Below are 56026 nucleotides of genomic sequence, written 5' to 3'. Positions count from 1 at the left end.
GGGTTCCATATCCGCACCGCGGCCGGGACGATCCTGTGTGATCCCTGGGTCAACCCGGCGTATTTCGGGTCCTGGTTCCCGTTCCCGGACAACACCGAACTGGACTGGGACGAACTGGGCAACTGCGACTTCCTGTACGTCTCGCACCTGCACCGCGACCATTTCGACGCGAAACATCTGACCGACCACGTCAGCAAGGACGCGACCGTCCTGCTGCCGGACTACCCGGTCCCGGATCTGCGCCGCGAACTGGAGAAGCTCGGCTTCACGAAGTTCATCGAAACCGAGACCTCGGTGAAGCGCACCATCACCGGGCCGGGCGGCGAGATGGACATCATGATCATGGCGCTGCGCGCCCCCGCGGACGGCCCGATCGGCGATTCCGGACTGGTCGTCTCGGACGGCGAGACGGTGTGCTTCAACATGAACGACGCCCGCCCGGTCGATATGGACGTCCTGCACGAGACGTTCGGCCACATCGACATCCATCTGCTGCAGTATTCGGGCGCGATCTGGTACCCGATGGTCTACGACATCCCGGCCCGCACCAAGTCGAATTTCGGCAAGCAGAAGCGGCAGCGCGGGATGGACCGGGCGCGCAGCTACATCGAGCAGGTCGGGGCGACCTGGGTGGTGCCCTCGGCCGGTCCCCCGGTGTTCCTGGACGACGAACTGCGCTACCTGAACGACGATCGCGGCGACGAGGGCAACATCTTCCCGGATCAGATCGTGTTCCTGGAGCAGATGCGGATCCACGGCAATGCCGGTGGCGTGCTGATGATTCCGGGTTCGGTGGCCGATGTGCGCGGCAAGGAACTCGAGCTCACCCATCCGGTCGATCCGGACGAGATCTACGGCGACAAGGCCGAATACATCGAGCGGATGGCCGAGCGGATGGCGCCGGCGCTGGCCGCGGAGAAGGCGGGCTGGGCCACCGGCGAGGAACCGCTGCTGCCGCAGCTGAAGGATCTGTTCGAGCCGATCATGGCGCAGAGCGATCTGATCTGCGACGGCATCGGCTATCCGGTCGGCCTGGTGCTCGGTGAGCAGACCTTCGTCCTGGACTTCCCGAAGCGGACGGTGCGTGAGCCGATCGAGGGTGAAGGCCGCTACCGCTACGGTTTCCGGATCGATCCGCAGCTGGTGCGCACGGTGCTGCGCGATCACGAACCCGACTGGGTGAACACGATCTTCCTGTCCACGCGGTTCCAGGCGTGGCGCATCGGCGGCTACAACGAATTCCTCTACACCTTCTTCAAATGCCTCACCGACGAGCGAATCGCCTACGCGGACGGCTGGTTCTCCGAGGCGCACGACGATTCGGCCTCGACCGAACTGGCCGGCTGGGAGGTGCAGCGCCGCTGCCCGCACCTCAAGGCCGACCTGTCCAAATTCGGTGTGGTGGAGGGCAATACCCTCACCTGCAACCTGCACGGCTGGCAGTGGGATCTGGAGTCGGGACGGTGCAAGACCTCCAAGGGCCACGAGCTGCGCTCGCGCAAGCTCTGAGGACCGAAGTTCCGCCGCGGAACACGTTCCGGTAGTGGGCTATTCGCCCGCGGCGGACATGCGGGCCTCCTCCAGCACCTGCAGCGTGGCCACCGCGTCGTTCGGGTCGACCGGGACGGGAGCGTCGTCGAGCAGGGCGGCGGCCATCTCTGCGTAGAAGGCCGGATAGTTGCCCGGTTCGCTGGGGACCGGTTCGGTGTCGTCCGGCGTGCCGACCGTGCCCCAGTGCTCGGGGTCCACTGTGCCCCAGGGCTTTCCGTCGCCGGGTCGGTGGCCCGCACGCAGCGCGTCCTCCTGCGGATCCAGTCCGAAGGTGAGATAGCCGCGCTCCGAACCGAGTACGCGCATCCGCGGGCCCAGCTGGGGTGCGACCGCGCTCATCCACAGATGGGAGCGGATGCCGGAATCGTGTGTCAGCGCGATGAACGCATCGTCCTCGGCCCGCACATCGGCTCGGCGAGAGTCCAATTCGCAGTAGACCTCCGTCGCGGGGCCGAACAGGGTCAGCGCCTGATCGACCAGGTGACTGCCCAGGTCGTAGAGGATGCCCGCCCCGTCCGCGACCTCGCCGACCTCGCGCCAGCTTCCTTTGGAGACCGGCCGCCAGCGCTCGAATCGGGACTCGAACCGGCGCACCTCGCCGAGCTCGCCCGCCTCGATCAAGCGGCGCAACGTCAGGAAGTCGCTGTCCCAGCGGCGATTCTGGAAAACCGTCAAGGCCAGATCGGCCCGCTCGGCCACCGCGATCACCTCCAGCGCCTCATCCACGGTGAGCGCGAACGGCTTGTCCACCACCACCGGAAGTCCCGCGCTCAGCGCCTCGGTCGCCAACCTCGCGTGCGTCCGATTGGGTGTGGCGATCACGACCAGATCGATACCGTCCGGATCGGCGAACAGCTCATCGGTCGTATTCACCACCCGCACACCCGGATACGCCGCGCGGGCCCGCTCCGCGCGCTCGGGGGCGGAGGTGACCACCGCGGCCACCCGCATCCGCGGCTCGGCGGCGATCAGCGGCGCGTGGAACACCTCTCCGGCCAGCCCGTACCCGACCACGGCCACACCCAATTCCGCCATCCAGCTGCCCTTTCACTTCGACCGTCGCCTCGTGCGGTATCGGTTCACCCGAGATTGTCCGGCACGACGCGGCCTCTCGCGAGGCGACCCCGCCGATCGGCTATTCGGTGCCGAAAGCTCCCGAATCGTGGCCGGTGTCCATCGGAATCCAGCCGTTGCTGGAGAATTCCCGTTCGGGCGCGCCCGCCCCGACCAGTCCGTGCTGATCGTTGAGATCGTTGATGAGGTCGGCCACCGGATGCGAATCGCTGTAGTGGTAGCCCTGCGCCAGGGCGAAACCGAGTTCGGTGAGCACCGCGGCCTGATATTCGGTCTCCACGCCCTCGGCGATGACCTGCAGATCCAGCGATCGGCTCAGCGCCGCAATGACTCCCAGCAGCGGCGGAGCCGGGGAATCGGCGCGGATGGCCGCCACGAAGGACTGATCGACCTTCAGGATGTCGCTGGGAATCGTGGCCAGGCGGCTCAGCGAGGAATAGCCGGTGCCGAAATCGTCGATGGCGATGCGCACACCGCGTTCGCGCAACGTGCTGAGATTGCCGATGGCCGTCTGGGATTCGGCCGCCAGCTCGCTCTCGGTGACCTCCAGCACGAGCTGGTCGGCGGGCCAGCCGGTATCGGTCAGAATGCCCGAAACCCGGTCGGCATAATCGGATTCGGCCAGTTCCAGACCGCTCACGTTGACGTTCAGGGTCAGATCGAGCTGGGCGAAGGTCTCCTGCAGACGCGCGGCGTCCGTGCAGGCCCGGCGCAGCACCAGCTCGTCCAGATCGGCGATGAGGTCGTATTCCTCGGCGATGCGGATCAGGCCCTCGGTGGTGACGTCCGGCTGCGCGCTCGAGGACCAGCGCAGCAGCGCCTCCACCCCGACCGCCCGGCCCGCGCCACCCTCGCTCAGGCTCACGATCGGCTGGTAGTGCACATCGAGCGCACCCTTGTCGATGGCCTCGCGCAGCTCCACCGCCAGCGGCAGCTGCCGCGAGGACTCCAGCACCGTCCGATTGCGGCCGGCCTGCTTGGCCCGGTAGAGCCCGACGTCCGCGCGGCTGACCAACAGCGATCCGGATTCGCCGGGCTGCCAGGAGGTCACGCCCGCGGAACAACCGGTGGTGACCGCGGCCCGCAACTGTTCGGTGAGCAGGATCGCGGCTTGCTCGGTGGTGTTGGGCAGCAGCAGGGCGAAGGCGTCACCGCCGTAGCGGGCCAGCTGCTGATCGGGGGCGAGCAGTTTCGACCAGGTGTCGCTCACGCGCTGCAGGACCGCGTCACCCGCGCGATGACCGAGATGATCGTTGATCTTCTGGAAGCGGTCCAGATCCACCAGAACCAGTGCGAGTCCCTGGCCGCTGCGGGCGGCGTGCGCGATCGCGTTGCTGAGCGTGCGATCGAAGCCGCGCCGATTGAGCAGTCCGGTCAGCACATCGATGTCGGCGTCCGAGGCCATCCGGGTCAGAATGCCCACCACGATGCCGGCCCCGACCGTCACCCCGGCCGGGATCACCCCCGCCCACCAGGGCAGATCCCGCGAGGGAACCACCCACAGGCACAGCAGCACCGCGAACGTCACATGGGCCGCAACCCATTGCCAGGCAAAGAAAATCGCGGCATCGCAAGCGATGAAGACGTAGAACGCGGACAGCCCGATCGCCCCGACGGTGTTGGGGAACCAGTGCACCGCGACCGTCACCAGCACCGTCGCGAGGGCGACGTAGCCGTGATGGATCGAATGCGGCAGCCGCGGCCCCCAGATCAGCAGGCTCACGCCCAGCAGCAGCGCCACCGCAGCGGCCGCACCCACCAGCGGCCGGTTACCTTCCGAGCCGGGGGCGATCGCGGTCAGCAGCAGACCGAGCACCCCGCCCATGACGTAGAACGCCCCGGTGGTCCGGGCCATGACCCTTGCCGTCGCCAGCGCCGAAACCGTCCGCACCCGCGTCCGGGTATCGCCGCGCGAGCCGATTCCGCGCACGGCCCCTAGCCTAGACATAGTTGACCCGAGCAGTAGTCACATCCGCAGGAATCGGCGGGCAAAGTCGGATCCGGAGCCCACCATCCCCGGTTTCCCTCGGCGAGTCGGGAAATGCGGGCGCTCTTTCGAATTCGATCGCAAACCATTAGCTACCCATTCCCGGAGGATCCGTGACGTCGTGCCCTAGACCGCTTCCAGAACCTCCTTGCCCACGAACGGCACCAGCGCCTCGGGCACCCGCACCGATCCGTCGGCCTGCTGATGGTTCTCCAACATGGCAACGATCCAGCGCGTGGTGGCCAGCGTGCCGTTCAGGGTCGCGGCGATCTGCGGTTTGCCGTTCTCGTCGCGGTAGCGCACCGACAGCCGGCGTGCCTGGAACGTCGTGCAATTCGAGGTCGAGGTGAGCTCGCGGTAGGTCTGCTGGGTGGGCACCCAGGCCTCGCAGTCGAATTTGCGCGCCGCGGAGCTGCCCAGATCACCGGCGGCCACATCGATCACCCGATACGGCACCTCGATCGCGGCCAGCATCTCCTTCTCCCAGCCGAGCAGACGCTGATGTTCGGCGTCGGCGTCCTCGGGCTTGCAGTAGACGAACATCTCGACCTTGTCGAACTGGTGCACCCGGATGATGCCGCGGGTGTCCTTGCCGTAACTGCCCGCCTCCCTGCGGAAACACGACGACCAGCCCGCGTAGCGCTTGGGACCGGCCGACAGATCCAGGATCTCGCCCGAGTGGTAGCCCGCCAGCGGGACCTCCGAGGTGCCGACCAGATACAGGTCGTCCTCCTCGAGGTGGTAGATCTCCGCCGCGTGCTGGCCCAGGAATCCGGTACCCGCCATGATCTCCGGACGCACCAGCACCGGCGGGATCATCATGCTGAACCCGTTCGCGGTGGCGCGCTGCGCGGCGAGTTGCAGCAGGCCCAGCTGCAGCAGCGCGCCGTATCCGGTCAGGAAGTAGAACCGCGCGCCGGACACCTTGGCCCCGCGCTCCATATCGATCAGCCCGAGCGATTCGCCCAGTTCCAGGTGGTCCTTCGGCGTGAAGTCGAATTCGGGTGCGCTGCCGATGGTTTCGAGCAGGACGAAATCGTCCTCGCCGCCCGCGGGCGCGCCCTCCTGCACGACGTTGGACAGCGCGCGCTGCGCGGTGTCCAGTTCGGCGTTCGCGGCATGCTCGGCGGCCTCGGCCTCCTTGACCTTCGCGGACAACTCCTGCCCGTGCGCGAGCAGACTCGCCCGCTCGTCGGGAGACGCCTTACCGACCTTCTTGCCCAGCGCCTTCTGCTCGGCACGCAGAGAGTCGGCCGTCGCCACCGCGGCGCGCCGCGCCGCATCGGCCTCGAGCAGTGCGTCCACCAGCGCCGGGTCCTCGCCCCGGGCCCGCTGTGACGCGCGGACGACATCGGGCTGTTCCCGCAGGAATCGGAGGTCGATCATGGGCCATAAGCCTAATAGGCCCGGTCCACTCGTATTCCGCAGGTCCGCAGCCTCCTCGCCGACACGGCAACGTCCGATCGAACGCAGACCCGCCCCGGACACCTCGTTCCGACCGGTGAGACCCAGGGGGCCGCGAACCCGCCGTAGCGAAGCGGAGGCAAAAGATACCGTGCCATGATGGGTGCCGATGTCCTTCGAACATGCGCCCACGCGCGAGCCCGAGAACGGACCCGACCCCGAGTGGGCCGAGTCGGCTTCCGAGTGGGACGACACCGCCGAGCCGGATCCGGCCGCACCACGTGCGGGCAGGCACGTACACCTGCCTGCGCACAAGATGCGCTGGGGTCTGCTCGCGGTGGCCGTGGGTGCGGTGGTCGCGGCGATCGTGACGTTGTCCATCTCCGGATTCCGTTCCTCGCACGGACTCGAGGCGCGCGATCCCGGCGGCGGGGGTCCGGCCGGACGGAACAATTCGGTCTTCGGCACCGCGAATTCGGGCGACTGCCTGAGCTGGACCAACGCCAAGACCCTGGATCTGGCGAAGGTCAACTGCGCGGACAAGCATCTGTTCGAGGTCACCGCCGACGTCGATCTGAGCGACTATCCGGGCCGCGAATTCGGTCCGGGCACCCGCTTCCCGGATTCGCTGCGTTTCGCCGAGCTGCGTGACGAGCACTGCGTCACCGCGGCGCAGGCCTACCTGGGCGGACGCCTGGACCCGCGCGGACGTTTCGTGGTCGGCATGATCAATCCCGGCGAGCCCGCGTGGAACAAGGGCGATCGCACCGTGCGCTGCGGACTGCAGCTGGTCAGCGCCACCGGCAACGCCACCCAGCAGAGCGTCGGGCGCGTGCGCGACAGCGATCAGTCGCGCATCTTCGATGCCGGCACCTGCATCGGCATCAACCAGAACCTGCCGACCAACGAACCGGTCGACTGCGCCGATCCCCATGCGTACGAGGTGATGTCGACCGTCGACCTGGGGCAGCAGTTCAGCAGCGGCACGCCCGGGAACGCCGATCAGGACAAGTACATGCAGGATCAGTGTTCACACGTCGCGGATTCCTATCTCGGCGGGCCGAAGGCGCTGATCAACAAGACGCTCACCATCTTCTGGGACAACATCGACGCCCGCAGCTGGCTGGTGGGCAGTCACAAGCTGAACTGCCTGGTGGGCAAGGGCACTCGGGACGGGTTCTCCTCGATCACCGGAACGGCCAAGGGCAATATCATGATCGACGGCCAGGCTCCGGTGCCGCCGCCGAGTACCGGCCGCTCCACCCCGGCCCCGCTGCCCGGTGCGGCCCCGCCGGTGCGATGACCCCGCGGGACCGATCGCGATGACCGTGTCGATGTCACCGGAGCGGTTCGAGGAATTGGTCGGTGACGCACTGGATCTGATCCCGCCCGAACTCACCCGGGCCATCGATAACGTGGTGGTGCTGATCGAGTCACGCAATCCGGAGGATCCGCACCTGCTCGGTCTGTATCAGGGCATCGCCCTGACCGATCGGGTCGACAGTCAATACGCGGGTGCCCTGCCGGACACGGTCACCATCTATCGCGACCCCATTCTCAGGATGTGCGACAGCGCTGAGCAGGTCGTGAACGAGGTGGCCATCACCGTAATTCATGAGATAGCTCACTATTTCGGGATTGACGAAGCCCGGCTGCATGAGTTGGGATGGGGATAGTCTTGTCTGCGGAGTGAGTCAAGCCCGTAAACTTCGGACTCGAGGGAACCGGATCGCGGGCTGCCGCGTCCAAGAACTCGTAGGGGGAATTCTCGTGGTTCCACCGAGGGGTCGGCCTGTGTCGGTCCTACAGTTGACTAGCTGCCACCAGAAGGAGTTCGAGTCATGGTAGATCTCGTTCACGTCGATGCCGAAATCGTGCTCGCGGCCGCCGGTGAGCTCGACCTGCTCGCCGATCGCCTCGCCGCCGCCCAGGGGCTGAGCGGTCCGGCCACCCACGTCATCCCTTCGGGCGCCGAAGAGGTATCCCTCTTGGCCTCCAACCACTTCAACGAGGGCGCCGCCACGCACGACGCGTCGATCGCTCAGGGCATCGTCGAACTGCGCAACGCCGCCACCACGTTGCGGATCCAGGTGGCCGAGTACGCGGCGCAGGACGCCGTCCGCGCCGCGGGTATCACCGCCGTCCAGACCGCGCTCGAGCTCTGACCCGAGACCTCCACTTCAACGTCAACCACAGGGGAAAAGAACAATGGTTGCAGGAATTACCGGCGTGGTCTGGGAAGCCCGTCCGGCAGAAATCAACTCGGCCACACTGCATCTCGGTGCGCACGCGATCCCGATCTCGGCCGCGGCTCCGGCCTGGGCGGGTCTGACCGCGGCATGGACCGATGCCACCGCGACACTCACGCGCGTGATGGCCGAACTGGGCGTCGGCCTGTTGGGCGTCAACGGTATCGCCGCGATGGCCCAGATCACCGCCTTCACCGGCTGGTGCGGCGAGCAGACCGCGATGGCCGCCGCGATGGGCGCCAAGGCCGCCGCGAATGCGACCGCCTATACCGTTGCCTCACTGGTCATGCCGAGCCCGCCGGAGATCGCGGCCGTCGACGCGGCCCGCGTCGCGGCGCACGCCTCCGGCGGTGACGTGTGCGGCGCCGGCGAGGCCGCGGAGGCCGCGTACATGGAGATCCAGATCCGCGCCGCGCTGGTGATGGAGACCTACGAGGCCGCCACCTCGCTGATGGTCGCCACCCCCGCCGCCTTCCTGATGCCGCCGCCGATCGCGATCGGCGCCGGAGCCGTCGGTGGCGCACTGGATGTCGCGCAGGCCGTGCAGGCCGATGTCAACCCGGTCGCCAATGCGATCTCCGCCGCGCAGACGGCGGTGTCCAGCCCGGGTGCCTCCGATGCCGCGACCCAGGTCGCGGGCGTCGCCGGATCCGTGGCCACCTCGGCCGTCCCGACGGTCGGCGATGCCGCCGGCAGCGCGATCTCCGCGGCTACCAACACCACCGCCGCCGCGCCGGGCATGTCCACGAGCATGGTGGGCGGACTCGGTGGCCTCGGCGGCGGCGCCATCGCCACGCGGGCGGTGTCCTTCGCGGGCGGCGGCTCGGTCGGCATCGGCAACGGCGCGGGCAACCTGCAGATCCCCGAGGGCTGGGGCGCGGGTCTGGGCACCAACTTCCCGACCGCCACGGCGCCCGAGATCGCACCGACCACCCCGGCGAGCGCCAACAGCACCCAGCCCGCCTCGACCCGGCCGGTCAGCAGCGGAAATCCGTTGCTGGGCAACCAGGCCGAGGAGGAAGAGGATCTCGAGCACAAGAACGAGCTGGTGCACGGCGAGTACTTCAACGACGGACGGATCATCGCGGCGGGTGTCATCGGGGGCGACCCGAACGCGGAGTCCGCTAGGTGACAGTTCTCGGCGGCGCTGGACGGGGTGGGGCCATGCTCGAATCGGTAGTGCTGACGCTGGACGAGATGCAATTCCTGCTGGACAAATTGCAGATCAGCCAGGTTCCGGTCGTACTGGACACATTTGCCCGGTACGACACGGACGTCAGGCGTAAAGAGGCGTTCGATGCGGCCGCCGAGTCGCTCGCGGCGCGCGATCTTCTGGACGGTGAATTCGTTCACCGGGATCTGGAGGATCGGCTGCGGGCACTCGACCGGCCGCACTGGGCGATCGCGATACGTTGGTACGTCGGCGAACTGGTGAACCGGATGTGCATCGCCAAGGGTGAGGAGATGGAGGTCGTCGCCCTGCGCGGGCCCGACTCCTACGTCATCAGCGAGGCGTCGCATGATCTGCCCGGCACCATCGTCGCCGCGCTGGGCCCGGCCGATCCGCTGGAGCTCGAGGGTATGAACGTGCTCACCGAGGACCTGGAGCCCATCCTCAACGACGCGGGTGACAGCAATGCCACCGCGCAACGCCTGAGCCGAGTGGGCCACCCGCCCCGGGACGCGCAGACCTTGGCCGCGGCCTTGGTCGAGATACCCTCGCACGCCTCGATCGTGGGCGTGATCTACGGAGACGGCAGCCGCGACATCGCGGACGGTGCGGTCGCGATGTTCAACACCCGCAACGGCCGGTTCATCACGACCACCACCCGCTCCGAGGACGACGTGCAGTGGACGTCGCTGGCCTCGGGCACCACAGGGCGGCTGCGCACGGCGATCAAGGACCTCATCGAAAAGCTACCGCTGCGTGAGGAATTCAACCCGCCCGCGGGTGGAATCTGAGTGCGTTCAGCCCATCGGATTATCGGCGTCGGGCGCGGCCTCCCCACCGAACGGCGGGGTGAACCGGCCCCAGCGCGTGCATTCCCAGCCGAGGAATTCGGTTCCGGCATAACGCGGTAGCAGCTCGATCGTCTCGGTGTTGTCGAGATGGTTGTTCGTGGTGAACGGCGGGGTGACCCCGCCCAGCGTCATCCCGACCAGCCGCATGGCCGCGCCATGGCTGACCACCAGGACGTCGCCGTCCTCGCCCGAGGACAACTGGGTCCGCCGAAGCTCCTCCAGCACGGGCAGATACCGGTCGAGCACGTCGCGACCGGTCTCGCCGCCGGGCAGCCGCCGGTCCAGTTCGCCCAGATGCCAGGATTTGTAGATCGTCTGGAAGAGTTCGTGTGCCGCATCGGCATTGCTGCCTTCCAGCTCGCCGACGAACACCTCGGACAGGCCGTCCAGTGCCTGTGCGGGCACCCCGGTCACCGATTCGATGTGCTGCGCGGTCTGCCGGGCCCGCAACGCCTGTGAGCTGAACAGTTTGCGCGGCGGTGCGGCCAATGCGGCGCCGAACGCTTTCGCCTGTGCCACACCGCGTTCGGTGAGCGGCCGGCCCGGCACCCGGGTATCGAGAATCTTGGCGACATTCCCCTCGGTCTCACCGTGCCGCACCAGGACGAGTCTGCCGCTCATAGATCGGCCGTTCCCTTCTTCAGATCCGCCAGCCATGCGGCGGCGGGTTCATCGGGCGGCGGCGGGGCCCCGGTGGGCGAGCCCGCGGGCCACGAACCGAGGAAGCGGATCCGCCCCGCGGTGCGATGCAATGCCTTGAGCGCCTCGGCAACCGCGGTGTCGTCGATATGACCGACGCAGTCCAGGTAGAAGCGGTAGGTGCCCATTCCGGTGCGGGTGGGCCGGGATTCGATGCGGGTCAGATCGACTCCGCGCGTGGCGAATTCGGCGAACACCCGCATCAGCGAACCCGGTTCGTTGGCCAGTTCCAGCACCACCAGCGAGGTCCGGTCCGCACCGGTGCGCGGCGGGGCCTGCCGAGGCCGGGTGACCAGGACGAATCGGGTGACCGCCTGATCGTGATCGGCCACCCCGGAGGCCAGTGCCGCCAGACCGAGTCGTTCCCCGGCCAGCGTGGTCGACACCGCCGCATCGGCATGTCCGGCCACGACGTCCTCGGCGGCCGCGGCATTGGAGGCCGAGGTGTACATCGCGGCCTGCGGCAGATGTTCGTCCAGCCAGCCCCGGACCTGAGCCGCGGCCACCGGATACGCGGCGACAGTGCGCACGTCGGCGAGGGCGATCCCCGGCCGGGCGACGATCGTGAAGGCGACGTCGAGTTCGGTTTCGGCCACGATCTGTAGCCGCGGCCCGAGGGCGAGCGCGTCGAGCGTCGGCGAGATCGACCCCTCCACCGAACTCTCGATCGGCACCACCGCACCCTCGACGGCACCGGCCCGGATCAACTCCAGCGCCGCACCCTGACTGGGCGCGGCGACCCGCTCGACCGGCTCGTCGAAGACGTCGGTGGACTCGAGCTGGACCAGGGCCATCTCGGTGAACGTTCCGGATGGTCCGAAATAGGCGATACGCGGCACGGATACGACATTACCGACCGGTTGCCGGTGGGCTCGGAGTTTGCAGCACTTCCAGGGCTTTCGCGACGCCGTCGGGCGTCTCGGATTCGATCGCGAGCAGCACCTCGCGCAGTGCCTCCACAGCGGCCGGGGCCAGCCCGCGCAGGAATTCCAGGTCCGGATGGGTCAGTGCGCGGCGGATGTCCTCACCGCACAGCGCAGCAACGGTCGCCGCGACCACGGCCACGGCCCGCTCCCCCGAATCGGTGCGGGCGACGAATCCGCCGACGGAATGCGCGGCCACGACGAGGAATTCGGCCACCTGCACATCGGACGCTCCGGCATCGAGCACCGGCGCGGCGGGAGCCTCGGACAGCGGCCGGACCAGCCCGTCCGTCAGTCCGGCCCGGGGCGCGGCGGGCATGGACAAAGTCAGCGGAACCGGTTCGGGAGCAGTGGAATCGTGCGGCACATTTCCACCGTAGCGATCGAAATGCTTGCACAACCGGGCAGATTCACTTAGCTTAGGTTTACCTAACTGACAGATCGTGGCCGGGACCAGCCCTGGAGGTAATGCATGCGACCGAATCCGACCCTCGCGCCGTCCACCGCCGAACGGATCCGCAACGCCTGCGTGCACGCCGATCACGCGACGCTGGCCCTGCCCGGAATCGATCCCGCGACCATCACGGTCCACCACCTCCGCCAGTGCGGCGACGCCGTGGTCGCGGTGCCGATGGACTCACCCGCGGTCGCCGCCGCGGCGCGCGGTGGTGAGGGTGGCGTCCAGGCCGTTCTCGAACTCACCGATCGCACACCGCTGGCGCTGCGGGAGCCGGTCCGGGCGCTGGTCTGGCTGCGCGGGCGCGTGCGCGCCGTCCCCGCCGGAACCCAGCGCCTGCTCGCCTCGGCCGTCGCCGAGGATCATCCGCATCCCGCCCTGCTCGACGTCGGGCACACCACCACCCTGCTGCGCCTGATGATCAATTCCGCGGTGCTGGCGGATTCGACCGGCGCGGAATCGGTCTGCCACGCGGATCTGCGCGAGGCGCGGCCCGATCCGTTCTGGGAACTCGAGGCGGCCTGGCTGCAGCATATGGACGCCGACCACGCCGACGTCGTCGCCCAACTCGCCCGCCACCTGCCGACCCGCCTGCGCGGCGGCGCCATCCACCCCCTCGCGATCGACCGCTACGGCATCAGCCTGCGCGTCGAGACCGACGAGGAGGATCACGACGTGCGCCTGTCCTTCCAGACTCCGGTCGAGGACATCCAATCCCTCAGCCGCGCAGTCCGAATCCTGGTCGGCTGCCCCTTCCTGCACGGCATGCGCCGGATGTAGTCCTCTCGGAGTTCCGCAGCAGGCAGCGCGGTCGGGATGGACGCACCCGGATTAGATTGGCGGGATGGATTCGGCTGCTGATGCTGTTCCGGTGTGGCCTGCGCCCGCCTCCGATCGGGAGCGATGGGCGATCCGGATCGAAATTCTCATCGTTCTGGTCGTCACCTTCGGACTGAGTGGGGCCAGTGCGGCGCTGTCGCTGCTGGAAAGCGCGCTGGCGCCGGGTGGGGTCGGCGGGCAGTCGGTGGCGCTGAATCCGTCGCGGGCCACGCAGTCGACCATCGATCTGCTGTTCCAGCTGTTGAGTGTGCTGCGATTGCTGGGCTGGGGCGCGCTCGGGCTGTATCTGTTGTGGCGCAGCGGATTCGGGCCGCGCCTGGTCGGCCTGGCTCGAATCCGGTTGCGCCGCGACGTCGTTCCCGCACTCGCGCTGGCGGCCCTGATCGGGCTGCCGGGTCTGGGGCTGTATCTGATCGCGCACGCACTCGGGTTGAGCGTCACCATCGTGCCCAGTTCCCTGGGCGATCACTGGTGGCGGCTGCCCGCGCTGATCCTCGCGGCGGTGGCCAATGCCGTGGCCGAGGAGGTGATCGTGGTGGCCTACCTGATCACCCGACTGCGGCAACTGGATTGGTCGCCGAACCGCTCGCTGCTCGCCTCGGCTCTGCTGCGCGGCAGCTATCACCTCTATCAGGGCCTGGGCGGTGGCCTGGGAAATCTGGTGATGGGCCTGATCTTCGGCACGTTCTGGCGACGCACCAACCGCCTGTGGCCATTGATAGTGGCGCACGCCACAATCGACTGCGTCGCGTACATCGGTTACACCGCACTGCACGGCCACGTCTCCTGGCTCCCCTGAAACGCTCAGCTTCTCCCGTTACTATCGCGGAGATGAACGGCGAGCGACCCCCGTACGATCCGCGGGATCCACGGATGCGCCGGGTGCCGCCGAACGGCCCCGGTGCGCGGCGGCCGATGCCGGGTGGTCGAGGTGAACCGCCGCGCATCGAACCCAACCAGGTCATGTACAGGGACGGCCGAGAACAGCCGCTGGCCTGGTCGCGAGGCGGCCCGCAATCCCCACCGCCTCCCCCGCCGCGCGATCGGGGTCCACGACAGGGGTCGGATCGAGGTTGGGCGCCGACACAGCGTCCGGTGCCGTATCGCGAGGGGCCACCGCCGTCGCCGCCCGTCTCGCCCACGCGACGCCAGGAACCTGCGCCGCGTCAACCCCGGGTGCGTCGTCGACGGCATTGGGGGCGTTGGCTTCTGGCGCTGCTGCTCGTGCTGATCATCACACCGACCGCCGCCGGGATCTACCTGGACAGTTCGCTGCATCGGATCGACGCGCTGGGCGCCTATTCCGGACGCGTCGGGCAGACCTCCGGGACGAACTGGCTGCTCACCGGCTCGGACAGTCGCGAGGGGATGACCCAGGCGCAGGAGCAGCAGCTCTCCACCGGCGACGAGGCCGACGCGGGCGGTGAACGCAGCGACACGATCATGTTGGTGCACATTCCGCAGTCGGGCCCGACCACCATCGTCAGCCTCCCGCGCGATTCCTATGTGCCCATTCCGGGTCACGGCCGCGACAAACTGAATGCGGCCTTCGCAGTGGGCGGCCCGAAACTACTGGTACAGACCGTGGAAACCGCGACCGGTCTGCATATCGACCATTTCGCGAAGATCGGCTTCGGCGGCTTCGCCAATATGGTCGACGCGGTCGGCGGCATCGATATGTGTCTGCCGAATGCGATCGATGATCCGAAGGCCGGTCTCAATCTGCCCGCGGGCTGCCAGCACCTCAGCGGCCCGCAGGCACTCGGATTCGTGCGCACCCGCGCCACCCCGCGCGCGGACCTGGACCGGATGAACAATCAGCGCATGTTCCTCGCGGCCCTGCTGAAGAAGGCGACCAGCGCGAGCACCCTGGCCAACCCGTTCAAACTGTGGCCGCTGGCCACCGGCGTCACCGGCACACTGCAGGTGGACAACGGCGATCACATCTGGGACCTGGGCCGCCTGGCCTGGGCACTGCACGCGAACACCGTCGCGACCACCGTGCCCATCGGCGGTTTCGAGACCGTCGACGGCAGCGGCAGCGTCCTGCTCTGGGACAAGACCCAGGCCAGTCAGTTCTTCGCCGACCTCGCCGCCGACAAGACGATTCCGGACGATCTGCTCACCAAATGAGTTCGCCGCGTACGCATTCCGGCCGGTGACGAGCCGAGTCCCTCGCGAGCGGGTCCTCGGCTCGGCCTCGCTCAGCGCAAAGTGACCTGACGCGAACGCAATCCGTCGCGCGAACGTCGCTCGTCCGGGGTCAGGGGGGCATCGGTGGCGAGGGCTTCGCTCAGGCGGGCGCCGAATTCCGTTGCGGGCTTCACCCATTCGGTGGCGTGCCGTTCGCGGTCCAGGTCGAAGACGGGGACCAGCAGGCCGTGGGTACGGAACGAACCCGCGAAGCGGGAACCCTCGCCCAGGTGCAGACCGCCGGAGGTGTGCAGGCGCGCCAGTGCCAGCATCAGCGCGTCCTCGTCCTCCGGGCGGACCCAGCGCAGGTGCGCCTTCTCCCCCGCGTCCACCCACCAGGCCGCACCGATGGCGTCGGCGTCCAAATGCAGCCGGTCGGACGGCATGATCGCCTGATTGGCCTGCTCGATGGTGGCGGCCACCTGCGGATCGGGTTGCACGCCCTCGGGCACCCACCAGTTGAAGTCCTGGTGCACGGTCAGATCCAGGGCCGCGTTCGGATCGATCACCTCGGTCAGCGCCTCGGCCACCGGATCGGCGTCGGCTGCGCTGTTCAGCGATTCGCCGGGCTCGGTGATCTGCGTCCAGGCGATCGCGGCGGCCAGGTCGGCGGCCGGATTCTCGGACTGGAACTGCACCTGCGCAGCGACGAATCCGATCGGTTCGGCGGCGGCGCGCACCAGTGCGGCCACCGCGCCGGGCAGGACCGTGGCCAGGGTCACCGGACGTTTCGCGGCGAACCCGGGTGCGGTCTGCAACGTCGCGGTCGCCGACGGCACGAACTCCCGTAGCGCCACCAGATCGCATTCGGCGGCCAGACCTTCGAACGGACGCGTCACGCCGCGGCTGGCTTGCTCGGCTCGCCGCTCGGCGAGACGCTGGGCCCGGTTGCTGTCGGGCTTGGGAGTATTCCGTTTGCTCTTACCCACGAACGCAGAACCTACAGCGCGAGGCCGCCGGATCGCGATTCACCGTGCCGTCGAACGCCGGGAAGTTGTCCGGCGCACCGGGCGGTCAGTGACTCGGCTGTGAATCGGGCAGCGGCGGAAGCCCGTCCAACAGCGCCTTCGTGCGGCCGGGATGGTTGGTGGCGACCCAGCTGACGCCGAGTTCGGCGCACAGCTTCACATCGTCCGGCTCGTCGACCGTCCAGCAGTACGTCGCACGTCCGGCCACGGCGGCCTTGTCGACCAGGTCGGGATGTTCGCGCAGGGTCTTCACCGAGGGGCCGACGGCGGTCGCGCCGACCGTGGTCGCCGCACTGCCGCCGAGATAGCGGGAGGACTCGCCGAGCAGCACCGTGGGCAGCAGCGGCGCGGCGCGGCGGATCCGCCAGACCGCCGTCGCGGCGAAGGACATCACCACCGCCCGCGAATGCGCCGCCGAGGCGGGTGTCGCGATGCCGAACCGCTGCAGTTCGGCCAGTACCTTGTTCTCCACCAGCGCGCCGTAGCGCACCGGATGTTTGGTCTCGATGAACAGTTTGGTCGGCCGACTGCGCCAATCCAGCACCAGTGAGATCAGCTCGCTCAGGGTCAGTACCGCGGAGGGTTCGCCGTCGGCGCCGAAGTCCAGGGCGCGCAACTCCTCCAGGCTCATCTCGCTGACCAGACCGGTCCCCGACGAGGTGCGATCCACGGTGCGGTCGTGCACACAGACCAGGTGGCCGTCGCGAGTCAGCCGCACATCGCATTCGACGCCGTCGGCGCCCTCCTGCAGGGCCAGCTCGTATGCGGCGAGAGTGTGTTCCGGACGGGCTGCCGAGGCGCCCCGATGCGCGACGACGAACGGCGCACGACTGTCCTGGTTCACTTCGCCATGACCTCCTCCTGCTCGGAGTCCGCACCCGACACGGCCTCCGCACGCACATCCTGCACGACCTCGGCATCCGCTGCGAGCGGGGCCGCCGGACCGGCCGGATCCGGCACGGCCGCAGCGGAATCCGCGTCGTCGGATCCGGCGCCCGCCGGATGCACCGGTTCGATCACCGGAACGGCCGGACCGCCGGTGGGCACCCAGCGCTTGGCCAACCGGCGACGACCGCGCAGATCCAGCCCCTCGCAGGAGCGCACCACCCACAGCGACAGCACCACGACCGCCGTCGCCACCAGATCGGTGTAGACGGTGAAGATCACGCCGTTGGCCTGGGCCTGCAACGTCGACGCGGTACGGAAGCTCAGCGCGACCACGGCCATCACACCGTTGAGCACCCAGACCGACCACCAGATCCGCACCGTCCGCAGCATGCGCGGATCATCGTGCCGACGGGCCAGTTCGGTCAGGAACACCCCGGGCCACAGCAGATTCACCACGGGCACCACACAACCCAGCAGCAGCGCCCACATGCCGCGCGGATCGCGCTGCCCGTCAGCGGCGTAGGCGCGACGCCGGGCCTCGATCAGCCACCCCACCAGCGCGACCGCGGTCATCAGCGCGACCACCAGGGCCAGCACGGCGAAGACCCGCACCGACCAGTCGGACAGGTAGACCAGGATCGGTTCGATCAACCGCGTCCGGTTCCACATCAGCAGCAGGTACCGCCCGAACTCGGCGGCCGCGGACAGCGCGAACAGCACCGCCGTGGTCGTCAACAGCCGGATGAGCCGATCGGTCCACCGGTCCAGCCGCGAACGGGGTGCGGAGATCGGCCGGCGCGGCCGGTCGCGCAGACCCCAGCGCGGGATCTCGGTGTAGCGGGGCGTGGCAACGGGTGCGGAAGTCCTGGACGACGGGCGAGTCTCGCGCGACCGGGGACGCCCCGGCGGCCGGGCGACCCAGCGGTAGTTGCGGCGCTGCGGCGGAGCGTCGACCGGAGCCGGGGACAGCAGCACACCGCGGCAGCGCGGGCACCAGTGCATGGGTCTGCCCTGCACCGCCCATCGTGCACCGCAGCGGGCACAGGGCTGTACGACGGTACTCACCGCCATGCCGGTCCCCCTCTCATCAATAGATCTTCGCCTCGTGATCGCCCTCGGCGGTGAGCGGGCGGCCGGCCTTCTGCCAGGCCACCATGCCGCCGGAGATGTTGACCGCGTCGAAACCGATATGCGTGAGATAGCGCACGACCTGCAGCGATCGCCCACCCTGGCGGCAGACGACGTAGATCTCCCGGTCGTAGTCCAGTTCCTCGGCGCGCGCGGGAATGTCGGCCATCGGGATGTGTACGGCGCCGGGTGCGTGCCCGAGCTGCCACTCGTCGTCCTCCCGGACGTCGAGCAGTGTGGCCGGTGTGGTCCCGGCATCATCGAATTCGGCAGGTACGGCATCCACCGGCACCGATGGAATTTCGGGGCTCGTCACGTCTTCGATCCTGCCACGGCGGCCGGACCGGTGGAGAGTGTGGATAACTTGCGCCGAGTTATCCACATATCCACAACCTCATCCACAGGTCGAGAGTGCCGCGGCGATCGATCCGATCCGAACCCCCTGACCAGCGAGAAGCGCATGTGGGCGACCGATCCGAAACTCCCCTCCTCATGCCGGAGCGGTCGCCCACCACCTTCTACGGGGTCCGCCGCGGGCTGCAGATCCGGCTGGCGGAACTGCGGCGGGGGATCCCGACAACTACTTGGACGGCGCGCAGGGGCGTTCGGTTCCCTCGGTTTCGAAAAATCCCGGCAACACCTAGGGCAAACCGAAATCCCCGACATGTCTGCGGCTATCGGTAGCCTGGGTCCATGGACGCGACCCGCGGGTTACTCGACGGATTGGATACGGCCGGACTCAACACAGCACTCGCCGAAGGCACCTGTCTGGGCCTCGTGCCCGACGCCGCGGCCGCGCGGGTTCGACTCGAACTCGAAGTGCTCACCCTCCCCACCGATGGGCCACCGCCCTCGGATCGCCGGGTGTACCTGACACTCACCGGCGTCAGCCGAGTCGCTGCGTCACTACGCATGCAGCGCTGGGACGATGCCGAACCGCAGGTCTTCCCGCTCACTCTGGACACCCTCGGCGAGGCCATCGCCGGATTCGGCGGCGGCGCCCTGCACGGCTGGGATTTCGTCGACGCCGACGACAGCGGCTGGGCGCTGTGGCGCGAACTGCTGAGCTTCGACACCAAGATCGGCGCCGAACCGGGCACCCATCTGCTGGAGTTCTCCCAGCAGGAAGGTATCGATCCGCGCGAGCTGGATGTGCGGATCTGGTTCGAAGGCGTCTCCATCGCGACCGCCGAGGGCGGCGAGATCCCGCTCGCGGAGTTCATCGCCGGTGGCGCCCGCTGGTGGAAGGCCCACGACGCGTGCGATCCGCGCACCATGCTGCCGGACGTCGCGCCGCCGATGTAGCGCCGCAGAAGATTCCGATCACCGGGAATCTTCCGTTCATCAGGAATTCCGGGGGCACGACCGCCGGTTGCACAGGAGCGGGTGTACGAATGATGGTTGGGTGCGCCCGGCAAGTCCGGGTGCAGACGGCCTGACATACGAGGGAAGGGACATTGTGGCTGAGTACACGCTGCCAGATCTGGATTACGACTACGGGGCTCTGGAGCCGCACATCTCCGGGCAGATCAACGAACTCCACCATTCCAAGCACCACGCCGCTTATGTCGCCGGCGCCAACGCCGCACTCGAGAAGCTGGAAGCGGCCCGTGAGTCCGGTGACCACGGCGCGATCTTCCTGAACGAGAAGAACCTGGCCTTCCACCTGGGTGGGCACGTCAACCACACCATCTGGTGGAAGAACCTGTCCCCGAACGGCGGCGACAAGCCGGTCGGCGACCTGGCCGCGGCCATCGACGACCAGTTCGGTTCGTTCGACAAGTTCCGCGCGCAGTTCACCGCCGCGGCCAACGGCCTGCAGGGTTCGGGCTGGGCCGTGCTGGGCTACGACCAGCTGGGCCAGAAGCTGCTGACCTTCCAGCTGTACGACCAGCAGGCCAACGTGCCGCTGGGCGTGATCCCGCTGCTGCAGGTCGACATGTGGGAGCACGCGTTCTACCTGCAGTACAAGAACGTCAAGGCCGACTACGTGAAGGCGTTCTGGAACGTCGTCAACTGGGCCGACGTGCAGGAGCGTTTCGCTCGGGCGACCGCTCAGGCCAAGGGTCTCGTCTTCGGCTGATACCCGGTGCCGCCCTGCGGCGCACACTCGGCAAATGGGCCCGCGAACCATCCGGTTCGCGGGCCCGTTTCATGTTTCAACGCTGTTACCTGCGCTTTAGCACTCTCTGGTACTTGTGTGCCAGACATTGTTCGGTCCATTCTCGGGTACTCACAACTTCAGGACGGCTCGCTATTCCGGCAGCCATCCCGGACAGACTCGGGAGGCCACGATGCACACGAACGATCCGGTTCGAGTCACGCCATTCCAGGCGCACGGATCACTGCGAGGATTTCTCATCGGAGGCCGCTGGCCGGACACCACGAAGGAGTGGGCGCAGCTATTGGCCCTGGCTGTGCGAGTCGCGACGCTGCCGGGCATTCTCACCACGACCACGGTGTTCGGCGCCCGCGAAGATCTGCCCGACGATCCCGAACCCGGCACGGTGGGCTTGGTACTGGCCGAGGGCCCGGTGCTGGGCGAGCAGGCGCTCGAGCCCGGCCGATTCGCCCGGCACGTGCCACCCGCGCTGATGATGCTGCATCCGCCCTCGGAGACCCGCCCGTCCTTGCCCGAATGCAGTGGTGCGGCCTCGGGCTGCGTACTGCTGCCGGGGGTGCCGCACCTGGGGCTGCAACATCGCGCGGCCTGGGTGGAGGCCGAGTACGACGGCACGGTGACCTCGATGGTCAGCCGGGTGGGCGTGGATCCGATCAGCGATCCCGATACCGCGGTTCTGGCTATGTTGATCGCGGCATGACCGGTCAGGCGCGGAGGCGGCAGCGGAGCGTAACCACGTCGCGCCCCGGGAAGGCCGCCGTTCGACACAGTGTGAGGGTGACCGAAACCTTCCGGGAGGATCGCCAAACTTATTGTGCGCATTGCGATTTCGATTACAGGAGGTTGGCAGCCGGGGCAGATTAGGATAGGCTTGCTCACAGCGAAGGGGAGTAGCCCCCAATCGCGTGGTCGACATACTGATCCTTCCGGGTCCGGCCACGTGAACCGGCGTCGCGGCGGTTGAGCAGATATCCGCCCGCCCGGTGGGCGAGACCTTCGGCCGATAACCAACCAACCGAAATTTCGGGTGCGTTGTCGGCCGGAGACGTCCCGTCTGCGGCCGGCAGGCCGGAGACCTGGGAGCGTAGAAGATGATCGCCACGATATTGCTGAGTTTCGGCGTGCTGTTCCTCGCCGAACTCGGCGACAAATCGCAGCTGATGGCTCTGACCTTCGCGCTGCGCTATCGGTGGTGGGTCGTGCTCGCCGGGATCACCGCCGCCAGCATCGCGGTCAACCTGATCGCCGTCGGGGTCGGACATTTCCTGGGCGCGGCACTGCCGACCAACGTGATCGCCGTGATCACCGCGGTCGTACTGCTCGCGGTCGGCCTGTGGACCCTGCGTGAGACATTCCACACCGACGCGGACGAGGACACCGAGATCGCCGAGAAGGATTCCGGCGCACGCTCGCCGTGGCGGGTGTTCTTCATGGTGCTGTCGGCATTCCTGCTGGCCGAACTCGGTGACCGCACCATGTTCGCCATCATCGCCCTGGCCTCGAACCACAACTGGGTGGCGGTGTGGATCGGCTCGGTCGTGGGCATGGTCGCCGCGGGCGGTGGCGCCATCGCCCTGGGCATCCTGGTCGGCAAGCACGTCCCCGAACGCGCCATCGCCATCGGCTCGGGGCTGCTGTTCCTCTACATCGGCGCGGCCACGCTGCTCTCGGCCTTCGCCCCGGACCTGGGCCGGGTGAGCGAATACGCGATCGCCCTGCTGGCCCCCGCAGTGGCAGGCGGCGTCCTATTGGTGCTCAACTCCCCTGCCTCTCCGCGACTTCGACGTGCCGTTGAGCGCGCGGAGACCGACGCTTCGGGCCGACAGTCGGATGCGGAGGAGGCTTCTGGGCGTGCCCGGTGAGTTACCGGTGTGCTCTCTAAAGGCATCCCCGCTGGTCATGGTGCCGACAGTACCGGGTGATCTGTGTCCGATTGCTATCTACTCGTCAAGAATTCGGGCGACGTGTGCGCTGGGCGGTGCCGAATGACGCTGTGTCCCTGTCGGGCCGGGGCCAGCGAGCAGGACGGGGCGCAGGGAAGACGTGGGGGTGCGGCGCGGGCGCGGTCGGCCGCTGGTGGGCTGTGTCGGGTTTCATTGGTCGGCAGACAAACATTGAGGGGTGGCACCGCTTAGCGGTGCCACCCCTCAATGCTGTTTCGGTTCGATGCGCGGTCTAGCCGGTGCGGCGGCGGGCTACCTCGTTGAGTGCGGGGCCGAGTTTGCCTGCGATGAGTGCGGTCACGTCGGCGTGTGGCTGGTGCCGACGCACGTACGAGTTGCGCAGCACGCGGGAGGTGTTGCCCAACTGGTCGGCGACCTTGGTCACGTCGAGTCCGGCCGAGATGCCTTCGGTGCCCAGGTGTTTGCGCAAACTGTGGGGTGTGACCGCGTCGGGTAGGTCGAGTGCGGCGGCCAGTCGTCGCCAGCGTCGGCCCATGCTCTTGAGGTTGCGGGGCCCGCCGTCGTCCAGGTCGAAGAACAGCAAATCTTCGGGCCAGTCCGCTTTCTCCGGGCGCGGTGGCAGCCCTGCCTTCAACCGGCGCTTGCGGATGTCCTTGCGCACTGCTTCGGACCGGTCTATCCGGGCGGCCAGCATGTCCAGGACCACTTGTGGGAGCTGGACAGACTTGCTGATGAACTTGCCTTGATTCAGGTCTTCGGCGTCGTGTCCGGTGTAGTCGGTCCACACCTGAGCCGAGCCGTCACGGGTGCGGACCGCGCCACGTGGGGTCAGGATTCCGGTGTCGAAATCGATGTCGGACTCGCACACGCCGAGTGTCTGGCCGAGTCGCCATCCGGTTGCGGCGACGAACACCACCCAATCGGCCAGATCCTCGCTCTCGCAGTATTCCGCGACCGTGGGCACGCGCTGTTTCCACGCCCCTTTGCCTTGGCGCTTGTCCAGGGTGGGGCAGGGTGTTTCGGAGGTGTAGACGTCGAGCAGGATGCGCCCGACCGTGGCGGAGTCGACGAACGCGGCACCGCCCCGGCGACGCTGGAAGTTGGCCGGTTTCGGCAGCAACGCTTCGCGGACCGGGTTCCCCGGCGGGAGCGCGCCGACGCGGATGCAGAACCGGAACATCCCGGACAGGATGTTCTCCTTCAGGATGCGCGGGGCGCTGCCGCCGCGCTCGCGGGCGACGTGGCCGAGCATGTCTTCGATCACGGCGGTGTTGATCAGACCGATTTCGCGTTGTCCGTATTTCGGGTTCACGGTGTCGCGCATCATCGGTTCGTAGTTGTTGATCGTTTCGGGGAGCCGCCCGCGCGTGAGTAGATCGTCCTTGTACGCCTTCCACGCCTGCACCAGGGTGGAACGCTTGTTCAGGGCGCTGGCGAGGGTGACCGAGGAATCGATCCACTCCTGTGCGTCATCGATGAAGGCGCGGCGGGCGCGTTCCCCGGTCCGGTCCGGCTTGGCCCGGCCCCGGCTGTCGGTCTCCGGTGGTGATGAGCGGGTGATGCGCTTGTAGTTGCCATTCCAATCACGGGGCCGCCCCGAAGCGGTCCACACGCCCGCTTGCGTCGGGTGCGGTTTCAGGTTCGGTTCGGGGACAGTGCCGGGATCGAGTTCGGGACGACCGCGTCTATTCTGAGCCATGCCTCTATTCCTTTGGAGGGTGTAGTGGTGTTGGCTCCCGTCGCCCGCTGTTGGAGCAGCGGGGTTCAACCGGCGGGGGCCAGCTTCGTTATCGGGATTGCCCGGGGCCTTGTGGTTCCCGGTCGTCTTCGAGAGCCGCGCCGAGCAGCAACACGATGTCGCGCAACGCTTTTGCTCTACCGTGCTCGGACAGTTGCAGGTACATCGGTGCCGTCACGTCGGTGAACATCTGAATGGCGCTAGCCTCGTTCGGCTTGCCGCGCGGGGTGGAATCCAGCGCATCGGCGAGCTTGCGCAGGGTTTCAGCTTGGGGGGTCTTGCCGCTTTCGACGTTGCTGATCGTGCGGACGGGAACCCCGGCAAGCCTGGCCAGGTCTTCCTGAGTGATGTTGCGAGCCTTCCGCTCGGCGGTGATCTGTTCGGCCACCTCTTTCCGCTGGTCGAAGGACAGGGCCGTGAAGTCTGCGCGGGTCCAGTCCCGTTCGTTCGATTGCTCCACGGCCCCATCCTAACAACTATTTCAGGAAATATATGTCTTATGCAGGAACTAGCTAGGCGGCGGCGGTGCCGCCGCGTCGGGTGCGTTGTTCCTGATCAGCGATCCATTCCTCGACGTCGGTGCGGCGGTAGACGATCTTGCGGCCCAAGGCGAAGGAGGCGGGGCCGTAGCCGATGTGCCGCCAGTAGCGCAGGGTGCCGACGGTGAGCTTGTACTCATGGGCCAGTTCGGCGGTGGTCAGCCAATCTTCACGGTGGTGGCGGTGCGGGGTGGCGTCGGCCGGGGTGGCGGGTTCGTGTTCGGACATCGGGGTTCCTCTCAGGCGGCGGTGCGGCGGGCGGCTGGTTGCTGGGCCAGGTCGGTGAGGCGGCGGGGTACGGAGTGCGTGGCCGGGTGCCAGACGGGTCCGGCGGGACCGTGTTCGGTGATGTCGATGGCGGTGGCGCTGGCGACGCTCAGCCCTGCCGACAGATGCGCGTCTGCGGCGAGCTGACGGTGGAAATGGGTGTGCCGTCGCGGGTGGGCGAAGACGAACAGAATCGGAACGTTCATGCCCGCGCGGGCCAATTCCCGGTAGCGCTCGAGCTTGGCTGTCACGTCGTCTATTTTCTCGGTACCGTTGTCGAATTCGAGAAAGAATTCCAGCGCGACACCGTTTTCCTCCCATTCTCCATATGAGTCGGGCCGGACGATACCGGCGCAGTATTCTGCGGTTTTCGGTTCATTCCACCATTCCCGCAATACGCACTCGTCGTTATTTCGGGCGTGTAATCCGAGCCGGGAAAAGAATTCGTTGATTCCGAGGAGGTGGTCTAGATTCTGCGATCTGGATATGCGCAGCATCCTTTCCTGCGTTTTGGATGGAGTGGGAATTGTTCGGCGGTCGCGGTCGGCAGCAACGATCATCGCGCCGAGCGGACCGAGGGTGTAGCGCCACGGGATCGAGCCGGGGCCGGGGCAGTGACGGAATCGGGCCAGTACGCCGCGCGTGGTGAGCTTGGCAAGCCTTTTCCTGGCTACGTTCTCACTCGCGAACAGCAACGCGGCGATCTGCGGGCTGGTGAGTACGTGATGGGCTGCCAGTAGGGACAGCAACTGCATGTCCCTACTGGTGAGCTGACGTTGAGCAGCTACCGCGTCGGTGAGGGTATATGTCCGTGTGGGGGTGGCTATAGAAGCCAGTCGGGGTTTTCCGGTCACCATGAATCCCACCCCTGGAACTGGGTAGACGGGTCGGGCGGGGTATCCCGGCGGGTGTCCCGCTCTAAGTGGGACACCGGACGCGCGACCGGATGGGACACCCGGCGGGACACCCGGTGGCCGCTGGTATCGCGGTGTCGCTGATGTGCTGCGGTCAACTCGGAGCGCTGCCGCAACTCGGTCCGCCGGTCATGGGACAGGCCCGCTGTTTCCCGTGCCGCCGTGCGCATTGTTTCGGCGCGTCCGAGTAATTCCGGCGGGAGCGGCAGGGTGGTGATGCTGAACGGTTCCACAGCCATTCCCTGGTCTATTATGCGCACGGATGCGGCGTATCCGTCGCGATTCCGCAAATCGGTGTGATCGAATACCGGCTCGAAATGCGGCGTCAGGGTACGGGCATCGTCCGGCGAGACAGTGAACACGACCTTGTTGCGGGCGTTGGCGTCGACCGCGCCCCGAATATCCGGCGGTAGCTGGGCAAGGTGCTGATGCGCCAAAACCAGCGACAGCCGATACCCGCGTGCTTCGGCGAGGACTTGATCGATCCCGATCGGCAGGTGCAGGAAATTGTGGCATTCGTCCACGATGATCGTCGCGTCCGGCCGTTGTTCGGGTGGAATGGCCGCGCGGCGGGTGGTTGCCTGCCACAATCCCGACAGCAACAGTGATCCGACCAGTTGCGCACCGTGCTCCCCGATTTCCCCTTTCGGCAACCGGGCGATCAATATTCCCCCGTCCAGAATGTCGGAGAGCGTGAAAGTGGACGCGGGGGCGGTGAGCAGGTCGCGGGCGAAGCGATGCGAGATCACATCCCGCAGCCGGGAGATCACCGGCCCGCACAACTGCTGCCGTTGCGCCGGGCTCATCTCCCGGAAGCCTTGCCAGAAGCCTGCGAACCCGCCCGGCTCCCCGTACTGGTCCACGATCGGCCGGTGATAGCCCGGATCGGTCAGGATGGTCACTACGTCGGCGAGGGTGGAGCCGGGACGCTGGGCCAGGGTCAGGCAGGCGGCGGAGAACATTTCGTCCATACGCGGGCCCCACCATTGCGCGTACACCTTGCGGAAGGTTCCGATCACCGTCCGCGCGGCGAACTCCCGCCCCTCCGCATCACCGTCATCCCCGGACGCGGGAGCCAGGACGTTCCACGCTGGTGGTGCGGAGCGTTCGGCCGGGTCCAGCACGACCAGCCGCCCGCCCGCATCCTGCGGAAGACGGGCAAGCACGTTGTCGGCAAGGTCGCCCTGGCAGTCGATCAGCACCACCCCGCGCCCGGCGTCGGCTTCGGCGAGGGCGTGGTGAGCGAGCCAGGTGGACTTGCCCGACCCGGTCACTCCAGGAACATGCAGGTGGTACCGGGCGGATTCGACTGGCAAGCCGAGCATCCAGCCATCGGCCCCGACGCCCAACGGTTTCGGTGCCGCGCGCTCCGGTGCATCTGCCGGGACGAGCCGCAACCGGCCCACGGCGGGCGTGCTGTTCTCATGATCAGGTTGTTGTGCAGGCATGACGGAACTCCTTTGCAGCTCAACGGAAATCAGACGGCGGAACACTGCGCGACCCAGCCCCGGGACGCGGCCGGGCTGGGGCTGTCCGGCTACGGTGGCCAGGCAGGGCAGGGGGCGGGAGCCACAGACCACCGCGGTGGCCTACCTGCCCCGGCCGCGGTGCTCGCTTGTCGGCACCGGCCACCGGTGGCGGGGTTGTGCGCGATGGCGGGGCGGGGTGCCCGAGGCGGGGCACGCTGGGGCGTGCGGTGCGGGTGCGGGCATGCACCACCGGGAGCCCGAACCGGGCCGCGTCGGCAGGCAGGTGCCAGAGCGCGGCGACTTCGCTCACGGTGGCGATGAACGTCCGGCCCGGACGTCGCACCAGCACCCGGTGCCCGCTCCAGACGCGACGCGACCGCAGGCCGCCGACAGCGGCGTCGGCGATCGCATCGAACCCGCCCTCGATCTCCCACACCGCATCCCGGCGCGGCACCGGGCCCTCGGACACCAGCCCGACGCGCAAGGTCGCCGACAAGTGCGGGCCCGCCGCCATTTTCGCTGTCTCCGCACTCTGACGGGCTGCGGCCAGCGGCGGCAGCGACGCAGCCGGGGCCGGACGGACCGAGGTGGAGGTACGCGGGTCCGCATACAGCGTGCGCACCAGCGCCAACAGTTCGCTCAGCCCGACACCCAGCGCCTTCCCCAGGAGCTTGGGAAGAGTGCGGCGGTAGTAGGGGGCCAGGACCAGCTGCACGAACCCGGTCTCACCGGCCGGGCGGGCACACAACCGGCCCAGCACCCCCGACAGCGGGTCCGGCACCGGGGCCGGACCGGTCCGGGCGGACAGGCGGGTGCCGGTCCACGGTGCCCACACTCCGTTACGGGCGGTCACCTCCACGGCCATCGCCCGACCAGCCAGAGCGGGCGGGGTAGTGACAGTGACCTTCGCACCGGGCCAGGCATCGGTGAGAGCCGCCGTGACGACGCCGGGGTTCATCCGGGGCGGCACCCAGACCCCCATGCGCGCCCCGGCCGCCGTGGCCACGATCTCGAGAACGACATGACGCGCAGCCACGCCGACACGGCGAGTGCGGTGCAGCCCGCCGGCCATCCGGCGGGCGAACACGCCGGCCGCCTCCGCCGTCACCGACGCGGGCACCTCGATGTCCAACCACACCGCCCGCGCGGCCTCACGCGCACGCCAGCGACGCACACACACCCAGACGATCGAGACGACGAACGCGAGCATGCCCGCCAGCACGGCCAGCAGCGGCCAGTACGCCGCCACCAGCCCCACCACATCGGGCCAATGAAACTGGTGAGTAAGAAGTTTGGCAATCATCAATCGAACCGCCTTCCGATCCAAAAGGGGCAACGAAACAGACCCGACACAGCACGTGCGACCGACGCCGTGTCGGCACAGGTTCCGGGGCGCGTGCCGGGCGGACGGATGTGCGCCCGCCCGGCACGCGACAAGAAAGCGATCAGGCAGCGGCCTGGTCGTCCAGCATGATGACGGTGAACGGCTCGCCGCCGTAGGAGGCGTTCTCCACCTCGCTGCGAAGGTGGCCTTCACAGACCGGCAACTCGTAAACGCCGTCGGCATCGGTCAGCACCGCGACCGCGAGCTGCTGGCAGTGCATCGCCCGCATCACGACGTTGGTCATGATGTAGCCGCACCCGTCGACAGGACACCGCCAGCCGTGCCGCCAGCCCGCGAACTCGAGCAAGTCACCATGACGCGGGCAGCCCTGCCGCTCGACACCGCAGAGGAACGGCAGCCGCCATGTCGGCGTGATGTCGAAATCGGTCAGATGCACCCCGATCAGCGTCCGCAACCACCGACGCGTGAGCGCATCGGCCACGCGCCCGGCCGGACCGGGCCGCACCCGATCCAGCCCAGGCACCAGCAACCGCAACCGCTCCTCCGCCACATCCACCAGCCGCGAACGCACACTCCGCGCGTCGCCGTCACCGGAAACGAATTCCTCAACCGCCGCGTCCACCTGGTTGCGGCCACGATCAGCGTTCGTGTTCTCACTCATGAAAAGTTCCTCCAAACAGGGATTTTCGATTCAGCAGGGATACGCGGCGGAAGGCGGCAGGACACCGCCGCGCCGCACGTCCGCCCGCAATGCGGGACGGACAATCGGTAACGCCGACAACACCTCCAATCCGATCGCCTTGCCGGTACCTCCGGCGGGTGGCGTCATATGAGGACTCCGGTTGAAGACCCGTTTTTAGACACGGTGTGATCTAAAACACGCAAAGAAATCGGAGAAGAAGCGTCGAGACCACCTGTCGCCCACCGGATACGAGGCGGTTCGAAGGCGTTCGGCGGTGTGCGTCGGCATCGCAGACTCCTTCCTGAACGCGGTTGCCGTAAAAGGTGCCTCTACTTACTTAATTCCAGCGAAGGGGTCGATTTGGGACACGGTGTGAGCTGACACACACAAAAGAGATCGCAGACGAAGCAGCAGGATTGGAGGGCGCACATAGCAGGAGTGATACACGTCGCCAATCTCCGAGCACTCTCCAAACGATCTCCAGACAATCTCCGCGCGCTCTCCAAACGGCCCCCGCGCACTCACAAGTGCCGGTCGATGGCGACGCGAACCGCATCCGAAAAAATTTCGAATGCGGACATGAACGGACTTCGAGAACGGCGGTTCGAGGGGGTATGTCGGCATCGCAATCTCCTTCCGGGGTATGACTCCGGTCATCTGTGCCTCTACCTATTAACTTCCAGCGGAGGGTCCGATTTTGGACACGACGTGAGCTGACACACACCGAAAAGATCGGAGAAGAAGCATCGGGATTGGAAGGCCCACAGTCGGATTGATACACATCGAGCACACCCAAACCACACCGAAAGCACACTCGAACGACACCGAGACCACACCCAAACCGCACCCGGACGTACGCAAGCGCAGGTCAGCGACTACGCGAATTGCATGCGAAAATTTCGTGGCCGCGAGCAAAGGAAGCTCGGGAAACGGGTTCGACGGCGTGCATCGGCATCGCAATCTCCTGCCGGGGCGCGGCTACTGGTGAGATACGGGTGCCGCAATCCCTGTCATGAGCGTGCCCACACGCCGACGTCGGGCAGCAACATGGTTGGCAAAGCCGTTGGGGCCGAGCCGCTTCCTTGGCTCGGCCCCAACGGCCGTTCGTGTATGAGTGATGTGTCGTACGCAGCGATTACGGTCGATTCCGACGGCTAGACGATTCTGGTGGTCCGGGGTGGCCGAGTTCGGCCGGGGTAGTCGCGGAGCCGCGCAGCGCCTTCTTGGCCCGCGCGAGGCGGCCACGCCGTCCGTCGGCCAGGTCCACACCGCCCCAGATGCCGTGGTGCACGTCTGAGATCAATGCTTCCTGAGCGCAGGTTGGCCGAACCGGACACTCGCTCCAGCACACGTCGACCGCCGGAGCGACCGCCTGGGCACGCAACAGTCCGCGCTGCTCGGGCCACCACATCTCCGGTGGATACTTGCGACAGGCTGCTCGGGTGCGCCACTCACGCTGGCTCAACTCGTCGTCCTTTCCTGACCAAGGGCCGCGACCCATCCCGCTATCTCGTTCCTGCCGCGCCGGAGCGGCGCGGGCCGACGGCATAGACGTGCCTCGGACGGGGTTTCCTCATAGGGCTGGAAGGTTCGACCACGCGTGCGTACAGCGCCCACGTGCCTACCAGTTCACGCAGCTCAGCCGCATTTTCGGCGGTCAGGTCAATCTCATACGTTTCTTTGTCGAGCCCGAAGACCACCGTCTCCGCAGCCGCCGAGACGCCGTCGCGATCATCGACCAGCTCGACATGTGTCCGCTCCAACTTTTCCAATTCCTTCCGTTGTAAATAGTTCTCATCCCCGTACGTCAGGCCCTCGGGGCGGCGGCGGCATAGGTGCAGGCGCTTGGCCGTCACCAGCTGTGCCCGCGCGGCGGTGCGATGCAGGAGGGGTGCGCGGCGGGCGATCTCGCACAGCCCAGCCGGAATCCGATGATCATGGTCATCGGCCAGGCTCACAGCCGTCCCCTTCCGCTTCGCGCGGAAGGATGTGATAGTCGACCGAGAGCGGCACCGCACCGTCCGTCCAGCTGATCGACACGAACTTGCCCTCGGCCGTAGCCTCGGCCGCAGTGTCCAAGTAGCCCTTGACGAACCGGTGCACGTTGTCGAACTCTTCGATGTCCGGCACGCTCGCGCGGCACTGTGCCGCCCGGCTATCAAGATCCTCCCGCTCCTCGGGCAACGTGAAACTGCGGACTTCCCCGCCGAACCGCCCGAACAGGTACGCATCCATCCCGATCACCGGCCCCTGATGCCCGGCACCGCGATGGATGCACTCCGGTGTACATGTTGCGTGCGCAGCACCGTGCTCACCGCCGTTCCGCTGGTCGGCATGGCGAGGCTGGCCGCCACCATCGCGAAGATCGCGAAGCTGTAGCGCTGCCGATCGGTATATGTCACGTTCTCACTCCAAGACTTCAGATAGGGCCGCAATCGATATCAGTGCGGCGCAACAGTTTTCGATACAGGGCCAGGCCCTCGCCGGTGAGCCAGTACACCGGTTCACGGTGCCGCCCAGCCGTCGGCGAGGTTCCCGTGGCCACATACCCGCCCTCCAGTAGCCAGCGCAGCGCTGCGATAGTCGGCCCCAGGCTGAAACTGCCCGCGAGACTGCGGGCCGAGATCGGCTTCCCGATCAATCCCAACGCTCGAACAGTCCGAACCAGGCTGCGCGAGACCTCCACGCGGCCACCAGCAGGACCCGATACCCGCCCTGCCCCGCCCGCCCGGCTCAGATGGTTCCGCACGAATTCTCTTGGACTGTAAAGAATTCCGCCCAATACTCGCCCCGAATCGCGTCCCACAGCTCCGACAGTTTCGGGAACCGCTCACGCATCTCCGCCAAGTCAGGGGCAGCAGCGGGCACGGTCGCCGAGAAAAGAGGAGCTGTCTCGGATTCATTGCGCACCAGCAGTATTCGCACGCAGTGGTGATCCAGGCTCCAGCTCGCGATCCAGCCCACTGCTTCGGTACAGCGTTCACTCATACCGGCCCCTCGAGAAAGGTTAGTGATTGCCTTCGCCGCCAGATGCCCTCGCGGTCGCATCAGGTGATGGGCCCAATTCCGAAAGCTTGCTCAGCACATCGCGGATCGTCTGCGCAGACGGCTCGCTGAGTCCGTTCGATTCGCCGGGCAGTGGCGGGAACGCGAGTCCTCGCGCGGCGGCACGCTCGCGCGGGCTCCACCTGGGCGGCACGAGTCGGCCCGCATCCACCAGCGTCCGGTACGCCGCCGCTTTCCATGCACACCGGTCAACTTGGCAGGTGAGATGGTGGCGCATCTGCTCATGCGCCAGTGCGACATCGGCGCGGCCACACGCTTGCGGTGATGCCACTATTACCGCCGCGCTCATCTACGCCACCCCCGACTCGACCCGTGCGGGCTGCACGGCCCGCACCCAGGTCTCTGCCGGGCACACGGTCTCCAGATCGAAGTCTTCGCAGACGCGTGCCGGTTGATTGTCGACGTGCGCCAGGTCGTACACCACGATCGTTTCAACATCGAGGCCGCTCGCAATGCCCAGGGAATACCCGACAGGGTCAGTCGTGTCCTGTGGGGGCCGCACGGTGTACAGGTAGTCGTAGCCCAACGCTCGGGCGTGCCGTGCAACAGCGTCCGCATGTCGAGGCGCGTCGAGCCCGGACAGGTCACCCCGCACGAACCCCACTGCCTTCGGCCGCCCTCCCGGGGGCTCCGAATCCTGTTCTCTCGCTATCTTGTTCGTCATATTTCTGGCGGTGATGCGTGACTGGAGATCGGTCGAAGTATCGAAGGTTTGCATATTCATGGCTGTCCCGCCGCTTGTCGATGTGTGGTCCGTTCTCTTGCCTGTGGAAGCGGTGCTGCGCGATGGCGTCGGCCGCTTGGCACCCTTTGAGTACAGCACCGTTAGAAGTGAAAGTGGAGACATAACAGATCAAGTCCAATCAGATAGAATCATTCCAGATCAACTGGAATGATTTTGTAGCCTCGCTAACGAAAGTGGTGGCAATGAACGCTCAGCCAACGACTACGACGCTCCCGCGCAGACTGCTGGCTCGACGACTGCTCGAGCTGCGCGAGCAGGCCAAGCTCACGAGGGACAAGGCGGCCAAGCTAGCGGAGATGAGTTCGCAGACGTTGTGGCGCTTGGAAAATGGGCAGGTAGCCCAGGTCAAGAAGATGGTGATCCGGGCACTGTGCAATGCCTACAACGCCAGCGACGAAGATCAGCGCGCGCTGTTGTGGCTGGCAGAGGAAGCCCGCAAGACTGGTTGGTGGCAGTCCTACGGCGATGCGATCTTCGGCAACGTCGATCTGTTCATCGGTCTCGAACAGGCCGCGCGGCGCGTCACGTCGTTTCAGCTGACGTTGTTGCCAGGGTTGGTACAGACGGCCGAATACCGGCGCGCGGTGGCGCGAATCAATATTCCGCCGTTGACGGACGAAGAGATCGACCGACACGTTGAATTGCTTACGAAACGGCAAGAGCGCCTTGAAGAATCGCGGGAGCGGTTCAGTCTGTACGTGACGCTGAGCGAGGCCGCCGTGCGTCATCCCATCGGCGGTCGCGCCATCATGGCTGCTCAGTTGCGGCATCTCGTCCGGCTCACTCATCGATCGAATGTGTCGATCCGAATCGTTCCGTTGACCGTGGGGTGTTTCCTCGGGCTCGATGTCGGCCCGTTCGTCTTGCTGGAGTTTCCGGAGCATGTGAACCCCGCTCTCACCGAGCCTCCTGTGGTCTATATCGAGGGCTACACTGGGGCTTTGTACCTGGACAAACCCGACGAGATCGAGCAGTACCGGACAGCGCTTTCCGCTATCGAGAGCGCTGCACTGAATCAGTCGGAGTCCAGGGCGTTGCTGATGAAGATCGCAGAGGAGTACGAAGCGTGAGCGTCGACCTGTCCACGGCGAAGTGGTTCAAGAGCAGCCGCAGCGGAGTCGGGAAGGATTGCGTGGAGGTTGCGCACCTGGAGGGCGGCATGGTTGGGGTTCGCGACTCGAAGAACCCGGACGGCCCAGCGCTGGTGTTCGCGCCTGCGGAGTGGGACGCTTTCACTTCGAATCTGCCGGATCGCAGCGTCAGCCGGTCATAGGAATCCTCCAAACATTGATTTGAACGGGGGCCCCGCCGCAGTGGCGGGGTCCTACTTGTCTCCGGACAGTTGAGACCGGATGCGTTCGAGTGCTGCCGAACATTCGATGGCCAATTCGCGCATCCCAGCCTTCTCGGTCGCCCTGATCGCGCGCTGGATCTGATGTGGTATGCGGTGGCGTTCCGCGGACTGCACTGCTTCGGCGAATACTGTTGCAGCGGTATCAGTTTCGCCGATGGAAGCGAGTACCTCGCCGCTCGTTACGCGTTCGATGATGTGCCATTGTGGCGCGGCGGGTGTGCCGGTCGGCTCGCGGACCAGTCGGCTGGCCTCGCCGATGCGGCCGGTGCCCATCAGTCCTCGAATCTCTATCTCGCGCAAGGTGAACGGATGGAATAGCAGGCCGCTGCCCGGGTGGCTGTCGAGCAGGCTGCGATAGGCGCTCAGGGTGTTGTCGAAGGCCTCGGCATCACCGAGTTCGCCTGCGGCTCTGCACAAGAACGCGAGCGAGCTACCTGTCTCGGCGGGGTCGGTCGATAACTCCAGGGACTGTTCCAACCGCGCAACAGCCGCACCAGGTTGTCCGGACTTCCGCAGTTCGTTGCCGTGCATTCTGAGCGTGTGGGCGTAGAACACCGGCTCGCCGAGATGTGCTGCCACTTTGGCTGCCTGACCGGTCCATCGGGCCGCTGCTGATAGCCGTTCTTCGGGCAGCACAGTGCCGAGCGACACTCCGAGAGCGGTGCGGGCCTGCGCCAGCAGAATCAGACTGTCGCGTTCCATATGCCCCTCGGCCGCGCGAGCTTCCAAACGTGCCACCAAGGGCCACAACTCGTTGACAGCTTCGACAGCATGACCGGATTGGCGGGCAATCTCGGCAAGTCGTACGGTGCTATCGCCGAATTGGAGCATCGCCCGGTATTCGGCGTCGTCGACGCCGGTTACACCCAGTACATGGGCAGGCACGCCGATCCGTGCGGCGATGTGCCGTCGGCTGGTCACGTCGGTGATGGCGCGCTTGCCGGTTTCGATCATCGAGACGTACGAGCTGTCGTACCCCAATAGCTCAGCCAGCGCGATTTGATTCATGCCGTTGATGCGACGGTAAGTACGCAGGATGGTCGGGAGGTCACGCGTGGCGATCGCGGTTGCCGCTTCGGGGGAGGCCCACAGCCACACCGCCGACGTGATGGGCGCAGCCCGGACGGCCGGGGGCGTGGCGTCGTTGCTGGCGGCGCAGGTGGGGCACACGAGTTCAGTTGCGTAGGAACCGATCACGACGCCGCATACCTCACACCTGCGCCCGACCACCTTCGCCGCCTAGACGTTCTCTGCGGCGCGCAACTGCGCAAACCACGTCATGATCGACCGCTTATACCCGTCCGGCATGTTCAACGCGGCAATGTCGCCCTCGGCGAACAGCCCGACCTCCTTGTGCTCATGAGAGAGCACCGGTTCGGCATCGGTGTCCGGATAGCAGCCATAGGTCACGATGAACACGTGCTTTTCGGCTTCGTTGATGTAGTACATCCACGAATCGAGAATCGGCCCGGTCGTCACCGGCCACCGTGTCTCTTCGGAAATTTCGCGGGCCACGCACTCCTCCGGCGTCTCATCCGGTTCGATTCGGCCGCCCGGTAGCTCCCACTCCTCACGTTCGTTCTTCAGCAGCAGCACCCGGCCGTCACGGACGACCACGCCCTTGATCGAGATCGAATACATATGCGGTACGTAACCGGAAGCAGTCATAGCGGCGACGCTAGCAGCCGAAACACCCCCGCGACGCGGTGTCGAGATGACAATCTGTCAGTGGACCCCCAGCACACACCGGCGCACCGTTGGGAGATGTTCGTTGACTTGCAACAAGATTGGGCCGCCAAGATCGCAGCCCAGCTCACCAAGGACGGCTTCGCTCGTTTCGACGGCATCCGGACCCGAACGCAACTCGTGACGCTCAGCGCATCGCTGGGCGCAATCATCGCCCACCGTGACAGCAACGATGACGGCGTAACCACGCTCGAGAACAGGGCAGAACTCGGCCAGCGTCTCGGGTTCGCAGGCTTCGGCACCGGTGCCCTACCACCCCACACCGACCGCTCAGGCGAGATCAACCCGCCTGCCCTCCTGTTGTTGGTGTGCGGCCACAGGAGCGCATCAGGTGGGGAATGCCTCGCGATCGACGGCCGCAGCGTCTACACCGATCTGATGCACACCAATCCGCGAGCGATACAAGCCCTAACCCGGCCCCGCACAGCACTTTTCGGCGGTGCTTCCGGTTATCTGGGATCGGTGTTCGAGCACACCCAGGGCGGGCGGATACGGATTCGGCTGCGCATGGACGGCCTCGTCCAGTACTCCCCGGAACTCACCCCGTGGCTCCCAGCTCTGACCGCTGCCATCGAACAGCACACGACGCGCTTTGCACTCGATCCTGGCCACGGCTACGTCCTGCACAACCATCGCTGGCTGCACGGACGGACCGCATTCACCGGAGACCGCCTCATGTACCGGCTGAGCCTGAACCCGCACCCCGAGTTCGCAATTCCGTCAGGCTTCCAGTTTCCCGACATCCCGGCGGTGGCCTGATGAACGTCGACTACGACACCGTACGCATCACGATCCAATTCGAGAACGGGTCCGACGATCCCAACCACTACCCCTACTACGACGAATGCGGATTCGAACCCGGCCCGCTCACCCCCGGCCAAGCCCACCGACTCCTCCAGATCCACCTCCACGGCGACACCGTGCAATGTCGGCAGAAACAAGCCGCCCTACGAGTCCTCGAGGCGGCCGGGCGGATTCATCGAGCGCGCCGACCGAGGATACGAACACGGTGGTGCCCATAGATACCTACCGTCGATGCGCCCCAGCCCCAGCAACCACGCCCCGGACCCGAGAACGCCGACGTTGCCCAACGTCGACATGCACGCAATCGCCCGCCCCGTCCTGGTTGCTGGCCAGCTGTCGGTACTTGTCATCAATCGCACCATTTAATAGCTGACGTCGGCCAACGCCGCCCGCACGTCTCAACGCTAGTAATCGATATCACAGCTGCAATCCGACAGTATCTCAGCGTATCCGCAGCTCAGTGCGGCAATGCCGTCCACGGCACCCAACGCTGTTCACCATTGACAACGACACCAATCGCACGTTAGTTCTATGTGAGTACATGGAGTTACCCGTGTACTCACGAAATCAGTAGCCCGGACTTGTCCCTCAGTGCGGGGTGATCTGTTCCGGGGACCCGAACAGATCTCCGCTGCGGCGCAGTAGTTGCAACAGCGGCTCGCGCAACGCTTGCAAACCGTCCGGATCGTCGGCGGCAACTCGGGCGGTGACCATCGCGCTGATCGCGGCGACCAGGGTCTGGCAGGCGAAATGTTGTTCGGCGGTGTGGGCGTCGAGGATCTGGGCGACCATCACGGCGAATGATTCCTGCAACTCGCCGCGGCGGGCGATGGCCTCCGGGCCGACCGCGTAGACCTCGATGAGAAACAGCCGGGCATCGGCCGGATCGGCGGCCAGGCCGCCCAGATACGCGCCGAGCATCGCCTCGATCCGCTGCTCACGGGTGGCCGCATCGGGCAGCGTTCCGGTCGCCTCGACGATCCGTTCCTGCAGGAGATGCGCGGCTCGCTCGTAGGCGGCCTCGAAACAGTCCTCCTTGGAGCGGAACTGCTCGTAGAACGTCTCCCGCGACACCCCGGCCCGTTTGATGATCGCCGCGACAGACGTTCCGATATAACCGTTTTCGGTCATCGCCTGCGCCATCGCGCTCAGGATCCGGTCGCGCTGGGAGGCGATCACCGTCTCCCGCGGCAGCCCGTGACGGCCCCGGGGCAACTGCCGACTGATCGCGGCCGGATCTGACATCGATGCGACTCCATTGTTCGCGTGCGGATTCTCTCCATTTCATTCTGGCCCACCGGAGATCGACGCCGGACGTGACGCCGGAGACGCCACCGATCGGTAAGACGGTTACTGTTCCTCTTGACGGAAGGCCAGCGAAGGGCCGTCACCAACGAGAGGACCAAACACCGTGGAGATTTCGGGCTCTGCCGCAATCATCACCGGCGCTGCGTCCGGCCTGGGTGCCGCGACCGCCAAGCGGTTCGCCGACCAGGGCGCGACCGTATTCGGATTCGATCTGCAGCAGTCGATCGAACGGGCAGGCGACAGCGTTCCCGCCGGTGTCATCCTGCTCCCCACCGATGTGACCAGCGGCGATGAGGTCACCACCTCGGTCACGACGGTCGTGGAATCCGGCGTCCCGCTGCGCATCGTGGTCAACTGCGCCGGAGTCGGCTGGGCGGGACGGATCCTGTCCAAGAACGGCCCGCACGATCTGGAGCTGTTCCGCACGGTAATCACGGTCAACCTGCTGGGCACGTTCAACGTGATGCGCGTGGCCGCCGACGCGATCTCCAAGACCGAGGCCATCGACGAGTACGGCCAGCGTGGCGTGGTGATCAACACCGCGTCGGTGGCGGCATTCGAGGGTCAGATCGGCCAGATCGCCTACTCCGCGTCCAAGGGCGGCGTCGCCGGAATGACCGTTCCGGCCGCACGTGACCTGGCACAGTTCGGCATCCGGGTGAACACCATCGCCCCCGGCATCATCGACACCCCCATGCTGGCCGGTGTCACCGAGGAGTACCGCAAGGGCCTCGAGGCCGGCGTGCCGTTCCCCTCGCGGCTGGGCCGCCCGGACGAGTACGCGCAGCTGGCGCAGTACATCACCGAGCACGACTACCTCAACGGCGAGACCTTCCGGATGGACGGCGCGCTGCGCATGGCGCCGCGGTAATTCTGCCGAAAAAATCAGGCCCGCACCGGAACTCGGTGCGGGCCTGATGTCGTTCGACCGCGTGACGCAGTCGGATCCCCGGGCCGGACGTCCGGGATCGACGACTACTGGGCGCGAACGCCGGAAGCCTGCGGGCCCTTCTTGCCCTGGGTGATCTCGAAGGTGACGCTCTGCCCCTCCTCGAGGGCCTTGTACCCGTTACCCTCGATCTCCGAGTAGTGCACGAATACGTCGGCGCCGCCGTCGTGGGAGATGAAGCCGTAGCCCTTCTCCGCGTTGAACCACTTCACGGTTCCCTGAACCATTATTTCTCCTGACGAGGTGTTGTCCGATCGCCGCGGACCGCGATGACCGGGTGGTCGCATCCAGACGGCGACTACTACTTGCCCGGCAAGGAGAAGCGACGCCCGCACAATGTTCCGCGCGAGCATGTTGAAACACGAGCACACAAAAACTGCGACCAACATGTATAACACCCTGGTCGCGGGCCGAGTTCCGAGATCACCAATACAGTGATCTGGATCACAATTCGTGCGCACGGGCCCCGCCGACGAGGCGCAGGCCCGTGCGCACGGTGCGGCTACAGCGTGCGGGTCAGCCGATCGGTGAGCACCCCGGCGAAGTGCGCCGGATCCTTCAACTCCCCACCCTCGGCGAGAACCGCAGTGCCGTACAGCAATTCGGCGGTCTCGGCGAGTTCGACGGAGTCACCGGCATCGGCGGACTCCTTGTCCTTCAGATATGCCTCGCGCAGACCCGTCACCAGCGGGTGGGTCGGATTCAGCTCCAGGATCCGCTTGGATTCCGGAAGCGCCTGCCCCGACGCGCGGTACATCCGCTCCAGCTGCGGGGTGAAGTCGAAGACGTCCCCGACCAGGCAGGCGGGCGAAGTGGTCAGACGCGAGCTGAGCCGGACCTGCTTGATGCTGTCGTCCAGGGCCTTCTGCAGCCAGGTGCACACCTCGCCGAATTCCTTGTCCTGCTGCTCACGCAGCTGCTCGGAGGCCTTCTTCTCCTCCTCGGACTCCAGATCCACCTCACCCTTGGCGATGGACTGGAACGCCTTGCCGTCGAATTCGGTGACCTGACCGACCCACATCTCGTCGACCGGATCGGTGAGCACCAGCACCTCGAGGCCCTTGGCCTTGAACGCCTCCATGTGCGGGGATGCCTCGATCTGCCGACGCGATTCGCCGGTCATGTAGAAGATCTTGTCCTGGCCCTCGGCCATGCGCGCCACATAGTCCGCCAGCGAGGTCGGCTTCTCGTCCGAATGCGTGGACGCGAAAGACGAGACCTGCAACAGGGTTTCGCGGTTGTCGAAGTCGGACAGCAAGCCCTCCTTGAGAACTCGCCCGAACTCCCGCCAGAACGTCTCGTACGAGGTCTTGTCCTCGGCCTGCTGCAGATCCTTCACCGTCGAGAGCACCTTGCGCACAAGACGTTTGCGGATCGCCTGGATCTGCCGGTCCTGCTGCAGGATCTCGCGAGAGACGTTGAGCGAGAGGTCCTGTGCGTCGACCACACCCTTGACGAAGCGCAGATACTCCGGCATCAACTCTTCGCAGTTGTCCATGATGAACACCCGGCGCACGTACAGCTGCACGCCGCGCTGATGCTCGCGCATGAACAGATCGAACGGCGCCTGCGACGGAATGAACAGCAGCGCTTGATATTCGAATGTGCCCTCGGCCTTGAACGGGATGATCTCCAGTGGATCGTCCCAGGCGTGCGAGACGTGCTTGTAGAACTCCTTGTACTCCTCGTCGGAGACCTCGCTGCGCGGGCGCGTCCACAGCGCCTTCTGCGAATTGAGCGTCTGATCCTCGAGGATCGTCTTCTCTTCCTTCTCCTCCCCTTCACCCTCGGTGACGGTCCGCTCGACCTGCATGCGGATCGGCCAGGCGATGAAATCGGAGTACTTCTTGACGATCTCGCGGAGCTTCCACTCCTGCGTGTAGTCGAAGAGGTGATCGTCCTCGTCCGCGGGCATCAGATGCAGGGACACCGCGGTGCCCTGCGGCGCGGAATCCAGCGTCTCGATGGTGTAGCTCGACGAACCGGCCGCGGACTCCCAGCGGGTCGCCTCCGACTCACCTGCCTTACGGGTGGTCAAGGTGACCTTGTCGGCCACCATGAATGTCGAATAGAAACCGATGCCGAACTGGCCGATCAACTCCTCGGCCGCCTGATCGGGCTTCGCCTCGAGCAACTGCTTGCGCAGCTGGGCGGTGCCGGACTTGGCCAGCGTGCCGATCAGATCCACCACCTCGGCGCGCGACATGCCCACACCGTTGTCGCGGACGGTCAGGATCCGGTTGTCCTTGTCGACTTCCAGCTCGATGTGCAGATCGGCGGTGTCGACCTCGAGATCCTTGTCCTGATAGGACAGCAGGCGCAGCTTGTCCAGGGCATCGGAGGCGTTGGAGATCAGTTCCCGCAGGAATGTGTCCTTGTTGGAGTAGACCGAGTGGATCATCAATTCCAGAAGCTGATGGGTCTCGGCCTGAAACTCGAGTTTCTCGACGTGCTCAGTCACGTGCCGATAGTACGTCGGGGGTGATCGGGCTCGCGAAAGTCCGCCATGCTCGGCACCTCGGCCTCGGCGCTGCGGCCGCCGGGCGCCGAAGGAACCATCCATTCGCGCAACGCCTGCGTCGCGCGCACATCGTCCTCGTTGTACTCCAGCAGTCTGGTGCGCTGGGTGAGATCGATCTCGCCGTCGTCGTAGCCGACCGCCAGGCGATACCAGCTCATCGACGCCTCACCGCCGGCCTCGGCATCGCGCCAGGCGAAACCGGCGACCGGCGCGACCTTCTTCAAACCCTTGCCGTTCGGGCAGATGAACTGCTCGGAGACCACCTGGAACATGTCCACCCATTCCGGGCCGTCCACGAATTCGCGCACCTGCTGTTCGGTGGGCACGCCCGGCATACCCGCGAACCGGCGCGCCGACTCGTACATCCACTTGTCCTCGGCGTTACGCGAATAGCAGTAGGCGGCAAAGGTTTTCCCGGTCGCGGCGGCCTCGGTGCGCCGGGCCATCAGCCAGGTCCAGAATTCGGCGAACGAGCGCCCCTCGTCCTGTGTGGGCACCGGATCCCAGGTCACGAACGGCCGGTACACCCCGTCCAGCAGCGTGCCCCACAGGTATGCGCCGTATTCCTGATAGCTCTCCAGGTCCACGTCCACCTCGACATCCGCGCGGCGCACCTGCAACCGCTCGACCCGCCGGACCAGCGGCGCGCCGGAGATCCAGGCGCGGGCGGTGACCACCGCCTCGGCGAACGGCTCGTACTGCCAGTCGTCCGGCGCCTCCCCCGACCACCCGGCCAGTTCCTCGACCGTCTCCACGTCGTGACGACGCAGCAGCTCCGCGCGGGAGCCCGGCGCGACCAGGCTGACATCGTGATGTTCGGTCAGCCAGCGCTCACAGCTGAGCTCGTCGGGCGTGCCCGACCGGGACCACCACGGGCACTGCCGGCATTCGGGCACCTTGGACGGCACCGTCGGCAGCTCGCCGCGGATCACCGCGATCCGATCGGCGTAACGGCGGTCGTAATCGTCCAGCAGTCCGGTCAGATCGTGGATCAGAATGCGATCGAAAGCCAGGCCGATCGCGCCGCCGACCAGGGCCGGACTGGCCAGACCGTGCCGCTGCAACATGCGATACAGATGCGCCAGGCGCTGCTGGTCGCGCGGCTGCGTGCGGGTGCGCACATGCCGGTCCGGCTGCGGATTCCATTGGTACAGATCGGAAGTCAGCGGGTGATGGTCGGCCGGATCGGGCTGGCGGGCATCGGTCACCTTGTGATTGACCACGATCACCGGGATATAACCGCCGCGCATCCGATCCCGCAGCAGGATCTCCGAACCCCCGCGCCGCCCGGTATCGGGCTCCTGCGGCAGCACCGCACCCCAGATATGCAGCGCCCCTTCCGAACACGCCTGCATGGTCGCCTCCGCGCGCACCGCGGCAGGCTGCGCCGGATCGATCACCACCCACTGCTCGGGCTGAACCGCGACCAGCGTGTCACGCACATGCTCCCGATGCGCGACGGCCGCATCCCGCCGCTGCTGCACCCCCGCATCCTCGGCAACCCCCGACAGCACCCGCGGATACGTGGCAGTCAGATGCAACCGATGCCGACACCCGATCAACGACCGCGCATCCAGAAACGCCCCCCGCCCACTCCGCTCCCGTTCGGACACACCGGAATCGGACCCGCCACCCTGCACCGAAGCCCCCTGCCCGCGCGCCGGATTGCCGTTGTCCTCGAGACCTTCTCGGTCACCACTGCCCGATTCCACACCTAGCAGTATGGTCCCCACCACCGACACTGTGTCTTCGGCCTCCGCTGCGCTCCGGCGGGGCCGCGGCCCCCTGAGGGCCGATTCTTCCCTCCCTCCGCTCCCCCGCTTCGCTCCCCCGCTCCGGTCAGTCCAGAATCGACCCGGGCCGCGGCCTTCGGAGTTGGCGTTACCCCGGGTGGACGGGCCTGGGTTGTCCCAGGACCCTGGGTTGTCCCAGGACTCTGCCCTTCTTTGGCTCAGTGGCTGCGCTCCCGGCTCCGTCAAGCCGGAATCGACCCGGGCCGCGGCCGTCGGTGTTGGCGTTACCTGGGGTGGACGGGCCTGGGTGGTCCCTGGGGTCCTGCCTTCTTGGTTCAGTGGCTGCGCTCCCGGCTCCGTCAAGCCGGAATCGGCCCAGGAAGCGGCCTTCAGAGTTGGTGTTATCCCGGGTGAACGGGCCTGGGTTGTCCCAGGGCTCCCTGCCTTCTTGGCTCAGTGGCTGCTCTCCCGCTCCGTCAGGCCGGAATCGGCCCAGGGCGCGGCCTTGGGTGCTGTCGTTACCCGGGTGCCTCAGGACTCTGCCTCCTTTGGCTCGGTCGCTGCGCTCCGCCGCTTCGTCACACGGAATCGCCCGGGCCGCAGGCTTGGAGCCGGCGTTATCGGGGATTGACGAGCCCGGGCTGATCTTGGACTCCGCACTTCGGAGATGCGCCGGAGCCGACCGCCCCGAACTCACAACTGTGTGCCCGCGAACTCACATGCTGTGGTGCTAGGAGAACCCGAGTCGGGTATACATTTCACCGAGTACGTACCACGCAAAACTGGCCGGTAGGCCACCGCGAACCAACGGCGACAGGGCACAGCGCAACCACAACGGGTTTGCGGCCGGCTCGCCGTTTCGGGGTCGCCGCGCACGCGACGAAGGAGCAAGCGGCGGCCCCGAAACGGCGAGCCTCAGGGGCCGCAAACCCCGCCGGAGCGAAGCGAAGGCCAAAGATACGGAGGCTGCAATGGGGTTGTTCACCAAGCGCAAGCGGCGCGCGGACCGCAAAGCCGAGGCGAAGGCCCTCAAGCACAAGGCTGGGCTGGAGGCCAAGCTCGGGGCGCGCAACGAGCGCAGACGCAATCGGGTCGAGGCGCGCACCCAGCGCGCGGTGGCCAAACAGCAGATCACGACGCTCAAGGCCGAGGAGAAGGCCGCGCTGAAGACGGCCGAGAAGGCCGAGCGAGAGTTGTTCAGCGCCGGGCAGATCAAGAAGTATCTGGGCGTGGCCCGGGTCCTGATCCCCGTGCTCGCACCGCTGGCCTACCGCGCCGCGACCTTCCTGCGCGGGCAGATCGACACCCGCCGCGCGCACCGGCTGGGCATCGGGCTGGACCAGCTCGGCGACTACTCCGGACATGGCGCACGGCTGCAGGCGCGGATCAGCGGCGCGGAATCGGCGCTGTCCGAGATCGCCGACTCCGCCGCCAAGGACGCCGAGACCCAGCAGTTCATCACCGCCTCGCGGGACCGGCTGAACAGCCTGACCGCCGCGGTCCGCACCGCCGAGCAGATGCCCGCCCCGCGTCGTCGCGCGGTGCACACCTCGATCTCCAACGAGCTGTCCGGCGTCGAATCCGACGTCCTGGCACGCCTGGGCGTGCGCTGACCCGCACATCGATCTTTTCCGACCGGCGATGTACCGCACGCCAGCACCGGGGTCCGGAGGCCGAACGGCCGCCGGGCCCTTTCGGGGTGTGCTGGTCGGCGCGACGGTCGCCACCCTCGCGGTGGCCGCGCACGGACTGGCCGGCGGCGGCTGGCCGGGGTCCGCGCCGCTGACCTTGCTGCTGTGCACCGCAGCCGGAATCGGTGCGATCGCGACCCTGCTCCCGGTCCCGGCCGGAACCCCCTCCCGCACAGCCCTTCTGGCCGCCCTGGCCGCCGGACAGTCGGCCGCGCATCTGGCGCTGTCCCTCCCCGGATCGGACTCGATGGCCGCGGGCCGCGAATCCTGCGGTGCGGCAGGCACATTCCTGTCCGCCGTCGGCCTGCACAACGGTCCGATGGCCGCGGCGCACGCGCTCGCGACGCTGGTCTGCGCAGTACTCATCATCGCCGCCGAACGGCTGTACACGGTTGTCTCCCGGGCGATCCGGACCATCATCGGACCGACCCGGCCATTGCCGCCCGCACCTCGCGCGCCCCGCTGGCTCGATGCGCCCCCGCACATCCACCGCCTACTGCACGCCGGATCCCTCGGTTCGCGCGCACCGCCGATGCCGGTCTGATCACCTCCCATTCCCCTGATCAGCACCCTCATCACTGCACGCAGAAAGCACACTCATGCCCATCGGAATTTCGCGCGCCCTCCTCACGACGGGCGCCGCGGCCGCGCTGGCCCTGCTGGCCACCGGCACCGCCGCCGCCCACGTCCACGTCACCTCACCGGGCGCGACCCAGGGCGGCGACGCCGTCCTGACCTTCCGCGTCCCCGACGAATCGGACACCGCGTCCACGACCAGCCTCGCGGTCACCCTGCCCGCGGTGGACGAGGCCCGCACCCAGCCGCTGCCGGGCTGGACCGCGAAACTGGACAAGAACGACAAGAATCAGTACACGACCGTCACCTGGACCGCCGATCCCGGCACCCCGGGTATCGCACCCGATCAGTTCCAGCAGTTCACGGTGTTGGTCGCGCCACTGCCCAAGCAGGACCACGCCGAATTCCCGGCCGTGCAGACCTACAGCGACGGCAAGGTCGTCAGCTGGAATCAGCCGACCGGCCCGGATGGCAAGGAGCCGGACAACCCGGTCCCGACGCTGACCCTGGCCGCCGCCGGATCCGGCCCCATGAGCGCCGGGACCGAGTCGGCGACCCCCTCCGAATCCGATTCCACCGCCCGCTGGCTCGGCGGTGTCGGGCTGGTCCTGGGCGCACTCGGCGCGGCCCTGGGGCTGGGCGCGCTGATCCGGGGTCGGCGCGCATGATCCGCCGGACGCTCGGCGCGGTCGCGATCGCGCTGCTGACCGCCGGACTGGCCGTCCTGGGGGCCGGTCCGGCCGCGGCACATTCGATCCTCGTCTCGGTCGATCCGGCGGACGGCGCGCAGCTGTCCACCGGTCCGGCCCGGGTGACGTTCACGTTCAACGAGAATCTGCAGCCCAGTTTCCCGTCGGTGACCGTGGTCGGTCCGGACGGCAATCTGTGGTCCGAGGGACAGCCCGTCGTGGACGGTCCGCGCGTCAGCATGGCGGTCCGCGAACTCGGTCCGGCGGGCAAGTACACGATGGCCTACCGGGTGACCTCCGCGGACGGCCATCCGGTCAGCGGGACCCGCAGCTTCACCCTCACCACGGCCGGTCACGGAACACCCGGACCGAAGGCCAGCGCCGGGAGCAGCTCCGGCGGCGGTGGCGGGTCCGGCGGGGTTCCGGTCTGGGTGTTCATCGTCGGGGCCGTCGTGCTGTTCGGTGGCGGACTGGCCTTCGCACTGCTCGGCGGGAAGAAGACGAGTAAGCGGTGAGCCCGAAGACGACCGGCGGCGGTTCCCCCGCCCTGCGGTCGGCGTTGTTGCTGGTCGTCCCGGCCGCTGTCCTGGGCACGGTCCTGGCCTGGGCGCTGGCCGCGACGGACCCGCTGCAGTCCGAGGCGCCGGTCCGCGCGCTTGCGGACTGCGCCGGGGCCACCGTGGTCGGACTGGCCGCGCTGCCCCGGCTGCATCGCCGGATCGATCCGCCGTGGCGGCAGCTGGCCGTGGTCGGCGGGATCTGGACGGTTCTGGAGTTCGCGGTGCTGGCCTGCGCCGCGGCCCAGGTCGTCGGGGTGCCGGTGAGCCGGTTGGGGATGAACGCTTTCGGCACGTATCTGGCCCATGTCAGCAGCGGACAGGTCGGCATCGCGATCCTGGTCGGGACCGCCGTGGTGACCGGATACTGCGCCCTGGCCCACCGGCAGCCGGACCGGGCCGCGATCGATCTGGTGCTGATGTTCGCGGCCGTGGCCCTGGAGCTGCGGCCGATCACCGGACACATGTCCCAGCAGCCTCTCGGGGCGGTCTTCGCGGCCGTGCACGTGCTGGCCGCGGCGGCCTGGTTCGGACTGCTGCTGGCCCTGACCCTGGTGCTGCGTTCGCGTGGCGAATGGGCCCGGGTGCTGCCGCGATATTCGGCCTGGGCGCTGCCCGCGGTGGCCGCGGTCACGGTCAGCGGCATCATCGACGGACTGGTCAAACTCGGCGGACTGACACCTCTGGTGGACACCGGTTACGGCCGGATCCTGCTGGCCAAGGCGGTCCTGCTGATCGGACTGCTGGTCCTGGGCTGGTGGTGGCGGCGCAGCTGGGTGCCCGCGGCCGCGGACCATCGCCTGTCCGCGGACAGCTCGCTGCGTCGCGCGATCGCCGAAGTCGTGGTGATCGCGGTGGTGTTCGGCCTGGCTGCCACCCTGTCCGTCACGGCCTGAACACCTCGGTCCGGCAGCGTTTCCGAGCTCCGAACGAAGCTCGCAGAAAGGTCTCAGGGAACGCTGACGGGCACCATGGCAAGCTTGCAGCCGTGACCGAATCAGCCAACACCGTCGCCACCGCAGACCTCGCCGATGAGATCGGTCCCGAGATCCGTAGTTGCGACACCCAATTCACGCAGTTCGGCGGTCGCGAGGTATTCGCGGGCCGCATCGTCACGATCCGCTGTTTCCAGGACAACCTCCTGGTCAAACAGACCCTGGGCGAGCCGGGCGAGGGCCGGGTGCTGGTCGTCGACGGCGGCGCAAGTGTGCACACCGCGCTGGTCGGGGACATCATCGCCGGGCGCGGCGTGAGCAACGGCTGGTCCGGTGTCGTGGTCAACGGCGCGGTCCGCGATTCCGCGATCCTGCGCACCCTGGACATCGGCCTGAAGGCCCTGGGCACCAACCCGCGCAAGAGCACCCAGACCGGTTCCGGCGAACGTGACGTACCCGTCGAATTCGGCGGCGTCACCTTCGTCCCGGGCGAGATGCTGTACAGCGATCACGACGGAATCGTCGTCCGCGCCGAATGAGCCCGCGCCGCGGCGTCAAGCCCCGTTGCTGACCCGGGCCCGATGTCCGGCGATGGTGACCACGTCACCGGCCTGCAGCTGACGGCCCCGCCGCAGTTCGACCTCGTCGTTCACGCGCACCAGACCGGCGGCGATCACGGTCTTGGCCTCCGAGCCGCTGTCGATCAGGTTGGCCAGCTTCAAGAATTGCCCGAGTCGAATGACCTCGTCTTCGATCGGCACATCGACTGGATCCGACATGGGTAACATCTTCACCTTTCGCGCCCGCGGCGGCGCATCCACCCCCCGCGGCGATCTCGACGCGCCCGCGCGGGGCGCGAACATGCACGCCGACGTTCCGCATTCGAGCGAGGTCAACATTCACACTGGTTCGGTGACATCGACATCCGGCGTAGCGCCTTCCGAGCGCCGGCGCTCCAAGACCGACCGACCGCACAACGGCGAGCGCGCCCCGCGCTCTCCGGAGGTTCCGCACCGCGCACACGGACGACTCAGCGAGGTTCCGCATCTGGCGGGACTGGTCCTGGGCACCTTCGCGGTGCTGTGTGCGCTGTGGAGCATCTCGCCCGGTCTGCGGTTCATCACGCAGGTGCCGCGGCACTACATCGACGACTACTACTTCGACGCCCCGGAGACCTCGCTGGTGTGGGCGTTGATCGTCGGCCTGCTCGCGGGTGCGACGGCCAGCCGAAAACGCATCGCGTGGTGGCTGCTGGTGGCGTACATGGCCTCGTTCGCGGCCGCCAACGCCGTCGAATTCGGTGACGAACGCAATATCAGTTCGCTGATCGCGTTGATCGTCCACGTCGTGGTGATCGGTCTGCTGATCGCGGCCTGGCCCGAGTTCTACACCCAGGTCCGCCGTGCGGCGGTGTGGAAGGCGCTCGGTGTCCTGGCGGGCGGGCTGACCACCGGATTCCTGCTCGGCTGGGGATTGGTGGAGTTGCTGCCCGGGACGTTGCCGCGCGGTGTGGAACGTCCGGCCTGGGCGGTGTCCAAGGTGACCGCGGCGATCCTGGTCAGCACCGACAGTTTCGACGGTCACCCCAGACATTTCGTGGATCTGCTGCTGGGTTTCTTCGGTTTCCTCGCGGTGATGGCGGCGGCGATGGTGCTGTTCAGCTCCCAGCGCGCCTCCAATGCGCTGACCGGGCTGGACGAATCGGCGTTGCGCGGGCTGCTCGAACGTTCGGACGTCGAGGATTCGCTGGGGTACTTCGCCACCCGACGCGACAAGGCCGTCGTCTTCGCGCCCAGCGGCAAGGCCGCGGTCACCTATCGCGTGGAACTGGGCGTCTGCCTGGCCTCGGGTGATCCGATCGGTCCGAAGGAGGCCTGGCCGCAGGCCATCGACGCGTGGTTGCGCCTGGCCGATCAGTACGGCTGGGCGCCGGCGGTGATGGGCGCGAGCGAGTTGGGCGCGACCGCGTATCGCCGAGCCGGGCTGTCGGCACTGCGCCTGGGTGACGAGGCGATTCTGGAGACCCGCACGTTCTCCCTGGCGGGCCCGGAGATGAAGCAGGTGCGTCAGGCCGCGAACCGCCTGCGCAAACAGGGCATCACCGTGCGCATCCGGCGGCACAACGAAATCACCCCCGAGGAGTTCACCCGGGTCATCGCGAACGCCGACGCCTGGCGCGACACCGAGACCGAACGCGGATTCTCCATGGCGCTCGGCCGGCTGGGCGATCCACTGGACGGCGACTGCCTGCTGGTCGAGGCCGTCGCCGCCGGCGAATCCGAATCCGACGAACGCGTCCTGGGCATGCTCTCGCTGGTCCCGTGGGGTCGCACCGGTGTCTCGCTGGAGTTGATGCGGCGAGATCCCAAGGGCCCCAACGGCGTCATGGAGTTGATGATCTCCCAGCTGGCGCTGAGTTCGGAGCAGTACGGCATCACCCGGGTCTCGCTGAACTTCGCGGTGTTCCGCGCGGTCTTCGAGGAGGGGGGGCGGATCGGCGCGGGTCCGGTGCTGCGGCTGTGGCGCGGCGTGCTGATGTTCTTCTCGCGCTGGTGGCAGCTCGAGGCGCTGTACCGGTCCAATGTGAAGTATCAGCCGCAGTGGGTGCCGCGGTTCTCGCTGTTCGAGGAACGTCGCCAACTGGTCCGGGTGGCCGTGGCCAGCGCGCTGGCCGAGGGTTTTCTGCCGCGCTTCGGCACACAGCCGGACCCCATGCTGCACACCGGAATTCGCTCGGCCGTCCCGTCGACCATGACCGGACTGCACGCGGACGGCAGCCCGCCGGAGTTGCCCGCCGAGGAACTCGAGCAGCGCGGTCCGCGTCGCCCGGAACAGGTCCGGGTGCGGATGGACAAGGTCTCCCGGCTCGAGGCCGCCGGGATCGACTCCTATCCGGTCGCCTATCCGCCCACCCATTCGGTCCTGGACGCGCGTCGCTCACCGAAGGGCACGACCGTGCGGGTATGCGGACGGCTGCTGCGGATCCGCGATTACGGCGGGGTGATCTTCGCGGTGCTGCGGGACTGGTCCGGCGATATCCAGCTGGTCATCGACCGTGGACGAGTCGGCACGGACCGGGCGCACGAATTCGACGAATTCTTCGATCTGGGCGATCTGATCGAGGTCAGCGGACAGATCGGCGCCAGCCGTCGCGGCGAGTTGTCGCTGCTGGCGCAGGACTGGCGGATGATCGGCAAATGCCTGCACCCGCTGCCGGACAAGTGGCGCGGTCTGGCCGATCCCGAGGCCCGGGTGCGCCAGCGCTACGTCGACATGGCGATCAACGTCGACACCCGCGAGATCCTGGCCAAGCGCAGCGCGGTGGTCCGCTCGCTGCGGGACACGCTCAACGGCTGGGGATTCCTCGAGGTGGAGACCCCGGTGCTGCAACAGGTGCACGGCGGCGCGAACGCCACCCCGTTCCAGACCCACATCAACGCCTACGACCTGGACCTGTATCTGCGCATCGCACCCGAGCTGTATCTGAAGCGGCTGTGCGTGGGCGGTATGGAGAAGGTGTTCGAACTGGGTCGGGTGTTCCGCAACGAGGGCGTGGACTACAGCCACAATCCGGAGTTCACGATTCTGGAAGCCTATGAGGCGCACAGCGATTACATGCGGATGATGCACGCCTGCCGACAGCTCATCCAGGACGCCGCCCTCGCCGCGAACGGGAAGATGGTCGCCATGCGCCCGCAGCCGGACGGTTCGCTGGCCGAGGTCGACATCTCCGGGGACTGGCCGGTCAAGACCGTGCACGATGCGATCTCGCAGGCCCTGGGCGAGACGATCTCCGCCGAGACCGATATCGAGCGGCTGCGTGCGCTGTGCGACCGGGCCGAGGTGCCGTACCAGTGCGGCTGGGACGAGGGTCAGATCGTGCTGGAGATGTACGAGCACCTGGTCGAGGACCGCACCGAGGAGCCGACCTTCTACATCGACTTCCCCACCTCGGTCTCCCCGTTGACCCGCGCCCATCGCAGCATCGCGGGCGTGGCCGAACGCTGGGATCTGGTGGCCTGGGGCGTCGAGCTGGGCACCGCGTACAGCGAGCTGACCAATCCCATCGAACAGCGCAAGCGGCTCACCGAACAGTCCCTGCTGGCCGCCGGCGGTGATCCGGAGGCGATGGAACTGGACGAGGACTTCCTGCAGGCCCTCGAACACGCCATGCCCCCGACCGGTGGCCTGGGCGTCGGCGTGGACCGGGTGGTCATGCTCATCACCGGCCGCAGTATCCGCGAGACGTTGCCGTTCCCGCTGGTCAAACCACGCACCTGAGGGGTTGCGCATCGTCCGGGGCATGCCGGGATGACGGCGGTGCGCACCCATACGGCACAGTAATGACGTGCAGCTGGTACTGGTACGTCATGCCCAACCGGAGCGTCTGATCACCGCCGACGGTCCGGCCGATCCGGATCTGACCGAGATCGGCCTCGAACAGGCCGCGCGCGTCCCCGACGCGCTGGCCCGGCTCGAGGGGGGCGGTCATCGCATCGCCCGCATCGTGTCGAGTCCGCAACGCCGGGCCTTCGCGACCGCCGGGCCCAGTGCCGCGAAATTCGGCCTGCCGGTGGACGTTTTCGACGGACTCGCCGAATACGACCGGGAGCTACCGGCCTACGTACCGATCGAGGACGCCCGCAAGGCTGCGGAGGGATCCGATTCCGCGCAGGCGGAATTCGCGGCGGTGTATCGCCGGATCAAGGCGGGACATCTGCCCGAGCAGATCGACGGCGACGCATTCTTCGCGCGGGTTTCGGGGGCGATCGAGGAGATCGTGGCGGCGGCCGACCATTCCGATACCGTGGTGGCCTTCGCGCACGGCGGGGTGGTCAATGCGCTGGTGCAGCGGATCCTGGATCTGGAACGCCCGCTGACCTTTCCGATCGACTATTGTTCGATCACTCGAATTCTGTACTCACGCACCGGGAATCGCACGGTGGCCACGATCAACGAGAATGGTCACGTCTGGGATCTGCTGCCCCGGAATCTGCCCGGCCGCTGAATTCGCCTGCTACACCTCGTGCATGCGGGTGGGGAATTGTTCCACCGCCCATTCCAGCGACTCCCCCAGATCGAGCCACAGCCGCACCCGACGCTCGGGTTCGTCCAGTCCGGCCCAGATGATGGTGAACGTCCCCGCGAGCACCTCACGGTCGCGTTCGGGGGGCCGCACCGACATGGCGAACGGTATGCCCAGCGCGACCCGGGTGACGGCGACCTGATCGTTCTCGATCGGCTTCCCGGCGACCTGATGCCCCGGTATGTCCGCGACCCAGATCCATTCCACCTCGGTGCCCTCGACCTGCGAGGTCACCGTGTTCATCAGATATGCGCGGACGGTGCCCTCCGGATCGTCGCCGAGCACCATCAGTGGAACCTCGTTGTCCACGTACAGATTGCGGAAGTCGTCCCGCGGCGGCGTGTGTGCGGTATTGCGGCGATATTCCCGGATCAGCTGCCCCTGCTCGTCCACCGGGAACAGTCCGCGCACCGCGCCGGGCGGCACGTATCCGTCCGGATCGTCCACCCAGGCCGGATCGATATCGATCACCGAGCCACCCGCATTGGCCGCCGCCGCGGCGATCAAACCCTGTGGTGGTTGCCACTCGGGCGGCACGGATTGGACAACCCATTGCGACGCGGACGGTGACGTGGATTCGGGCACGGAATCGGTCATGGACCGGAAATCCCCCTAACGGTGGACAGCTCGACGGCCGAGCGTAGTGCAGCATCCGAACAAGTGCGAATCCGCCTGCGGGTCACCATCACTCGCCGACATGCGTCCGCGGGGACTCCCGACTGGAGTTCGATCACACGAATTCTGTACGCACGCACCAATCGTCGCAAATGCGCCAGCACCGCCGCGAATGTGTGGTTCTGTGGATAACCCCCGTAATATCGCGTTCGAACAGTCGGTGTGAAATTCACAGCGAACTGTGAGGTTTATCGGACGGTCCTCTTAGCGATCGGTCGTTCGATGGGACACTGTGAACCGCCGTGCTGTGCGGTCATGTTCTACAGAGAAAGGCAGTTCGTTGCTCTCCACGAGGAAGTCGACACGTTCCCGGCGACTGGTGGCCCGCGTCGCCGTCGCAGGCGCCCTGGCCGCGGTTCCGCTCGCAGCGGTGGCCGGTCCGGCCCTGGCCGACACCATCGCCCCTTCGGCCACCCAGGTCGATCGGCACCACGACGACTGGGACCACCACGACGGTCCCGGATTCCCGGGCCTTCCCGGTCCGGACTGGAACCACGGGTGGGATCACCACGACTGGGATCACGGGCTGCCGGGCTGGGGCCACGGCTGGAACCACGGTCCGTGGGCGCCGCCCACCGGTTCGGCCGGCTGATACTCCCTCGGTGACCGCCGACGACACGGCCACCGGGTGAACGAGGGCCACTCCCGCAAGGGAGTGGCCCTCGTCGTTGTTCCGGACGCCTTTCCGGATGCGACTTCATGTGGGGCATGGCACAATTCCAACCGCCCGATCGTCGTGCACGATCGACATTCGCCCGCGGTCCCAGCCAATTGCCAGCTGAGACTTAATGCGGACCCAGTGACGGACGTTTCGATGGAGTCCACAGCCACCGAGCAGGTGGCCGGAGATCTATCGAAAGGCAGTCCCGTGAAGACAACCCGCACCCGCCGTATCGTGAGCCGCGTGGCCATCGCCGGCGCCTTGGCCGTGGTTCCCGTGGCGGCCGTGGCCGTCCCCGCATTCGCCGCCACCCCGAACGCGACCGCCATCGACTGGCAGCACCCGGGTGGACCGGGCGGGGATCACCGCGGCGGCCCGGGTGGCGGCGACCACCGCCACGACGGCCCCGGTCCGCAGGGACCGCAGTTCCCCCAGTTCCCGCAGGGTCCGCAGCAGTTCCTGCCGCAGACCGGTTCCGCGGGCTGATCGACCCCGGACACGGCCAGGGCCGCTTCCGCTGCGGGAAGCGGCCCTGGCCGATCGGTCGAATATGCTGCGCCGCTAGGCCATTCCGGCGAGCCAGCCGTGCATCCAGGTGACCGCGGTCTGCCCGTTGCCGACGTGGTAGCTGCCGTAGGAGGTGTGCGCACCGGACCCGTAGAACTTCTCCAGCTGCTGGACGCGCTTCTTGTTCGCGCCCTCGCTCAGCTGGGTCCCCAGCGTGCCGATACCGCCGCTGGACATCAGGTCGCCCACGATGGATCCGGCCTCGAGCTGGTAGCGCCACATGCTCGCCGGATTCGGGTCCGAGGTCTCCGCCAGGAAGCCCGCGAAACGAGTGACGAAGTCGTCGGACTTGGTGGAGCAGTACAGATCCTGCGGATCGCAGATGGTGCGCACCCGATCGCTGACGAACCCGAAACCACCCGGGCGCGGACCGCTCGCACCGGCGCCGCCGGCATGCGGGCCGACCTGGATGTCGGTGGGCGAACGACGCGGATCGGAGATCAGGCCGACGCCGGAGATGCGGCTCGGCGGCACCACGCCGATGCCGGTGCCGATCTCGGCGGCCACGTCACCGGCCGCGTCCGCGCCCTGGCTGTAGCCGACGATCGCGATCTTGGTCGCCGCGCACCGCGCCGCCATGGCCTTGATCATGCCGCGAGCGTTGTTGGCCGCCTGGGCCTTCGATTTGCCGTAGACGTCGCCCTCCCACGGGAAGGCGGTGGCCGCGTAGCTGACGTAGTCGACCCGCGTGCCGCTGGGCATATTGCTGGTAACGCCCGCGAGCATGCCCGGACCGTGCATGTGCTCGGCCTTGTCCGGACCGGTCTCCCAGGTACCGGGAATGGCCACGACGTATAGGTTCGGGCAGGTGGGAGCCGCTGTCGCGGAACCACTTCCGAAGATCACACCCGACAATCCCGACAACGCAACCGCGGCCGCAGCCGCAGCAACCCGTTTCAACCGCATACCGCTCCAGTTTCAGCCTGCCCAGGACTGGGCATCCCAAGTTCTTTCAGACAATGGTGTGGTAGCCGGATTGCAGTTTGGTTAACCGTGGGCG

The 56026-nt window shown here is 67.0% G+C and carries 60 protein-coding genes (1 of these 60 running past the window's edge); 27 read left to right on the top strand and 33 right to left on the bottom strand.

Features of this window, described 5'->3' with window-relative positions:
* Positions 1-1509, top strand: the 3' portion of a protein-coding gene (locus tag ON40_RS00705) for a Rieske 2Fe-2S domain-containing protein (RefSeq protein WP_040817147.1). It extends 27 nt beyond the left edge of the window; the window shows 1509 of its 1536 coding nt (coding positions 28-1536); the start codon falls outside the window, past its left edge; it ends in the stop codon at positions 1507-1509.
* Positions 1510-1548: 39 nt separating this feature from the next.
* Here ON40_RS00705 and ON40_RS00700 read toward each other — a convergent pair whose 3' ends face one another.
* The 3 genes from ON40_RS00700 to serS form a co-directional block, all read right to left on the bottom strand.
* On the bottom strand, positions 1549-2586 hold the full coding sequence (locus ON40_RS00700; protein WP_040817145.1) for a Gfo/Idh/MocA family protein: 1038 nt from the start codon (positions 2584-2586) through the stop codon (positions 1549-1551).
* Positions 2587-2686: 100 nt separating this feature from the next.
* Entirely contained in the window at positions 2687-4555 is a 1869-nt protein-coding gene (locus ON40_RS00695) for a putative bifunctional diguanylate cyclase/phosphodiesterase (protein WP_245567599.1), read from the bottom strand.
* A gap of 183 nt (positions 4556-4738) precedes the next feature.
* The gene (serS, locus tag ON40_RS00690) at positions 4739-5998 is read right to left on the bottom strand and encodes a serine--tRNA ligase (protein ID WP_040817138.1); all 1260 of its coding nucleotides are present in this window, start codon (positions 5996-5998) and stop codon (positions 4739-4741) included.
* A gap of 187 nt (positions 5999-6185) precedes the next feature.
* Here serS and ON40_RS00685 point away from each other — a divergent pair, with 187 nt between their 5' ends.
* From ON40_RS00685 to ON40_RS00665, 5 genes are all read left to right on the top strand, one after another.
* Positions 6186-7319 carry a septum formation family protein gene (locus ON40_RS00685; RefSeq protein ID WP_083895316.1) on the top strand — a complete coding sequence of 378 codons (1134 nt, stop codon included), beginning with the start codon at positions 6186-6188 and terminating at the stop codon, positions 7317-7319.
* Between the two features lie 19 nt (positions 7320-7338).
* Positions 7339-7692: a metallopeptidase family protein gene (locus tag ON40_RS00680; RefSeq protein ID WP_040817254.1), complete on the top strand. Its 354-nt coding sequence runs from the start codon at positions 7339-7341 to the stop codon at positions 7690-7692.
* A 165-nt stretch (positions 7693-7857) separates the two neighbouring features.
* Entirely contained in the window at positions 7858-8181 is a 324-nt protein-coding gene (locus ON40_RS00675; RefSeq protein ID WP_040817136.1) for a PE family protein, read from the top strand.
* A 43-nt stretch (positions 8182-8224) separates the two neighbouring features.
* Positions 8225-9397 carry a PPE domain-containing protein gene (locus ON40_RS00670; RefSeq protein ID WP_040817134.1) on the top strand — a complete coding sequence of 391 codons (1173 nt, stop codon included), beginning with the start codon at positions 8225-8227 and terminating at the stop codon, positions 9395-9397.
* Between the two features lie 32 nt (positions 9398-9429).
* Entirely contained in the window at positions 9430-10227 is a 798-nt protein-coding gene (locus tag ON40_RS00665; protein ID WP_040817131.1) for an ESX secretion-associated protein EspG, read from the top strand.
* 6 nt (positions 10228-10233) lie between these two features.
* On the opposite strand, the gene ON40_RS00660 is transcribed toward ON40_RS00665, so the two are convergent.
* From ON40_RS00660 to ON40_RS00650, 3 genes are read right to left on the bottom strand one after another with little or no spacing between them, the layout of a single operon-like run.
* Positions 10234-10908 (bottom strand): histidine phosphatase family protein, encoded by a 675-nt coding sequence (locus ON40_RS00660; protein WP_040817129.1) that lies wholly within the window; start codon positions 10906-10908, stop codon positions 10234-10236.
* A complete protein-coding gene (gene pheA, locus ON40_RS00655; protein ID WP_040817127.1) occupies positions 10905-11825 on the bottom strand; it encodes a prephenate dehydratase in 921 nt (306 codons plus the stop codon). The genes ON40_RS00660 and pheA overlap by 4 nt, the downstream gene beginning before the upstream one ends.
* 10 nt (positions 11826-11835) lie before the next feature.
* The gene (locus tag ON40_RS00650; RefSeq protein ID WP_040817125.1) at positions 11836-12276 is read right to left on the bottom strand and encodes a hypothetical protein; all 441 of its coding nucleotides are present in this window, start codon (positions 12274-12276) and stop codon (positions 11836-11838) included.
* 105 nt (positions 12277-12381) lie between these two features.
* Between ON40_RS00650 and ON40_RS00645 the strand changes: the two genes are divergently transcribed.
* The 3 genes from ON40_RS00645 to ON40_RS00635 all read left to right on the top strand — a co-directional run bounded on the left by ON40_RS00645 (position 12382) and on the right by ON40_RS00635 (position 15339).
* Positions 12382-13146, top strand: coding sequence for a DUF2470 domain-containing protein (locus tag ON40_RS00645; protein WP_040817123.1), 765 nt, complete (start codon positions 12382-12384; stop codon positions 13144-13146).
* Positions 13147-13210: 64 nt separating this feature from the next.
* Positions 13211-14005, top strand: coding sequence for a CPBP family intramembrane glutamic endopeptidase (locus ON40_RS00640; protein ID WP_040817121.1), 795 nt, complete (start codon positions 13211-13213; stop codon positions 14003-14005).
* Positions 14006-14037: 32 nt separating this feature from the next.
* Positions 14038-15339, top strand: coding sequence for an LCP family protein (locus ON40_RS00635; RefSeq protein WP_083895305.1), 1302 nt, complete (start codon positions 14038-14040; stop codon positions 15337-15339).
* Between the two features lie 71 nt (positions 15340-15410).
* Here ON40_RS00635 and ON40_RS00630 read toward each other — a convergent pair whose 3' ends face one another.
* The 4 genes from ON40_RS00630 to ON40_RS00615 form a co-directional block, all read right to left on the bottom strand.
* Positions 15411-16328 (bottom strand): DUF5926 family protein, encoded by a 918-nt coding sequence (locus ON40_RS00630; protein ID WP_040817115.1) that lies wholly within the window; start codon positions 16326-16328, stop codon positions 15411-15413.
* A gap of 85 nt (positions 16329-16413) precedes the next feature.
* Entirely contained in the window at positions 16414-17211 is a 798-nt protein-coding gene (locus ON40_RS00625; RefSeq protein WP_040817113.1) for a glycerophosphodiester phosphodiesterase, read from the bottom strand.
* A complete protein-coding gene (locus ON40_RS00620) occupies positions 17208-18326 on the bottom strand; it encodes a DUF4328 domain-containing protein (RefSeq protein WP_083895304.1) in 1119 nt (372 codons plus the stop codon). The genes ON40_RS00625 and ON40_RS00620 overlap by 4 nt, the downstream gene beginning before the upstream one ends.
* Positions 18327-18342: 16 nt before the next feature.
* Positions 18343-18699, bottom strand: coding sequence for a rhodanese-like domain-containing protein (locus ON40_RS00615; RefSeq protein WP_085997610.1), 357 nt, complete (start codon positions 18697-18699; stop codon positions 18343-18345).
* A 377-nt stretch (positions 18700-19076) separates the two neighbouring features.
* Here ON40_RS00615 and ON40_RS00610 point away from each other — a divergent pair, with 377 nt between their 5' ends.
* From ON40_RS00610 to ON40_RS00595, 4 genes are all read left to right on the top strand, one after another.
* A complete protein-coding gene (locus ON40_RS00610; RefSeq protein WP_040817111.1) occupies positions 19077-19688 on the top strand; it encodes a hypothetical protein in 612 nt (203 codons plus the stop codon).
* A 154-nt stretch (positions 19689-19842) separates the two neighbouring features.
* Complete coding sequence (locus ON40_RS00605) at positions 19843-20466, top strand: superoxide dismutase (RefSeq protein ID WP_040817110.1); 624 nt, start codon at positions 19843-19845, stop codon at positions 20464-20466.
* Positions 20467-20677: 211 nt separating this feature from the next.
* Positions 20678-21205, top strand: coding sequence for a hypothetical protein (locus tag ON40_RS00600; protein WP_040817107.1), 528 nt, complete (start codon positions 20678-20680; stop codon positions 21203-21205).
* A gap of 391 nt (positions 21206-21596) precedes the next feature.
* Positions 21597-22367, top strand: coding sequence for a TMEM165/GDT1 family protein (locus ON40_RS00595; protein ID WP_051192446.1), 771 nt, complete (start codon positions 21597-21599; stop codon positions 22365-22367).
* Between the two features lie 313 nt (positions 22368-22680).
* Here the strand turns inward: ON40_RS00595 and ON40_RS00590 are convergent, their stop codons facing one another.
* The 14 genes from ON40_RS00590 to ON40_RS00535 all read right to left on the bottom strand — a co-directional run bounded on the left by ON40_RS00590 (position 22681) and on the right by ON40_RS00535 (position 33093).
* The gene (locus ON40_RS00590; RefSeq protein ID WP_157186145.1) at positions 22681-24108 is read right to left on the bottom strand and encodes a site-specific integrase; all 1428 of its coding nucleotides are present in this window, start codon (positions 24106-24108) and stop codon (positions 22681-22683) included.
* 88 nt (positions 24109-24196) lie between these two features.
* Positions 24197-24607 carry a helix-turn-helix domain-containing protein gene (locus tag ON40_RS00585; protein WP_040817103.1) on the bottom strand — a complete coding sequence of 137 codons (411 nt, stop codon included), beginning with the start codon at positions 24605-24607 and terminating at the stop codon, positions 24197-24199.
* A gap of 52 nt (positions 24608-24659) precedes the next feature.
* Positions 24660-24914: a helix-turn-helix transcriptional regulator gene (locus tag ON40_RS00580; RefSeq protein WP_083895303.1), complete on the bottom strand. Its 255-nt coding sequence runs from the start codon at positions 24912-24914 to the stop codon at positions 24660-24662.
* 11 nt (positions 24915-24925) lie between these two features.
* Complete coding sequence (locus ON40_RS00575) at positions 24926-25810, bottom strand: replication-relaxation family protein (protein WP_157186144.1); 885 nt, start codon at positions 25808-25810, stop codon at positions 24926-24928.
* Complete coding sequence (locus ON40_RS00570) at positions 25804-27315, bottom strand: type IV secretory system conjugative DNA transfer family protein (protein ID WP_157186143.1); 1512 nt, start codon at positions 27313-27315, stop codon at positions 25804-25806. The genes ON40_RS00575 and ON40_RS00570 overlap by 7 nt, the downstream gene beginning before the upstream one ends.
* Positions 27316-27334: 19 nt before the next feature.
* On the bottom strand, positions 27335-28639 hold the full coding sequence (locus ON40_RS00565) for a hypothetical protein (protein WP_157186142.1): 1305 nt from the start codon (positions 28637-28639) through the stop codon (positions 27335-27337).
* 142 nt (positions 28640-28781) lie between these two features.
* Positions 28782-29342, bottom strand: coding sequence for a hypothetical protein (locus ON40_RS00560; RefSeq protein WP_040817098.1), 561 nt, complete (start codon positions 29340-29342; stop codon positions 28782-28784).
* Between the two features lie 1156 nt (positions 29343-30498).
* Entirely contained in the window at positions 30499-30864 is a 366-nt protein-coding gene (locus ON40_RS55890) for a WhiB family transcriptional regulator (RefSeq protein ID WP_373281817.1), read from the bottom strand.
* Positions 30865-30868: 4 nt separating this feature from the next.
* Positions 30869-31321: an Lsr2 dimerization domain-containing protein gene (locus ON40_RS55375; protein ID WP_051192440.1), complete on the bottom strand. Its 453-nt coding sequence runs from the start codon at positions 31319-31321 to the stop codon at positions 30869-30871.
* Positions 31305-31598 (bottom strand): hypothetical protein, encoded by a 294-nt coding sequence (locus tag ON40_RS54240; RefSeq protein ID WP_245567598.1) that lies wholly within the window; start codon positions 31596-31598, stop codon positions 31305-31307. The genes ON40_RS55375 and ON40_RS54240 overlap by 17 nt, the downstream gene beginning before the upstream one ends.
* Positions 31599-31603: 5 nt before the next feature.
* Positions 31604-31765, bottom strand: coding sequence for a hypothetical protein (locus ON40_RS51525; RefSeq protein ID WP_157186140.1), 162 nt, complete (start codon positions 31763-31765; stop codon positions 31604-31606).
* A gap of 17 nt (positions 31766-31782) precedes the next feature.
* Positions 31783-32010, bottom strand: coding sequence for a hypothetical protein (locus ON40_RS00545; RefSeq protein WP_040817093.1), 228 nt, complete (start codon positions 32008-32010; stop codon positions 31783-31785).
* An 86-nt stretch (positions 32011-32096) separates the two neighbouring features.
* Positions 32097-32351, bottom strand: a complete 255-nt coding sequence (locus ON40_RS00540; RefSeq protein WP_157186139.1) for a hypothetical protein — start codon at positions 32349-32351, stop codon at positions 32097-32099.
* A gap of 367 nt (positions 32352-32718) precedes the next feature.
* Positions 32719-33093, bottom strand: coding sequence for a hypothetical protein (locus ON40_RS00535; protein WP_169541801.1), 375 nt, complete (start codon positions 33091-33093; stop codon positions 32719-32721).
* A gap of 263 nt (positions 33094-33356) precedes the next feature.
* Here ON40_RS00535 and ON40_RS00530 point away from each other — a divergent pair, with 263 nt between their 5' ends.
* Entirely contained in the window at positions 33357-34244 is an 888-nt protein-coding gene (locus ON40_RS00530) for a helix-turn-helix domain-containing protein (protein WP_040817087.1), read from the top strand.
* Positions 34241-34447: a DUF397 domain-containing protein gene (locus ON40_RS00525; protein WP_040817084.1), complete on the top strand. Its 207-nt coding sequence runs from the start codon at positions 34241-34243 to the stop codon at positions 34445-34447. Before ON40_RS00530 ends, ON40_RS00525 begins: the two co-directional genes overlap by 4 nt.
* 51 nt (positions 34448-34498) lie before the next feature.
* Here ON40_RS00525 and ON40_RS51520 read toward each other — a convergent pair whose 3' ends face one another.
* Complete coding sequence (locus tag ON40_RS51520; RefSeq protein WP_051192438.1) at positions 34499-35725, bottom strand: helix-turn-helix transcriptional regulator; 1227 nt, start codon at positions 35723-35725, stop codon at positions 34499-34501.
* 42 nt (positions 35726-35767) lie between these two features.
* Positions 35768-36196: an NUDIX hydrolase gene (locus ON40_RS00515; RefSeq protein WP_040817081.1), complete on the bottom strand. Its 429-nt coding sequence runs from the start codon at positions 36194-36196 to the stop codon at positions 35768-35770.
* A 96-nt stretch (positions 36197-36292) separates the two neighbouring features.
* On the opposite strand from ON40_RS00515, the gene ON40_RS00510 reads away from it, so the two are divergent.
* A complete protein-coding gene (locus ON40_RS00510; protein ID WP_040817079.1) occupies positions 36293-37033 on the top strand; it encodes a TauD/TfdA family dioxygenase in 741 nt (246 codons plus the stop codon).
* Positions 37034-37666: 633 nt separating this feature from the next.
* Here the strand turns inward: ON40_RS00510 and ON40_RS00500 are convergent.
* Positions 37667-38323: a TetR/AcrR family transcriptional regulator gene (locus ON40_RS00500; protein ID WP_040817072.1), complete on the bottom strand. Its 657-nt coding sequence runs from the start codon at positions 38321-38323 to the stop codon at positions 37667-37669.
* A 166-nt stretch (positions 38324-38489) separates the two neighbouring features.
* Between ON40_RS00500 and ON40_RS00495 the strand changes: the two genes are divergently transcribed.
* A complete protein-coding gene (locus tag ON40_RS00495) occupies positions 38490-39257 on the top strand; it encodes an SDR family NAD(P)-dependent oxidoreductase (protein ID WP_040817069.1) in 768 nt (255 codons plus the stop codon).
* A 104-nt stretch (positions 39258-39361) separates the two neighbouring features.
* On the opposite strand, the gene ON40_RS00490 is transcribed toward ON40_RS00495, so the two are convergent.
* From ON40_RS00490 to ON40_RS00480, 3 genes are all read right to left on the bottom strand, one after another.
* Positions 39362-39562, bottom strand: a complete 201-nt coding sequence (locus ON40_RS00490) for a cold-shock protein (RefSeq protein ID WP_040817067.1) — start codon at positions 39560-39562, stop codon at positions 39362-39364.
* Between the two features lie 275 nt (positions 39563-39837).
* On the bottom strand, positions 39838-41796 hold the full coding sequence (gene htpG, locus ON40_RS00485; protein ID WP_040817064.1) for a molecular chaperone HtpG: 1959 nt from the start codon (positions 41794-41796) through the stop codon (positions 39838-39840).
* Complete coding sequence (locus tag ON40_RS00480; protein WP_245567600.1) at positions 41793-43469, bottom strand: TM0106 family RecB-like putative nuclease; 1677 nt, start codon at positions 43467-43469, stop codon at positions 41793-41795. The genes htpG and ON40_RS00480 overlap by 4 nt, the downstream gene beginning before the upstream one ends.
* 1091 nt (positions 43470-44560) lie before the next feature.
* On the opposite strand from ON40_RS00480, the gene ON40_RS00475 reads away from it, so the two are divergent.
* The 6 genes from ON40_RS00475 to rraA all read left to right on the top strand — a co-directional run bounded on the left by ON40_RS00475 (position 44561) and on the right by rraA (position 48576).
* Positions 44561-45202, top strand: coding sequence for a DUF6474 family protein (locus tag ON40_RS00475; RefSeq protein WP_040817061.1), 642 nt, complete (start codon positions 44561-44563; stop codon positions 45200-45202).
* 88 nt (positions 45203-45290) lie between these two features.
* Positions 45291-45824 (top strand): hypothetical protein, encoded by a 534-nt coding sequence (locus ON40_RS00470; RefSeq protein ID WP_051192436.1) that lies wholly within the window; start codon positions 45291-45293, stop codon positions 45822-45824.
* Between the two features lie 55 nt (positions 45825-45879).
* Positions 45880-46524, top strand: coding sequence for a YcnI family copper-binding membrane protein (locus tag ON40_RS00465; protein WP_040817059.1), 645 nt, complete (start codon positions 45880-45882; stop codon positions 46522-46524).
* Positions 46521-47060 (top strand): copper resistance CopC family protein, encoded by a 540-nt coding sequence (locus ON40_RS00460; protein ID WP_040817057.1) that lies wholly within the window; start codon positions 46521-46523, stop codon positions 47058-47060. The genes ON40_RS00465 and ON40_RS00460 overlap by 4 nt, the downstream gene beginning before the upstream one ends.
* Positions 47057-47998, top strand: coding sequence for a CopD family protein (locus ON40_RS00455; protein ID WP_040817055.1), 942 nt, complete (start codon positions 47057-47059; stop codon positions 47996-47998). The genes ON40_RS00460 and ON40_RS00455 overlap by 4 nt, the downstream gene beginning before the upstream one ends.
* A 92-nt stretch (positions 47999-48090) precedes the next feature.
* Complete coding sequence (rraA, locus tag ON40_RS00450) at positions 48091-48576, top strand: ribonuclease E activity regulator RraA (RefSeq protein ID WP_040817053.1); 486 nt, start codon at positions 48091-48093, stop codon at positions 48574-48576.
* 15 nt (positions 48577-48591) lie between these two features.
* On the opposite strand, the gene ON40_RS00445 is transcribed toward rraA, so the two are convergent.
* Positions 48592-48816 carry an RNA-binding S4 domain-containing protein gene (locus ON40_RS00445; protein WP_040817051.1) on the bottom strand — a complete coding sequence of 75 codons (225 nt, stop codon included), beginning with the start codon at positions 48814-48816 and terminating at the stop codon, positions 48592-48594.
* On the opposite strand from ON40_RS00445, the gene lysX reads away from it, so the two are divergent.
* Positions 48815-52318, top strand: coding sequence for a bifunctional lysylphosphatidylglycerol synthetase/lysine--tRNA ligase LysX (lysX, locus tag ON40_RS00440; protein WP_245567597.1), 3504 nt, complete (start codon positions 48815-48817; stop codon positions 52316-52318). The genes ON40_RS00445 and lysX overlap by 2 nt on opposite strands.
* Positions 52319-52385: 67 nt before the next feature.
* Positions 52386-53045, top strand: coding sequence for a histidine phosphatase family protein (locus ON40_RS00435; RefSeq protein ID WP_040817049.1), 660 nt, complete (start codon positions 52386-52388; stop codon positions 53043-53045).
* Between the two features lie 9 nt (positions 53046-53054).
* Here ON40_RS00435 and ON40_RS00430 read toward each other — a convergent pair whose 3' ends face one another.
* Positions 53055-53720 (bottom strand): hypothetical protein, encoded by a 666-nt coding sequence (locus ON40_RS00430; RefSeq protein WP_051192434.1) that lies wholly within the window; start codon positions 53718-53720, stop codon positions 53055-53057.
* Positions 53721-54078: 358 nt separating this feature from the next.
* On the opposite strand from ON40_RS00430, the gene ON40_RS00425 reads away from it, so the two are divergent.
* Together ON40_RS00425 and ON40_RS00420 are read left to right on the top strand one after the other, a co-directional pair.
* Entirely contained in the window at positions 54079-54390 is a 312-nt protein-coding gene (locus ON40_RS00425) for a hypothetical protein (RefSeq protein ID WP_157186136.1), read from the top strand.
* A gap of 312 nt (positions 54391-54702) precedes the next feature.
* Entirely contained in the window at positions 54703-54945 is a 243-nt protein-coding gene (locus tag ON40_RS00420) for a hypothetical protein (protein WP_245567596.1), read from the top strand.
* Between the two features lie 75 nt (positions 54946-55020).
* Here ON40_RS00420 and ON40_RS00415 read toward each other — a convergent pair whose 3' ends face one another.
* Positions 55021-55932 (bottom strand): cutinase family protein, encoded by a 912-nt coding sequence (locus tag ON40_RS00415; protein ID WP_083895298.1) that lies wholly within the window; start codon positions 55930-55932, stop codon positions 55021-55023.
* Between the last annotated feature and the right edge of the window lie 94 nt (positions 55933-56026).

The sequence above is a fragment of the Nocardia jiangxiensis NBRC 101359 genome (assembly GCF_000308615.1).
In the GTDB taxonomy this organism is placed as follows: Bacteria; Actinomycetota; Actinomycetes; order Mycobacteriales; family Mycobacteriaceae; genus Nocardia; species Nocardia jiangxiensis.
Note: the sequence above shows the minus strand (reverse complement) of the source record. Positions and strands in the feature narration are given on the sequence as shown.

Excerpts from the sequence above, each read along its gene's own strand:
- ON40_RS00685 (WP_083895316.1), top strand. The coding sequence starts at position 6,186 with ATGTCCTTCGAACATGCGCCCACGCGCGAGCCCGAGAACGGACCCGAC.
- ON40_RS54240 (WP_245567598.1), bottom strand. The coding sequence starts at position 31,598 with ATGGATGCGTACCTGTTCGGGCGGTTCGGCGGGGAAGTCCGCAGTTTC.
- ON40_RS00645 (WP_040817123.1), top strand. The coding sequence starts at position 12,382 with ATGCGACCGAATCCGACCCTCGCGCCGTCCACCGCCGAACGGATCCGC.
- ON40_RS00595 (WP_051192446.1), top strand. The coding sequence starts at position 21,597 with ATGATCGCCACGATATTGCTGAGTTTCGGCGTGCTGTTCCTCGCCGAA.
- ON40_RS00530 (WP_040817087.1), top strand. The coding sequence starts at position 33,357 with ATGAACGCTCAGCCAACGACTACGACGCTCCCGCGCAGACTGCTGGCT.
- ON40_RS00460 (WP_040817057.1), top strand. The coding sequence starts at position 46,521 with ATGATCCGCCGGACGCTCGGCGCGGTCGCGATCGCGCTGCTGACCGCC.
- ON40_RS00675 (WP_040817136.1), top strand. The coding sequence starts at position 7,858 with ATGGTAGATCTCGTTCACGTCGATGCCGAAATCGTGCTCGCGGCCGCC.
- ON40_RS00430 (WP_051192434.1), bottom strand. The coding sequence starts at position 53,720 with ATGACCGATTCCGTGCCCGAATCCACGTCACCGTCCGCGTCGCAATGG.
- ON40_RS00535 (WP_169541801.1), bottom strand. The coding sequence starts at position 33,093 with ATGACGAACAAGATAGCGAGAGAACAGGATTCGGAGCCCCCGGGAGGG.
- ON40_RS00560 (WP_040817098.1), bottom strand. The coding sequence starts at position 29,342 with ATGAGTGAGAACACGAACGCTGATCGTGGCCGCAACCAGGTGGACGCG.
- ON40_RS00510 (WP_040817079.1), top strand. The coding sequence starts at position 36,293 with ATGTTCGTTGACTTGCAACAAGATTGGGCCGCCAAGATCGCAGCCCAG.
- ON40_RS00640 (WP_040817121.1), top strand. The coding sequence starts at position 13,211 with ATGGATTCGGCTGCTGATGCTGTTCCGGTGTGGCCTGCGCCCGCCTCC.
- ON40_RS00575 (WP_157186144.1), bottom strand. The coding sequence starts at position 25,810 with ATGGTGACCGGAAAACCCCGACTGGCTTCTATAGCCACCCCCACACGG.
- ON40_RS00540 (WP_157186139.1), bottom strand. The coding sequence starts at position 32,351 with ATGAGTGAACGCTGTACCGAAGCAGTGGGCTGGATCGCGAGCTGGAGC.
- ON40_RS00445 (WP_040817051.1), bottom strand. The coding sequence starts at position 48,816 with ATGTCGGATCCAGTCGATGTGCCGATCGAAGACGAGGTCATTCGACTC.
- ON40_RS00665 (WP_040817131.1), top strand. The coding sequence starts at position 9,430 with ATGCTCGAATCGGTAGTGCTGACGCTGGACGAGATGCAATTCCTGCTG.
- ON40_RS00580 (WP_083895303.1), bottom strand. The coding sequence starts at position 24,914 with ATGTCCGAACACGAACCCGCCACCCCGGCCGACGCCACCCCGCACCGC.
- lysX (WP_245567597.1), top strand. The coding sequence starts at position 48,815 with ATGGGTAACATCTTCACCTTTCGCGCCCGCGGCGGCGCATCCACCCCC.
- ON40_RS00700 (WP_040817145.1), bottom strand. The coding sequence starts at position 2,586 with ATGGCGGAATTGGGTGTGGCCGTGGTCGGGTACGGGCTGGCCGGAGAG.
- ON40_RS00465 (WP_040817059.1), top strand. The coding sequence starts at position 45,880 with ATGCCCATCGGAATTTCGCGCGCCCTCCTCACGACGGGCGCCGCGGCC.
- ON40_RS00635 (WP_083895305.1), top strand. The coding sequence starts at position 14,038 with ATGAACGGCGAGCGACCCCCGTACGATCCGCGGGATCCACGGATGCGC.
- ON40_RS00660 (WP_040817129.1), bottom strand. The coding sequence starts at position 10,908 with ATGAGCGGCAGACTCGTCCTGGTGCGGCACGGTGAGACCGAGGGGAAT.
- ON40_RS00590 (WP_157186145.1), bottom strand. The coding sequence starts at position 24,108 with ATGGCTCAGAATAGACGCGGTCGTCCCGAACTCGATCCCGGCACTGTC.
- ON40_RS00475 (WP_040817061.1), top strand. The coding sequence starts at position 44,561 with ATGGGGTTGTTCACCAAGCGCAAGCGGCGCGCGGACCGCAAAGCCGAG.
- serS (WP_040817138.1), bottom strand. The coding sequence starts at position 5,998 with ATGATCGACCTCCGATTCCTGCGGGAACAGCCCGATGTCGTCCGCGCG.
- ON40_RS00490 (WP_040817067.1), bottom strand. The coding sequence starts at position 39,562 with ATGGTTCAGGGAACCGTGAAGTGGTTCAACGCGGAGAAGGGCTACGGC.
- ON40_RS00670 (WP_040817134.1), top strand. The coding sequence starts at position 8,225 with ATGGTTGCAGGAATTACCGGCGTGGTCTGGGAAGCCCGTCCGGCAGAA.
- ON40_RS00500 (WP_040817072.1), bottom strand. The coding sequence starts at position 38,323 with ATGTCAGATCCGGCCGCGATCAGTCGGCAGTTGCCCCGGGGCCGTCAC.
- ON40_RS00600 (WP_040817107.1), top strand. The coding sequence starts at position 20,678 with ATGCACACGAACGATCCGGTTCGAGTCACGCCATTCCAGGCGCACGGA.
- ON40_RS00680 (WP_040817254.1), top strand. The coding sequence starts at position 7,339 with ATGACCGTGTCGATGTCACCGGAGCGGTTCGAGGAATTGGTCGGTGAC.
- ON40_RS00415 (WP_083895298.1), bottom strand. The coding sequence starts at position 55,932 with ATGCGGTTGAAACGGGTTGCTGCGGCTGCGGCCGCGGTTGCGTTGTCG.
- ON40_RS55890 (WP_373281817.1), bottom strand. The coding sequence starts at position 30,864 with ATGGGTCGCGGCCCTTGGTCAGGAAAGGACGACGAGTTGAGCCAGCGT.
- ON40_RS00515 (WP_040817081.1), bottom strand. The coding sequence starts at position 36,196 with ATGACTGCTTCCGGTTACGTACCGCATATGTATTCGATCTCGATCAAG.
- ON40_RS00620 (WP_083895304.1), bottom strand. The coding sequence starts at position 18,326 with ATGGCGGTGAGTACCGTCGTACAGCCCTGTGCCCGCTGCGGTGCACGA.
- ON40_RS00565 (WP_157186142.1), bottom strand. The coding sequence starts at position 28,639 with ATGATTGCCAAACTTCTTACTCACCAGTTTCATTGGCCCGATGTGGTG.
- ON40_RS00570 (WP_157186143.1), bottom strand. The coding sequence starts at position 27,315 with ATGCCTGCACAACAACCTGATCATGAGAACAGCACGCCCGCCGTGGGC.
- ON40_RS00610 (WP_040817111.1), top strand. The coding sequence starts at position 19,077 with ATGGACGCGACCCGCGGGTTACTCGACGGATTGGATACGGCCGGACTC.